Source organism: Arthrobacter zhaoxinii, from assembly GCF_025244925.1.
In the GTDB taxonomy this organism is placed as follows: domain Bacteria; phylum Actinomycetota; class Actinomycetes; order Actinomycetales; family Micrococcaceae; genus Arthrobacter_B; species Arthrobacter_B zhaoxinii.
In genome coordinates, this window is sequence record NZ_CP104275.1 from 629136 (window position 1) to 685526 (window position 56391).

Annotated in this window: 52 protein-coding genes (1 of these 52 cut by a window edge); 24 read left to right on the forward strand and 28 right to left on the reverse strand. The window is 66.0% G+C overall.

Features of this window, described 5'->3' with window-relative positions:
• A protein-coding gene (locus N2K95_RS02965) for a sugar porter family MFS transporter (RefSeq protein WP_260652836.1) crosses the window boundary here: on the forward strand, positions 1–773 show its 3' portion. The gene continues 637 nt to the left of window position 1, outside the view; only the last 773 of its 1410 coding nucleotides appear in the window; its start codon lies beyond the left edge, outside the window; its stop codon occupies positions 771–773.
• Between the two features lie 66 nt (positions 774–839).
• On the opposite strand, the gene N2K95_RS02970 is transcribed toward N2K95_RS02965, so the two are convergent.
• The 4 genes from N2K95_RS02970 to N2K95_RS02985 all read right to left on the reverse strand — a co-directional run bounded on the left by N2K95_RS02970 (position 840) and on the right by N2K95_RS02985 (position 6658).
• A complete protein-coding gene (locus N2K95_RS02970) occupies positions 840–2411 on the reverse strand; it encodes an alpha/beta hydrolase (protein ID WP_260652838.1) in 1572 nt (523 codons plus the stop codon).
• A 302-nt stretch (positions 2412–2713) separates the two neighbouring features.
• Positions 2714–4465, reverse strand: coding sequence for a BCCT family transporter (locus N2K95_RS02975; RefSeq protein ID WP_260653706.1), 1752 nt, complete (start codon positions 4463–4465; stop codon positions 2714–2716).
• A gap of 555 nt (positions 4466–5020) precedes the next feature.
• Positions 5021–5512 carry a hypothetical protein gene (locus N2K95_RS02980; RefSeq protein ID WP_260652840.1) on the reverse strand — a complete coding sequence of 164 codons (492 nt, stop codon included), beginning with the start codon at positions 5510–5512 and terminating at the stop codon, positions 5021–5023.
• 15 nt (positions 5513–5527) lie between these two features.
• A complete protein-coding gene (locus N2K95_RS02985; RefSeq protein WP_260652841.1) occupies positions 5528–6658 on the reverse strand; it encodes a VIT1/CCC1 transporter family protein in 1131 nt (376 codons plus the stop codon).
• Between the two features lie 320 nt (positions 6659–6978).
• Between N2K95_RS02985 and N2K95_RS02990 the strand changes: the two genes are divergently transcribed.
• Both N2K95_RS02990 and N2K95_RS02995 read left to right on the forward strand, forming a co-directional pair.
• Positions 6979–8778: a long-chain-fatty-acid--CoA ligase gene (locus N2K95_RS02990; protein WP_260652843.1), complete on the forward strand. Its 1800-nt coding sequence runs from the start codon at positions 6979–6981 to the stop codon at positions 8776–8778.
• 16 nt (positions 8779–8794) lie between these two features.
• Positions 8795–9961, forward strand: coding sequence for an AI-2E family transporter (locus tag N2K95_RS02995; protein WP_260652844.1), 1167 nt, complete (start codon positions 8795–8797; stop codon positions 9959–9961).
• A gap of 18 nt (positions 9962–9979) precedes the next feature.
• Here N2K95_RS02995 and N2K95_RS03000 read toward each other — a convergent pair whose 3' ends face one another.
• On the reverse strand, positions 9980–11512 hold the full coding sequence (locus N2K95_RS03000; RefSeq protein ID WP_260652846.1) for a sodium:solute symporter: 1533 nt from the start codon (positions 11510–11512) through the stop codon (positions 9980–9982).
• Positions 11513–11665: 153 nt separating this feature from the next.
• On the opposite strand from N2K95_RS03000, the gene N2K95_RS03005 reads away from it, so the two are divergent.
• Positions 11666–12241, forward strand: a complete 576-nt coding sequence (locus N2K95_RS03005; protein WP_260652847.1) for a helix-turn-helix domain-containing protein — start codon at positions 11666–11668, stop codon at positions 12239–12241.
• On the opposite strand, the gene N2K95_RS03010 is transcribed toward N2K95_RS03005, so the two are convergent.
• Positions 12238–13905: an FAD-dependent monooxygenase gene (locus N2K95_RS03010; protein ID WP_260652848.1), complete on the reverse strand. Its 1668-nt coding sequence runs from the start codon at positions 13903–13905 to the stop codon at positions 12238–12240. The two genes, N2K95_RS03005 and N2K95_RS03010, sit on opposite strands and share 4 nt — an antisense overlap.
• A 124-nt stretch (positions 13906–14029) precedes the next feature.
• On the opposite strand from N2K95_RS03010, the gene speB reads away from it, so the two are divergent.
• The 5 genes from speB (at position 14030) to N2K95_RS03035 (ending at position 19594) form a co-directional block, all read left to right on the forward strand.
• Positions 14030–15004, forward strand: coding sequence for an agmatinase (speB, locus tag N2K95_RS03015; protein ID WP_260652849.1), 975 nt, complete (start codon positions 14030–14032; stop codon positions 15002–15004).
• Entirely contained in the window at positions 14994–16664 is a 1671-nt protein-coding gene (locus tag N2K95_RS03020) for a thiamine pyrophosphate-binding protein (protein WP_260652850.1), read from the forward strand. The genes speB and N2K95_RS03020 overlap by 11 nt, the downstream gene beginning before the upstream one ends.
• Before the next feature lie 157 nt (positions 16665–16821).
• The gene (locus N2K95_RS03025) at positions 16822–17229 is read left to right on the forward strand and encodes an ACT domain-containing protein (protein ID WP_260652851.1); all 408 of its coding nucleotides are present in this window, start codon (positions 16822–16824) and stop codon (positions 17227–17229) included.
• A 128-nt stretch (positions 17230–17357) separates the two neighbouring features.
• Entirely contained in the window at positions 17358–17870 is a 513-nt protein-coding gene (locus N2K95_RS03030; RefSeq protein ID WP_260652852.1) for a MarR family winged helix-turn-helix transcriptional regulator, read from the forward strand.
• Between the two features lie 41 nt (positions 17871–17911).
• Entirely contained in the window at positions 17912–19594 is a 1683-nt protein-coding gene (locus N2K95_RS03035; protein WP_260653707.1) for an MDR family MFS transporter, read from the forward strand.
• Positions 19595–19598: 4 nt separating this feature from the next.
• On the opposite strand, the gene N2K95_RS03040 is transcribed toward N2K95_RS03035, so the two are convergent.
• From N2K95_RS03040 to N2K95_RS03060, 5 genes are all read right to left on the reverse strand, one after another.
• A complete protein-coding gene (locus tag N2K95_RS03040; RefSeq protein ID WP_260652853.1) occupies positions 19599–20789 on the reverse strand; it encodes an FAD-dependent oxidoreductase in 1191 nt (396 codons plus the stop codon).
• Complete coding sequence (locus N2K95_RS03045) at positions 20779–21510, reverse strand: class I SAM-dependent methyltransferase (RefSeq protein ID WP_260652854.1); 732 nt, start codon at positions 21508–21510, stop codon at positions 20779–20781. Before N2K95_RS03045 ends, N2K95_RS03040 begins: the two co-directional genes overlap by 11 nt.
• Positions 21507–22706: a type III polyketide synthase gene (locus N2K95_RS03050; RefSeq protein WP_260652856.1), complete on the reverse strand. Its 1200-nt coding sequence runs from the start codon at positions 22704–22706 to the stop codon at positions 21507–21509. The genes N2K95_RS03045 and N2K95_RS03050 overlap by 4 nt, the downstream gene beginning before the upstream one ends.
• 82 nt (positions 22707–22788) lie before the next feature.
• Complete coding sequence (locus N2K95_RS03055) at positions 22789–23571, reverse strand: cytochrome c oxidase assembly protein (protein WP_260652857.1); 783 nt, start codon at positions 23569–23571, stop codon at positions 22789–22791.
• Positions 23564–24052 carry a DUF2243 domain-containing protein gene (locus N2K95_RS03060; protein WP_260652858.1) on the reverse strand — a complete coding sequence of 163 codons (489 nt, stop codon included), beginning with the start codon at positions 24050–24052 and terminating at the stop codon, positions 23564–23566. Before N2K95_RS03060 ends, N2K95_RS03055 begins: the two co-directional genes overlap by 8 nt.
• Positions 24053–24131: 79 nt before the next feature.
• Between N2K95_RS03060 and N2K95_RS03065 the strand changes: the two genes are divergently transcribed.
• Entirely contained in the window at positions 24132–24425 is a 294-nt protein-coding gene (locus N2K95_RS03065) for a DUF503 domain-containing protein (protein WP_255792987.1), read from the forward strand.
• Positions 24426–24479: 54 nt separating this feature from the next.
• The gene (locus N2K95_RS03070; RefSeq protein ID WP_260652859.1) at positions 24480–27014 is read left to right on the forward strand and encodes a Tex family protein; all 2535 of its coding nucleotides are present in this window, start codon (positions 24480–24482) and stop codon (positions 27012–27014) included.
• 7 nt (positions 27015–27021) lie between these two features.
• Here the strand turns inward: N2K95_RS03070 and N2K95_RS03075 are convergent, their stop codons facing one another.
• The 3 genes from N2K95_RS03075 to N2K95_RS03085 are packed head-to-tail and all read right to left on the reverse strand — an operon-like array spanning position 27022 to position 28508.
• On the reverse strand, positions 27022–27264 hold the full coding sequence (locus N2K95_RS03075; protein WP_260652860.1) for a hypothetical protein: 243 nt from the start codon (positions 27262–27264) through the stop codon (positions 27022–27024).
• A 21-nt stretch (positions 27265–27285) separates the two neighbouring features.
• Complete coding sequence (locus N2K95_RS03080) at positions 27286–27978, reverse strand: HAD family hydrolase (RefSeq protein ID WP_260652861.1); 693 nt, start codon at positions 27976–27978, stop codon at positions 27286–27288.
• An 11-nt stretch (positions 27979–27989) separates the two neighbouring features.
• Positions 27990–28508, reverse strand: coding sequence for a very short patch repair endonuclease (locus tag N2K95_RS03085; protein ID WP_260652862.1), 519 nt, complete (start codon positions 28506–28508; stop codon positions 27990–27992).
• A 125-nt stretch (positions 28509–28633) separates the two neighbouring features.
• On the opposite strand from N2K95_RS03085, the gene N2K95_RS03090 reads away from it, so the two are divergent.
• Entirely contained in the window at positions 28634–28870 is a 237-nt protein-coding gene (locus N2K95_RS03090; RefSeq protein WP_260652863.1) for a YegP family protein, read from the forward strand.
• A gap of 99 nt (positions 28871–28969) precedes the next feature.
• Here N2K95_RS03090 and N2K95_RS03095 read toward each other — a convergent pair whose 3' ends face one another.
• A complete protein-coding gene (locus tag N2K95_RS03095) occupies positions 28970–29113 on the reverse strand; it encodes a hypothetical protein (RefSeq protein WP_255792992.1) in 144 nt (47 codons plus the stop codon).
• A 206-nt stretch (positions 29114–29319) separates the two neighbouring features.
• On the opposite strand from N2K95_RS03095, the gene N2K95_RS03100 reads away from it, so the two are divergent.
• Positions 29320–30990: an FAD-binding dehydrogenase gene (locus N2K95_RS03100; RefSeq protein ID WP_260652864.1), complete on the forward strand. Its 1671-nt coding sequence runs from the start codon at positions 29320–29322 to the stop codon at positions 30988–30990.
• Between the two features lie 87 nt (positions 30991–31077).
• Positions 31078–31701: an FMN reductase gene (locus N2K95_RS03105; RefSeq protein WP_260652865.1), complete on the forward strand. Its 624-nt coding sequence runs from the start codon at positions 31078–31080 to the stop codon at positions 31699–31701.
• Positions 31702–31722: 21 nt separating this feature from the next.
• Here the strand turns inward: N2K95_RS03105 and N2K95_RS03110 are convergent, their stop codons facing one another.
• From N2K95_RS03110 to N2K95_RS03120, 3 genes are all read right to left on the reverse strand, one after another.
• Positions 31723–32175 (reverse strand): MarR family winged helix-turn-helix transcriptional regulator, encoded by a 453-nt coding sequence (locus N2K95_RS03110; protein WP_260652866.1) that lies wholly within the window; start codon positions 32173–32175, stop codon positions 31723–31725.
• Positions 32176–32292: 117 nt separating this feature from the next.
• On the reverse strand, positions 32293–32553 hold the full coding sequence (locus tag N2K95_RS03115) for a hypothetical protein (protein WP_260652867.1): 261 nt from the start codon (positions 32551–32553) through the stop codon (positions 32293–32295).
• Positions 32554–32759: 206 nt separating this feature from the next.
• Positions 32760–36083: a DEAD/DEAH box helicase gene (locus tag N2K95_RS03120; RefSeq protein WP_260652868.1), complete on the reverse strand. Its 3324-nt coding sequence runs from the start codon at positions 36081–36083 to the stop codon at positions 32760–32762.
• Positions 36084–36253: 170 nt separating this feature from the next.
• Between N2K95_RS03120 and N2K95_RS03125 the strand changes: the two genes are divergently transcribed.
• The 6 genes from N2K95_RS03125 to N2K95_RS03150 all read left to right on the forward strand — a co-directional run bounded on the left by N2K95_RS03125 (position 36254) and on the right by N2K95_RS03150 (position 42602).
• Positions 36254–38023: a hypothetical protein gene (locus N2K95_RS03125; protein ID WP_260652869.1), complete on the forward strand. Its 1770-nt coding sequence runs from the start codon at positions 36254–36256 to the stop codon at positions 38021–38023.
• A 134-nt stretch (positions 38024–38157) separates the two neighbouring features.
• On the forward strand, positions 38158–38679 hold the full coding sequence (locus tag N2K95_RS03130; protein ID WP_260652870.1) for a gluconokinase: 522 nt from the start codon (positions 38158–38160) through the stop codon (positions 38677–38679).
• Positions 38680–38709: 30 nt separating this feature from the next.
• Complete coding sequence (locus tag N2K95_RS03135; RefSeq protein WP_260652871.1) at positions 38710–40113, forward strand: GntP family permease; 1404 nt, start codon at positions 38710–38712, stop codon at positions 40111–40113.
• Between the two features lie 16 nt (positions 40114–40129).
• Complete coding sequence (locus N2K95_RS03140) at positions 40130–40903, forward strand: SDR family oxidoreductase (RefSeq protein ID WP_260652872.1); 774 nt, start codon at positions 40130–40132, stop codon at positions 40901–40903.
• A 14-nt stretch (positions 40904–40917) separates the two neighbouring features.
• Positions 40918–41967: an L-idonate 5-dehydrogenase gene (locus tag N2K95_RS03145; protein ID WP_260652873.1), complete on the forward strand. Its 1050-nt coding sequence runs from the start codon at positions 40918–40920 to the stop codon at positions 41965–41967.
• Between the two features lie 62 nt (positions 41968–42029).
• Positions 42030–42602, forward strand: a complete 573-nt coding sequence (locus N2K95_RS03150; protein ID WP_260652874.1) for a GNAT family N-acetyltransferase — start codon at positions 42030–42032, stop codon at positions 42600–42602.
• A 3-nt stretch (positions 42603–42605) separates the two neighbouring features.
• Here N2K95_RS03150 and N2K95_RS03155 read toward each other — a convergent pair whose 3' ends face one another.
• The 3 genes from N2K95_RS03155 to ppk2 all read right to left on the reverse strand — a co-directional run bounded on the left by N2K95_RS03155 (position 42606) and on the right by ppk2 (position 45301).
• Entirely contained in the window at positions 42606–43391 is a 786-nt protein-coding gene (locus tag N2K95_RS03155) for an alpha/beta fold hydrolase (protein ID WP_260652875.1), read from the reverse strand.
• A 53-nt stretch (positions 43392–43444) separates the two neighbouring features.
• Entirely contained in the window at positions 43445–44182 is a 738-nt protein-coding gene (locus tag N2K95_RS03160) for a FadR/GntR family transcriptional regulator (protein ID WP_260652876.1), read from the reverse strand.
• A gap of 81 nt (positions 44183–44263) precedes the next feature.
• Positions 44264–45301 carry a polyphosphate kinase 2 gene (ppk2, locus tag N2K95_RS03165; RefSeq protein WP_260652877.1) on the reverse strand — a complete coding sequence of 346 codons (1038 nt, stop codon included), beginning with the start codon at positions 45299–45301 and terminating at the stop codon, positions 44264–44266.
• Positions 45302–45451: 150 nt separating this feature from the next.
• Between ppk2 and N2K95_RS03170 the strand changes: the two genes are divergently transcribed.
• On the forward strand, positions 45452–46477 hold the full coding sequence (locus N2K95_RS03170; RefSeq protein ID WP_260652878.1) for a GmrSD restriction endonuclease domain-containing protein: 1026 nt from the start codon (positions 45452–45454) through the stop codon (positions 46475–46477).
• Between the two features lie 65 nt (positions 46478–46542).
• Here N2K95_RS03170 and gluQRS read toward each other — a convergent pair whose 3' ends face one another.
• Entirely contained in the window at positions 46543–47460 is a 918-nt protein-coding gene (gene gluQRS, locus N2K95_RS03175) for a tRNA glutamyl-Q(34) synthetase GluQRS (RefSeq protein WP_260652879.1), read from the reverse strand.
• Between the two features lie 161 nt (positions 47461–47621).
• Between gluQRS and N2K95_RS03180 the strand changes: the two genes are divergently transcribed.
• Positions 47622–47876: a hypothetical protein gene (locus tag N2K95_RS03180; RefSeq protein ID WP_260652880.1), complete on the forward strand. Its 255-nt coding sequence runs from the start codon at positions 47622–47624 to the stop codon at positions 47874–47876.
• 15 nt (positions 47877–47891) lie between these two features.
• On the opposite strand, the gene N2K95_RS03185 is transcribed toward N2K95_RS03180, so the two are convergent.
• The 5 genes from N2K95_RS03185 to N2K95_RS03205 all read right to left on the reverse strand — a co-directional run bounded on the left by N2K95_RS03185 (position 47892) and on the right by N2K95_RS03205 (position 51755).
• Positions 47892–49265 carry an amino acid permease gene (locus tag N2K95_RS03185; protein WP_260653708.1) on the reverse strand — a complete coding sequence of 458 codons (1374 nt, stop codon included), beginning with the start codon at positions 49263–49265 and terminating at the stop codon, positions 47892–47894.
• Positions 49266–49936: 671 nt separating this feature from the next.
• A complete protein-coding gene (locus N2K95_RS03190; RefSeq protein ID WP_260652881.1) occupies positions 49937–50386 on the reverse strand; it encodes a VOC family protein in 450 nt (149 codons plus the stop codon).
• Between the two features lie 9 nt (positions 50387–50395).
• On the reverse strand, positions 50396–50884 hold the full coding sequence (locus N2K95_RS03195; RefSeq protein WP_260652882.1) for an SRPBCC domain-containing protein: 489 nt from the start codon (positions 50882–50884) through the stop codon (positions 50396–50398).
• On the reverse strand, positions 50884–51390 hold the full coding sequence (locus N2K95_RS03200; RefSeq protein ID WP_260652883.1) for an SRPBCC family protein: 507 nt from the start codon (positions 51388–51390) through the stop codon (positions 50884–50886). The genes N2K95_RS03195 and N2K95_RS03200 overlap by 1 nt, the downstream gene beginning before the upstream one ends.
• A complete protein-coding gene (locus tag N2K95_RS03205) occupies positions 51387–51755 on the reverse strand; it encodes an ArsR/SmtB family transcription factor (RefSeq protein ID WP_255793018.1) in 369 nt (122 codons plus the stop codon). The genes N2K95_RS03200 and N2K95_RS03205 overlap by 4 nt, the downstream gene beginning before the upstream one ends.
• 302 nt (positions 51756–52057) lie before the next feature.
• Between N2K95_RS03205 and N2K95_RS03210 the strand changes: the two genes are divergently transcribed.
• Positions 52058–52492, forward strand: coding sequence for a hypothetical protein (locus N2K95_RS03210; RefSeq protein ID WP_260652884.1), 435 nt, complete (start codon positions 52058–52060; stop codon positions 52490–52492).
• Positions 52493–52742: 250 nt separating this feature from the next.
• Positions 52743–54032, forward strand: coding sequence for an NRAMP family divalent metal transporter (locus N2K95_RS03215; RefSeq protein ID WP_260652885.1), 1290 nt, complete (start codon positions 52743–52745; stop codon positions 54030–54032).
• A gap of 149 nt (positions 54033–54181) precedes the next feature.
• On the opposite strand, the gene N2K95_RS03220 is transcribed toward N2K95_RS03215, so the two are convergent.
• Positions 54182–55975 carry an HNH endonuclease signature motif containing protein gene (locus N2K95_RS03220; protein WP_260652886.1) on the reverse strand — a complete coding sequence of 598 codons (1794 nt, stop codon included), beginning with the start codon at positions 55973–55975 and terminating at the stop codon, positions 54182–54184.
• Positions 55976–56391 lie beyond the last annotated feature (416 nt).

Consider the following 56391-nt stretch of genomic DNA (forward strand, 5'->3'; position numbering starts at 1 on the left):
AGGGTCGTTTTGCGGAAACCCTCGCCGCCCTCCAGCGGATCCGCAGCGCCGACGACGCACAGGCCGAATACGGCGAAGTGCGCGGCCTGGCGGAGAAGGAGTCGGCGCAGGCAGGCACGCTGCGCGACTTCGCCGTGCCCTGGCTGCGGCGGGTCCTGCTGATCGGTATGGGACTGTCCATCGTCCAGCAGATCACCGGCGTGAACGCGATCATGTACTACGGCACGCAGATCCTGGCCGACGCCGGTTTCGGCACCGAAGCGGCGCTCACGGCCAACATCGCTAACGGTGTGGTGTCCGTGGCGGCCGCGATCGTCGGCATCTGGCTGCTGGGCCGCGTCCGCCGGCGGCACATGCTGATGACGGGGCTGATCGGTACCGGGTCTTCGCTGCTGCTGATCGGGCTGGTGTCGATCTTCGTCACCGAAGGCACTGTCCGCGGCTACCTCATTCTGGCCCTGACTGTCACGTTCCTGGCCTTCCAGCAGGGTGCCGTTTCACCGGTGACCTGGCTGATGCTCTCGGAGATCTTCCCGCTGAAGGTCCGCGGCCTCGGTATCGGCCTGTCGGTCTTCGTGCAGTGGATGACCAACTTCGCCGTCGGGTTCTCCTTCCCGGTCCTGATGGACGCCATCGGCATCTCGAAGACCTTCTTCATCTTCGTGGTGCTGGGTCTGCTGGCGCTGGCCTTCGTCCGCCGCTTTGTCCCGGAGACCATGGGGCAGAGCCTCGAACAGGTGGAAGAGCAGCTCCGCGCAGCCGGCACCAAGTAGGAACTGGCCGCACGCAAAGAAGGGAACCTGCCCGCGGGCAGGTTCCCTTCTTTGCGTTAGTCGGCGTTAGGGGATTGCCGGGTAGTTCGCCACGGTCGGTACCGTGACCGACGCCGTGAAGCTGGTCAAAGCGGTTGCTTTCGGCAGGGCATAGACGGAGGTGGCGGGCGTGATCTGCAGGACCAGCCGGGTGTTGGGCCCGGCGGTATAGGAGACCTCTTCCAGCGGGAGGGTCAGAGTGTGCTCCTTCCCGTCCAGGATCACCGGAACCGGGGTGACCTGATTGCCCAGCACCAGGGAGGACCGGGACCGGTCAATGATCTGGGCATAGACGTGGGTGTTGGCCTGCCGGGCCGAGCCGCGGTAAGTGAGCGTCAGCTGCGGGGCACCGTAGACCGACGTCGTCACCGTGGGTGCGCTGATGGGGACATTGACCGCCACCGGCGCGACAGCGGCTGCCACGACGGCACCGCTCACGGCAGCGGGGGAGAGGATGATCGATCCCCTTCCTGCGCCGGACAGGGCCCCGGTGACCTGCGGGTAACCCGGAGCTCCCCGGGTCACGCCGGCCTGGTCGATGAACTGGAACGCAGCACCGGTGTCCACCGGCTCGTTCCGCAGATAGCGGGCAAACCAGTTCAGCACCGCGGGGGTGATCCGGTCCGGCCCGGCAACGGAGTTGCACAACCCGTGGCCGCCGCAGAACTGCAGCATTTTGGTAGGTGTGCCGGTGCCGCGGATGAGCTCATAGTTGCGCCGGGCCTCGTCCAGGGTAAAGAGCGTATCCGCGGTGCCCTGGATGATCAGGGTGGGAGCGGTAATCGAGGTGAACAGGCTGTCCGGGGTGAGGGATTCGAAGTAGGCGATGGATTCGGCGCTGAGCTGGTTCGGGTAGGTCAGCCCTTCCTGGCAGGCTTTGCGGACCGGGGCGGCGAGGGCACCCTGGTTGCCCACGAGGGATCCCAGCTGTCCCAAGGCCGTCCCCTCGGCGCAGAGCAGGGCGCCCCAGCCGCTCTTGAAGGAACCGGCCTTGTACAGGCTGGTGGTGAGGTCATTCCAGGCGATGGTGGGCGTGATGGCATCCACCCGCTGGTCCTGCGAGGCGAGGACAAACTGGATGCCGCCGCCGTAGGACGCACCGGCCATGCCGAGGACGGGGTCACCGGGGGAATCCAGCCGGGCTTCGGGCTGGGCCGCGATGTAGTCGATGATGGCAGAGCCGTCCCGGCCTTCGTAGGCAGGGTTGTTGACGTAGGCCTCGCCACCGCTGAGCCCGAAGCCGCGCGGATCCCAGGTCACCACGTTGTAGCCGGCGTCCCGCAGCGGGGCGATACCGATGGAACCGATCAGCGTGCTGGTGGACGTCAGCGGGAGGCGCCCGCCAGGCAGCCCGAACCCGGGCCCCACCATCACGGTGGGTGCCTTTTGTCCGGCGGCAAGGCCGGTGGCGGGGAAGAAATTGGTGTGGATGGGGGTGCCGTCGAAACTGGTGATCACGACGTCGGTGCGGATGGCAGGCGCGGGTGCAGCAATTGCCGGTGCTGCCGGTGCTGCCGGTGCGGCGACGGCGGGTGCCGCTGCCAGGGACGAGCCCAGCAGCGCGGCGGAGACCGCCAAAATGCCCAGGTTTTTCCTCATAGTGACCTCATTGTCTGCGGAAAAGTGCGAGTGGTTACCGGGTGGTAACTTCCCGCAGATTAGAAGGCGGAGGATGAAGCACGCAAGGGGAGCAGGGAAATCCGGCCTTTGATGCGCTGAAAACCACGGCTCGTACAGCGGTCGGTCTACTGAACCCGCCGGCCCGCGACGGCGCATAAGCATGCTGCATGTGGGAACGCATCAAACAAAAAGACGGGAAGGTCCCCGCACGGATACCGTGCGGGAATCTTCCCGTCTTAGTGGGCGCCTTATCTCAAAGACGCCGGAGTAATGCTGGCCGGCTACTTACGGTCCGGCGCAGCGTTCACCGGGGTGCCTGCTTCCGGGCCGTCGTCGTGCTCGGTGGTGTGCAGGTCGAAGGAGGAACCATGTTCCTCCACGCCGGCCTGGATGGCCCGGTCCACCACGGAAACGGCAAGCCGGCGCCGCAGCGAGAGCGGGTCCTTGGCCAGGTCCTTGGCGAGGGCGATGGTCATCAGCAGCATGACCACGGCAAAGGGCAGCGCGGCCACAATGGTGATCCGTTGCAGGCCGTCCAGCGCCTCCGCAGGGTCATCACCGCCGGCCAGCATCATTACCGCCGCCACGGCGCCGGTGAGGACACCCCAGAAGATCACGACGCCGCGGGACGGGTGCTCGGCCCCGTTGGAGCTCAGGGAGGCCATGATGATGGATGCCGAATCTGCTCCGGTGACGAAGAAGATGGCCACCAGGACCATGGCAAGGATGCCCACCGCGGCGGCCAGGAGGTTCGGCATGGGGAGGGCTGCAATCAGATCGAACAGCGAGCCGTCGAAATCAATGGTGGGTTCGCCGTCGACCATAGTGGTGAGTCCGGGCGTGCCGTTGGCATCCGCTTCACGCTGGATGCCGATCGCGGCGCCGCCGAAGATGGAGAACCAGACCACGCTGACTACGAAAGGAACTGCCAGGACGCCGGTGACGAACTGGCGGATGGTGCGGCCGCGGCTGATGCGGGCGATGAACATACCGACGAACGGCGTCCAGGACAGCCACCAGGCCCAGTAGAAGATGGTCCAGCTGGAGAGCCAGGCGCGCATGGATTCGTCGCCTGAGACCTCGGTGCGGGAGGCCATGGAGGCCATGTTGGCGGCGTAGTCGCCGATGGCTGCCGGGATGACGTTGAGGATGAAGAGCGTCGGCCCGACAACAAAAACGATGGCTGCCAGCACCACAGCGAGGACCATGTTGATGTTGGACAGCCACTGGATGCCGCGGGAGATGCCGGACACGGCGGACGCCACGAAGCAGCCGGTGAGGATCGCGACGATCGCGACCAGAACCGTGGTTCCCGCGGTCCCAAGGAAACCAACGGACTGCAGGCCGCTGCCGATCTGCAGGGCGCCGAGGCCGAGCGAAGCAGCGGTGCCGAACAGGGTCGCGAAGATGGCGAAGATGTTCAGCACCTTGCCCAGCGGTCCCTCTACCCGCTTCACGCCGAAGAGTGAGGTGAAGGCCGAGGAAATCAGCTGGCGGCGGCCGAGGCGGTAGGTGCCGTAGGCCATGGCAATGCCGACAACGGCGTACATGGCCCACGGATGCAGGCCCCAGTGGAACAGTGACGTACCCATGGCGGTCTGCAGGGCCTCAGGGGTCTGGCCGTCAACGGTGCCGGGGGGAGGGGAGACGTAGTAGAACAAGGGCTCGGCCGCGCCGTAGAACATCAGGCCGATGCCCATGCCGGCGGCGAACATCATGGAGATCCAGGAAATCGTCTTGAACTGCGGTTCCTCGCCGTCCTGGCCCAGGGGAATCTTGCCGTAGCGTCCCACAGCCAGCCAGATCACGTAGACCACGAGGAACGAGGCAAGGAGCACAAAGAACCAGCCGGCGTTAGTGATGACCCAGTCCAGTGCCGCCGAGGAGACGGAGGAGAGGCTGTCGGTCCCGAAGAAGCCCCAGGCAATGAAGGCGATTGCAAGGACACCGGTGACGGCGAAGATCACTTTGTCGAGCTTCGCAGGCACGCCGCGGGTGAGTGCCGCTTCCTGCTCCCGCTGCCCCTCGAGCATCTGCTGGGCGAGTTCGTGCTCCTGCTCCACGATGGGCATCGAGGACGTCGAGGGGGCTTCCGTTGCTACGGAGGAGTGGGTAGTGGCGGGAACCGGGGCGACGGGATCAGCCGCATGCCTTCCGGCGTCGCGCGGTGGACCTTCTGTGGTAGCCATAGGCCTTCCTTATGTCAGCATGTCAGCGCAAAAGGGCCCGAGCCCTTCTTGAAGGACCCGGGCAGGCAGAATGGCAGCCACTCTTTATTTGAGCGTGTGGCGGGCGGTAGACCGTCCGTCGGAATCAATAAAGTAACGCTGCCTAGCTTCTGCGTCCCTTTACATAATTCGCAAGTGTTAGTTCCAGAGTCGCGGCCTGCGGCGCACCAAGTCAAATTGAACAGCCTGCTGTGTTTTAGGCCACGGACGCCGAGTTGATGCCGTTGCGGGTCCCGGCCGGAGCGGACTTTCACCGCTGGATCAGCTGCTCAGGGGCCTTCGGCGGGACGGTGCTGAGGACGGGAAAAGAGTCGCTGCAAGGAAGTCGGCTCTTCGATTTCTCCTGTATTCGCCGTCATCCTAGGTGGTCCGGAATTCCATTGCGGGGTCATAGGAGCACGGCCCTTCGTAGCTCAGGCTGCTCAGATGGGTCCCGGCCTGGTAAACCAAGGTGCTTCCCTCGTCGTCTTGAAGGGTGACCATGATGTAGTAACCCGGCCGCAGGGACTTGGGCACTTCGGAGTCGTAGCGGTCGGTTTCGGTGAACCCCTGCTGTTCGAAGTGGGAAACGTACTTCTCCACGGCGGTTTCCGGGTCCTCCACTGCGGGGCCCATGATCATCGAACTGTAGCGGTACGCGCGTTGCTCGCCGCTTCCGGGCTTGAGTCTTGTGCAGGTGTATGCGACATACCCGCTTGTCTTCGTTCCGTCCCACGCGGAGCGTGCATCGTTGGAATGGGTCCACTGTCCACCGTGGACCTTGGTGGTTTCGTCGCTCAGCTCCAGCATTCTGGCAAGCAGTTCCGCGGCAGGCCTGGATTGATCCGCGGTTGCGCTGCGTTCACTCTTCAAGGTGTCCTCTCCGCCCTACAGTGCCGTCGTGCCGAAAATCATGCCCAGCAGATACGTGGCACCGGCAGCACCCAGGCCGATCGCCAGCTGGCGCAGCGCCCGCTTGAGCGGGGAGGCTCCGGAGAGCAGGCCGACGACGGCGCCGGTCATCAGCAGCGCCAGCCCCACCAGGACGCAGGAGAGGACGACGGCGGTCATCCCGGTCAGGCCGAACAGGTAGGGGAGTACCGGAACTACCGCTCCGGAGGCGAAGAAACAGAAGCTGGATGCCGCAGCACCCAAACCGGTGCCTACGGACTCGTGGTCATCGCGATTTTCGTCGGCGTCGGCTTCGGGGTTGAGGGAGAAGCTCGGGTCGCAGTCGCAGGTGAACAGGCCCATCCGTTCCGCGGCACGGTGCTCGGCAGCTTCCTTGCTCATGCCGCGCGCCCGGTAAACCAGCACCAGCTCGTTGGCGTCAATGTCCAGGGACTTCGCTGCAGAAAGCGTGATCTGGGTGGGCCGGGAGGCATCCAGAAGTTCGCGCTGGGACCGGACTGAAACATATTCGCCTGCGCCCATGGACAACGCGCCGGACAGCAGGCCGGCCAGGCCGCTGATCAGGATGAAGGTGCTGGACACGCCGGTGGCGCCGATGCCCATGATGAGGGCCAGGTTACTGACCAGCCCGTCATTGGCGCCGAACACTGCCGCCCGGAAGTTCCCCGACAACCGGGTCCGTCCCCGGGTCGCCAGGCCGCGGATCACTTCTTCGTGGATCTGTTCATCGGCCGCCATCGCACTGGTGGCATTGGGATCCTGGGCATAGGGGGAGCGCCCCTCGGCGCGCTGCGCCAGTGCCAGCACGAAGACTGAGCCGAAACGGCGGGCCAGCAGCCCGAGAACCCGGTTACGGAAGGAAGCGCGCGTCCCGCGGCCGGCGTCGTCGCCCAGCAGGGTCCGCCAGTGCTCCTCATGCCTGCCCTCGGCCTCGGCCAGCGCCAGGAGGATGTCACGCTCTTCACCGTCGCGGCGTTTGGCCAGATAACGGTATGTGGCGGCTTCGGCCTGCTCATCGGCCAAGTACTGCCGCCAGCGCTTTAGATCGGCGTTGGACGGTACGGCGGCGTCGCTGGATGAAGGCTCCGGCGGGGAATCGGAATTCACGGTGCTCCTGACAGGGACCGGAAACAGGGGAATCCGGTCAGTTAACAGACAACTCTTCTGACCGAAGGTCTCGCTCGCCCGCGGCAGGTGCCGGCGGGTGGACTGCCGGGACGCCGCAGCGTCCAGTATGTCGACAGGCCTCGGTGTGGCGGACCATCACAGGCCGCACCGGAGCTACTCCCCTTCGCGTACCCAGTGTAGTTGAATCCCGCGGCGGACCCGCCGGAGCCCGCCGGAACCCCCGGATCCAGCCGATTCCGCCTCGGGTCCCTAAGTACCCTGACTTTTTGTCTCTGACGGGCAGGCGCTACAGTCAGATCGTGAGCAAAAACTTCCCTCTTACGGATCCGGACCGCCCATGGACCCGCCACTACAGCGAGGGAGTTCTGGAAGGCTTCAGCCTCCCGGACGAGTCCCTCGTTGACGTGGTGGAGAACTCGGTCCGCAAATACCGGTCAAAGCCCGCCCTGCAGTTTTTTGGTGCCACCACTTCCTATGAGGAGCTGGGTGATCAGATCCGCCGTGCCGCGGCAGGATTACTGAAGCTTGGCGTCCGCAAGGGGGACCGGGTGGCGCTCGTGCTGCCCAACTCGCCCCAGCATGTTGTCGCGTTCTACGCCGTGCTGCGGCTTGGTGCCGTGGTCGTGGAGCACAACCCCCTCTACACGGACCGTGAACTGCGGCACCAGTTCGAGGACCACGGTGCCACCGTTGCCGTGGTCTGGGACAAGGTAGTGGAGAACGTCCAGAAGCTGCCGGCGGACATTCCCGTCCGCAGCATCGTCTCAGTGGAATTGATCCCGGCCATGCCGCTGGTCAACCGGCTGGCGCTGAAGCTGCCGATTCCTGCCCTTCGCGCGGCGCGTGCGGCACTATCCGCCGAGAAGCGTCCGCCCCGGCACCCGCGGAAGCTCGTCCGATGGCAGGACCTCTTGGACAACCGCCCGCTGCGCAAGCGTTATCCCCGGCCGGAGCCCGCGGACCTGGCGGCCATCCAGTACACCAGCGGAACCACGGCCGATCCCAAGGGCGCGATGCTGACGCACGCGAACCTTGTGGCCAACACCGCGCAGGGAAAGGCCTGGGTCCCGGGCCTGCGGCCCGGACACGAAACCTTCTACGCCGTGCTGCCCATGTTCCACGCGTACGGGCTGACCCTGTGCCTTACCACCGCCATGAGCCTGGGCGCCCAGGTGGTGCTGTTCCCCAAGTTCGACGTGGACATGACGCTCAAGGCCATGAAGAAGACCCCGGCCACCTTCCTCCCCGCTGTGCCGCCGATTTACGAGCGTTTGGCCGAAGCCGCCAAGGAACAGAACATTTCCCTCAAAGGCGTCCGGTCCGCAATTTCCGGTGCCATGAACCTCCCGCCCCGAACGGTCGAAATCTGGGAAGAAGCCACCGGCGGCCTCCTGATCGAAGGCTACGGCCTGACCGAAACGTCTCCGATCGCGCTGGGCAACCCGTTCGCCAAGTCGCGGAAACCGGGAACGGTGGGCGTTCCCTTCCCGCTGACCGATATTCGGGTCGTGGATCCTGAGCATCCGACCGTCGAGGTGCCCCAGGGCCAGCGGGGTGAACTGCTGATCAAGGGCCCGCAGGTCTTTGGCGGCTACTGGAACAAGCCACGCGAAACCGAGGCGGTACTGCTCGACGGCGGCTGGTTCCGGACCGGGGATATTGTCACCGTGGATGAGGACGGCTTTGTCAGCATCGTCGACCGGATCAAGGAACTGATCATTACCGGCGGGTTCAATGTTTCCCCGTCCGAGGTGGAAGACGCCCTGAAGCGCCATGAATCCGTGGACGACGTCGCCGTCGTCGGCCTGCTCCGTTCGGGCGGCGGGGAGGACGTGGTTGCGGCCGTAGTACCGAAGGCCGGCGCCCGGTTCAACGCCGAGGAGCTGCGGGCCTACGTGCGCAAGGAACTGGCAGCCTACAAGGTGCCGCGCCGGATCGTGGAAATCCAGGAGCTGCCGAAGTCCTTGATCGGCAAGGTCCTGCGCCGCCATGTGCGTGACAGCCTGCAGAACAGCCAGACCGGTTCCGAGACCCCGAGTGCGCCGGCGGACGGTGCCGATGACTCGATTTCCCCGACTGACCTCCAGAACAAGCCCTGAGCAGGAAAGAGCGAACATGAGCGCATCAAGCCCGGAACGGGCTGCACGGGATACCCAACCTGACCACGCGAGGCCCGGCCGCTACTGGAGCGGTGCACTCGGCCACGCCGGGCAGCGCTCGGCCCAGATCCTGCTGATCCTGCTGCTGGTTTCCGTGACGGTCTACGGGCTGCTTCAGGTCACGCTGGTGGTGATCCCCGTCCTGCTGGCGCTCATTCTCGGTGCCGCAATTGCTCCGTTCGTGAACTGGCTGCGCCGGAAGGGCTGGCCCAGTGCCCTGGCGACAGGGCTGTCCTTCCTGTTGCTGCTTGCCCTCTTCGGCGGGCTGGTGACCGGCATCGCCTTCGCCATCCGCAGCGAGTGGAGCGACCTGGTGGACCAGGCCGTTGCAGGCTTCGAGAAGCTTTACGACTTTGTGCTCAACGGGCCGCTCCCGGTTGACCAGGAGATGCTCGCCAACGCACGGGACAGCGTGATCGACTTCGCCACCAGCAGCACCGTCAGCAGCGGGGCCATTGCGGGTATTTCCGCGGCAACCTCGTTCGCCACCGGATTCCTGCTGATGGCAGTGGTCCTGTTCTACTTCCTCAAGGACGGCGACCGGATCTGGGCGTTCTTCCTGCGGATGTTCCCGGAAGGGGACCGGCGCGACAAGGCCCGCCTCTCCGGTTTCCGTGTGATGGAGGTCCTGGGCGGGTACATCCGCGGCACTGCCATTGTGGCGCTGGTCGATTCCGTATGCATCGGTGCGGCCCTGTTCATCCTGCAGGTTCCGCTGGCACTGCCGCTGACCGTGATTGTTTTCGTCGGTTCCTTCATTCCGCTGGTCGGCGCCACGGCAGCCGGGGTCTTCGCCGCGCTGATCGCCCTTGTGGCCAACGGGCCGGTTGTCGCCCTGATCGTGATCATCGTGATCATTGCGGTGAACCAGCTCGAGGGTAACTTCCTGCAGCCGGTGGTGATGGGCAAATCCCTCAGTATCCATGCCCTCGTGATCCTGCTGGCCCTGACCGCCGGAACCATCCTGGCCGGCATTGTCGGCGCCATCCTGGCCGTCCCGATCGCGGCAGTGGGCTGGGCCGTGATCAAGGTCTGGACCGGAGAAGACGACGGCGAAGACCTCGACGCGAAGGAAATCCCGGATCCGAAGGACCAGCCGGAAATGGAATCGGCGGAAAGCTAACCGCCGGCAGATCTACGGCTAGGTGGCCGGCACCTCTTCCGCTTGCACGGAACCGGTGCCGGCCACCCGCTTGTCCCAGGCTGCACGGACCTCAGGATCCGTGGGCCGGGAGAGCAGGGAAACCGCCCAGTAGACAATGACCGAGGCGATAAGGCCGAAGTAGATCGGTTCATTGGCGTATACACCGTCGTACGGGGCGGCAGCCTGGATCTCCAGGTAGATCATGGTCCCCAGGGTCACGACTGTTCCAACACCCATCGAGACGGCTGCACCCAGTCCGGTGCCGCGCTTCCAGACCAGTCCGCCCAGGATGCTCACCAGCAGGCCACCCACCAAAATGTCGTAGGCAATAGTCAGCGCAGCGACCACGTCCTGGACCACTATGGCCACAATGATCGCGACAACGCCCAGCCCGAGGACCCAGTAGCGGTTGGAGGCGATGTCTTCCCCGGCGTCGTCCCCGGTCTCCGGTTCGGTGCCGGCGCTCCGGCCGGTGGACGTGGCCGCGTCACGGCGGAACCATCCGCGGACGAAGGGAACGACGTCGGTCCGCGCGACTGTGGCCGCAGCTATCAGCGCCCCCGAGGCAGTGGACATCATGGCGGCCACCGCAGCGGCCAGGACGAGCCCGCCGAGGCCGACGGGCAGCAGGTTCATCGCGACATCGGCGTAGACATCATCCTGGGACTCCACCGCGGAAAGAGCGACGCTGGCGCCCATGCCGATCAGTGCCCCGGCCACGCCGTAGAGGATGCAGTAGATCCCCGCTGCGGTGCCGCCCCAGCGGGCGATCAGCGGGGTGCGTGCCGTGAAGACCCGCTGCCAGATATCCTGGCCGATCAGCAGACCCAGCGTGTAGACCACAAAATAAGTCACGATGCTCTGCGCGCCGATACCTGTGATGCTGAAGAATTCCGCTCCCGCACGCTCCCGGATGCCGTCAAGGCCCCCGGCGGCGGAGAGCGTGAAGGGCAGCATCAGGGCGAAGACGCCGATGGTCTTGATCACGAACTGCGCCATGTCGGCGAGCGTGATGGACCACATCCCGCCGATGGTGGAGTAGACGAGGACGACGGCGCCGCCCACGGCGATGGCCACCCACCGCTCAAAGCCAAAGAGGACCACGAAAATGGTGGCATAGGCGCCGGTGGAGGTGGCGCAGAGCATCAGCGTGTAGGCCAGCATCACGATCGAGGAGACCTTGGTTGATTCGGTCCCGTAACGCAGGGACAGCATCTGCGACACCGTGTAGATCCGCAGCTTCTGCAATGTGGAGGCGAAGAGCAGGCTGAGGAGCAGGACCCCGGTGCCGATGGCGACCACCAGCCACATGCCGGAGATGCCGTACTTGTAACCGAGGCCCACCCCGCCGACGGTGGAGGCACCGCCGAGGACCACGGCGGCCATCGTGCCGGTGTAAAAGAGCGGCCCCAGCCGGCGGCCCGCCACCAGATAGTCGCTGACGTTCCTGGTGCGGGACTTGCCCCACCAGCCGAAACCCAGCATGGCCAACAGATAGAGGACCACAATGGTCCCGTTGATGTATTCCATTGCAGTCCTCGGGCTAGGTGGCGGCGGAAAACGAATTGCCTCTGAGGCAACAAGTGTTTACTGAAAGTAGTGTGTTTTCAGTCACGCCGTCAATTTAGCTGCCCTGCGCTACAAGCGCGTTACGGGCAGGTTTCCCTCGGTATGCTCGTAAATATGAAGGCCCTGCCCGTAGAACCGACCAACGCCCCGATAGCCATCGGTGTGCGCATCCGCTCTGCCCGCCAGACCCGGCATCTGACCATTGAGCAGGTAGCCGAGGCCACCGGGCTCACCAAAGGGTTCCTCAGCCGCGTGGAGCGGGACCTGACCTCCCCCTCGGTGGCCTCGCTGCTCACGCTGTGCCAGGTGCTGTCCATCAGCATCGGAGACCTCTTCGCTGCGCCGGAAACCAACGTGACGCGCCTGGCGGATGCCCCGCGTATCAGTCTGGGCGGTGAAGGCATCGTGGAACGGCTGGTCACGGCCCGGACCGAGCGCCGCGTGCAGGTGGTCCGCTCCGTGGTGGCACCGGGCGGGTCGGGGGAAGCCGACCTCTATTCCGTGGACTGTGAGGTTGAGGTGCTGCATGTGGCCCAGGGCAGCTTCGAACTGATTCTCGGCAGTGAGCGTATCCCCCTGACCACGGGGGATACGGTGACCTTCCCCGGCCGGGAGCCGCACTCGTGGCACAACCCGTCCGACGAGGAAGCCGTTGTGCTCTGGACCCTCGTCAGTCCCGGCGGTGTCTAGGCCGCGGCTTCGCCGGTCAGCCGCTGCAGGTATTCCACCGCGCCGGTGATGTCCCTGCCGGAGGACCGGTAGCCCACATAGCCGTCGGGGCGGATGACCAGCAGTTCGGGCCGGCGCGAGCTCAGTCCCAGACGGTGGAAGGCCAGGCCGCTGACGTCCTTGATGATGCCGGGAGCATTGGCAATGAGGCTGCTGCCGACGGTCAGCTGCTGGATATTCAGCAGGCCGGCGAGCTGGGGCAGCGCTGCCCGGAGCTGGTGCGGGGCATCCTGCGGCCAGCCGGGTCCGCTGAGGAGGAGGGAGAAGCCGGGCGTGGCCACCAGGTCCTGCAGCCGCCGTTCCCTGTCCTGGTACATAACATCGGCGTCGGGCAGGCGGTCGCCCGGCCGCGGTCCGCGGGCCAGCTTGTCCGGCAGGCGGGAGGCCCCGGCGTCGACTATGCTGCTGCCGCGGTAATTGATGTTCAGCTGCGCCATGGTGCGGAAGAGCCGTGAGCGCAGTCCGTCCCAGGCCATCGCCTTGGGCGCCAGCGCGGGCAGGAGCTTGGTGCGGGGCAGCTTCTTCAGCCCGTTGCGGCTGGTGGCCAGCTTGAAGACGCGGTCCGTCGTGGACACTACTTCCTGGCCCACGGGGCGGCGCTCGGCGTGGTAGCTGTCGATCAGCTCGTCGCTGGCGAGGCCGCGGGCACCGAGTGCGAGTTTCCAGCCCAGGTTGAGGGCATCCTGGATGCCGGTGTTCATGCCCTGGGCAGCCACGGGGGAGTGGACATGGGCCGCGTCTCCGGCCAGGAATACGGAGCCGCGCTGGAAGTACTCGGCCATCTGGTGTGAAAGGCGGAAGGTGCTGATCCACTGCGGGTCCCGTACCTGCAGTGCGCCATGCGTGAAGGTATCGGCCAGTCCCTGAAGGGTTTCCAGCGTGGCTGGCTGGTGCGGCGGCAGAATGGCGATCATCCGCCAGGTGGCCGAGCCGCCGAGCGGGAAGAGGAAGAGGAAGCCGTCCTCGGTCGGGTAGGAATGCACAGCGTCCTGTTCCGCGCCGTCAATCTCGACGTCGGCCAGGATGAAGGTGTCGGGGTAGGCGCCGCCGCGCCAGTCCATACCTGCCTTGGCGCGGACCGTGCTCCCGGCGCCGTCTGCGCCCACAACGTAGCGGGCACGGATGCGCTCGATGCCGCGGTCCATGCGCTGGATCTTCGCTTCCATGCCGGCAAACGGGTCCTCGGGATCCAGCCGCTCCAGGTCCTGCAGCTCGGCGCCGCGCTCAATGCGGACCCGGCGGGAGAGCAGATGCTGGGTCAGGATGCGCTCGGTTTCCGTCTGGGACAGGAACAGCAGCTGCTGGAAGGCTGAGTCTTCCAGGCCGGTGTCGAACAGATCCACTTCCAGCGTTTCCTCCGGCAGATGGAGGTGCAGCTCGCGGGCGGGGCGCCCGGCGGCAACCAGTTCCCCGCTGACGCCGAAGGGGCGCAGTGCTTCCAGGGTGCGGGGCTGGATGGCGATGGCCCGCGATTCGGTCCCGGGCGACTGTCGCCGGTCAATGATGCGGAAGCTGGCGCCGAAAGCGGCCAGCTGCGCGGCCAGTGCAAGCCCGGTGGGGCCGGCTCCCACAATCAGGACATCGACGTCGTAGTTCGGGTCTTCGCTGTTATCGTGAGCCGCCATGCTCTCAGCCTAGTCTTGACCCCGACGGCAGTTCCACTTTAGCTTTTGGGTAAACTTTTGGTTACTCTCAGGTAACCCTCGACGCCGAGTGACGGCGACCACCCTGGAACCGGAGACAGTACCCATGAACAACCTTCCCCGCGTGAACGCCAACGGCCACATCGGACCCGTCGACGCCGCCCAGGTCCCGCGCTATGCCGGGGCTGCCACCTTCGCCCGCCTGCCCCGGCTGGACCAGGTGGAGCAGGCCGACGTCGCGGTGGTGGGGGTGCCTTTCGACAGCGGTGTCTCCTACCGGCCCGGGGCCCGGTTCGGCGGCAACCATGTCCGGGAGGCCAGCCGGCTGCTGCGGCCGTATCACCCGGCGCTCGATGCCTCGCCGTTCGAAAACCTGCAGGTGGCCGATGCCGGCGATATGGCCGTGAACCCCTTCAATATCAACGAAGCGATCGAGACCGTCCAGCAGAACGCCCTGGACCTGACGGAGCAGGGCACCAAACTGCTGACGCTGGGCGGGGACCACACCATCGCCCTGCCGCTGCTGCGTGCCGCTGCCGAGCGGGCCGGCTCCCCGGTAGCCATGCTGCACTTTGATGCCCACCTGGACACCTGGGACACCTACTTCGGTGCGGAGTACACGCACGGCACCCCGTTCCGCCGTGCCGTCGAGGAAGGCATCCTGGACACCGAAGCCATCTCCCACGTCGGAACCCGCGGCCCGCTGTACGGCAAGAAGGACCTCGAGGATGACCGCCGCTTCGGCTTCGGCATCCTGACCTCCTCCGACGTCTTCCGGCAGGGCGTGGACGAGGTGGTGGCGAAACTGCGGGACCGCATCGGCAGCCGGCCGTTGTATATCTCCGTAGACATTGACGTCCTGGACCCGGCCCACGCCCCGGGCACCGGCACCCCCGAGGCCGGCGGCATCACCAGCCGCGAGCTGCTGGAGATCCTCCGCGGACTGCGCGGACTCAACCTGGTGGGCGCCGACGTCGTCGAGGTCGCCCCCGCCTACGACCACGCGGACATCACCGCTGTGGCTGCCTCCCACGTCGCCTATGACCTCATCACACTGATGGGACTGTCGGATGAGCACTGATTCCGCAGCCACGGTTGTTCCCGGATCCGGCCCCGTCCGCAATGGCGGGGACCTGGTGGTGGAAACCCTCGAAGCACTCGGTGCCAGCAAGGTCTTCGGCATTCCCGGCCAGCACGCCCTGGGGCTCTTCGACGCACTCTCCCGCTCGCGGCTGGAATTTATCTCCTCCCGGGTGGAAAACAACTCGGCCTTCGCCGCCGACGGTTTCTCGCGGGCGACCGGGAAAGTGGGGGTGCTGTTCCTCTCCACCGGCCCCGGCGCCCTGACCGCCCTGGCCGGACTGCAGGAGGCCTACGCCACCGGGGTGCCGATGATCGTGGTGGCCAGCCAGATTCCGATTGACGGACTCGGTGCCCGCCGCCGGGGGATGCTGCACCAACTCGATGACCAGAAGGCTTCGGCCGCCAATGTCACCAAAAGCCAGCGGCTGATCCAGCATGCCTCCGGCATCCCCTCGGCCATTCAGGACGCCTGGACCGAAGCCATTTCCTCCCCGGCCGGACCGGTCTGGATCGAGGTTCCGCAGAACGTGCTGCTCAACCCGGTGATGGTGCCGGCCGTGGAAGATGCGCTCGCGGAACCGTTCGACAACCCGCCGCGCAGCGAGCTGGTCAAGGAAGCCGTGCGCTGGCTCTCTGAGGCCCGCCGGCCCGCCGTCATTGCCGGCGGGGGAGTCCGGCGCAGCGGTGCCGAAGCCGCACTGCTGTCCATTGCACAGAAGCTGCACGCCCCGGTGATCTGCACGCCCGGCGGCAACGGGGCCTTCCCCTGGAACCACCCGCTGTCCCTGCAGTCCTGGATGGAGGACCGGCATATGACGGAGGTCCTGGAGGACGCGGACGTACTGGTGGTCATCGGCTCCTCGCTGGGAGAAGTGACCTCCAATTACTTCACCATGGCCCCGCGCGGCCGGATCATCCAGATCGACGCCGAACCCCGGGTCCTGGAATCCAACCGTCCCGCTCTGGGCATCCGCGCCGATGCCCGGCAGGCCCTGGAGGCCCTCGACGCCGCGCTTCCGGCAGCGGAACACCGTCCCGACTGGCACGGCCAAAGCTCCGAGGAGCTGGTAGCCGGCGCCCTGGCCCGGGTGCAGGCACGGCTGGATACCCAGGGGCTGGACATGGAACGCCGCTTCATGGCGGACATCCGCGCCGCCGTCCCGGACGATATGCAGACCTACTGGGACATGACCATCTCCGCCTACTGGGCCTGGAGCTGCTGGGACGCGAAGTCCGGCCGGTTCCACTCCGCCCAGGGCGCCGGCGGGCTGGGGTACGGCTATCCGGGCGCCATCGGCGGTGCGGTGGGCCTGGGGGAGCGGGTGCTCGCCGTGTCCGGAGACGGCTCCGCCATGTACTCCATCGCCGAGCTGGCTACCGCCCGGCAGCATCGCCTTCCGGTCACCTGGCTGATTGTCGACGACGGCGGCTACGGCATCCTGCGCGAATACATGGAGGACGCTTTCGGCAAGGCCACCGCCACGGAACTGGCCCGGCCGGATTTCGTGAAGCTGGCCGAATCTTTCGGAGTGCCGGCACGGCGCTGCGCTCCCGAGGACATCCGCACCGCACTGGCAGAGGCATTTGCCGGCGAGGGACCCAACGTCGTTGTGGTTGAAGCGCGGATAGGACTGTTTGCTCCCACCCACCTCGTCTGACGGTCTGACGGGAGCGGTGCGGACGCCGGGCCTCGACGCGCCGGGGCGGCGGCCAACTGGTAAGAAGGTGGCCCTCTGGCATGATGAGCCCGTGCGATTGGCGCGGCCCCTCACCCGTCAGGGGGCCTTCCGCACAACAGCGAACCAGGACCCACCCATGCCCCTTCCAGCCGTTCCTTCCGTGGAACTGCACGTTCTTGCCGGCGAGTACGTCATCGCGCGGCTTTCCCCGGCAGCGGAGGTGCCCGCTGCGCTGCTGTCAGCAGCGGCTCCGGGCGGATTCATCTCCGTCACCCGGACCCCGCAGGAGCTTTCGATTGTCTGCCCCGCGGCGCTTGCCCCGGCGGATGCCCAAATCGACGGAACGTGGGCGGCGGTTTATGCCTCCGGTCCCATGCCCTTCGGGCTGACCGGTGTGGTGGCGTCGCTGGTCGCTCCGCTCTCAGCCGCCGGCTGCCCGGTGTTTGTCGTGTCCACCTTTGACGGCGATCTCCTCATGGTTCCCTCGCCGCAGTACGAACAGGCCCGCGGCCTGCTGCGGACGGCAGGGCATACGCTCCGTTAGATACGGGATGACGACGGAATCTCCGGTTGGCGGCCGCAATCTCTCTGACTAGTTAGTTGACCTAGGCAAATTTCCTTGTATAGTTGCCTGAGTCAACTATCAGTACCTAGCCCCGGAGACCCATCCCCATGCCTATGCACCAGGAAACGGCGGATGACCTGATCCGGAAGATCTTCGCCCTGCAACGATCGCTGCGGTGCGTGACCCAGCGCAGCGCCGACATCGGCGGACCCGGAGTGGCCCTGCAGGGCGTTATGCGGATGATCGGCGAAGACGGCGAGCTGCGGGCAACCGAGCTTGCCGCGAAACTCGGTGTCGGCCCTGCCGGACTCAGCCGCCACGTCGCAGAACTTGAAGAACTCGGTTACGTCCGGCGTCGTCCGCATCCGCAGGACCGCCGCGCCTACCTCATCAGCCTGACCGAGCTGGGGGACTCAGTCCTCCGCGAGGCACTCAAGAACCGGGCCGTCCTGCTCCAGGATGCCCTTGCCGACTGGTCCGAGGACCAGGCGCAGCTTGCCTCCTCCGCCCTAGGGGCGCTCTCAGACTCACTCTTTACCTCAATCCGCCGAGCACCCGGGACCGCCGGGCCGACGCCGGAAACCCCGTATCCGAATCCGCAGGAGCTAACAACTAAGTGACCGATTCCAAGACCGCCCGGAAGAAACACGTCCCCGGTGACATGAGCCACCGGCAGATCCTGCAGGCCCTTACCGGCCTGCTGGCCGCACTGTTCACGGCAATGCTGAGCACCACCATTGTGGCCAACGCGCTGCCCACCATCATGGCCGACCTGCACGGAACGCAGACCGACTTCGCCTGGGTGGTCACGGCCGCCCTGCTGGCCAACGCAGTCAGCACCCCCATCTGGGGAAAACTGGCGGACCTGTTCAACAAGAAGCTGCTGGTGCAGCTGAGCATCGTCATCTTTGTTGCCGGTTCCGTCCTCGCAGGTTTCTCCCACTCCATGGAACTGCTGCTTACCGCCCGCGTCATCCAGGGCCTGGGCATGGGCGGCCTGACGGCGCTGGCCCAGGCCATCATCGGTTCCATCATTCCGCCGCGGGAACGCGGCAGGTACTCCGGTTACATGGGCGCCGTCATGGCAGTGGCCACCGCCGGCGGCCCGCTGCTGGGCGGCTTCATCGTGGACAGCCCGCTCGGCTGGCGCTGGACCTTCTTCCTCTGCGTTCCGCTCGCCGTCGTCGCCCTCTTCCTGCTGCAGGTCACGCTGCACCTGCAGCATGTACGCCGTCCCGCGCGGATTGACTGGCTCGGCTCGATCCTGCTCACCGCAGGCGTCTCCCTGCTCCTGATCTGGGTCTCCTTCGCGGGCAAGCCGGACTACTACGAATGGCTGTCCTGGGAAACCGCTGCGATGGTGGGTGGATCCGTGATCCTGCTGGCCCTGCTGGTGCTGGTGGAGTCCAAGGTTGCCGAACCGATCATTCCGCTGAAGATCATCAGCGAGCGGACCACGGCCCTGGCCATCGTCGCCTCCGTTGCGGTGGGCATTGCGATGTTCGGTTCCACCACCTTCCTGGGCCAGTACTTCCAGCTGGCACGCGGCTTCACCCCCACCGAGGCCGGCCTGCTGATGCTGCCGATGATCGCGGGCAACCTGCTCGGTTCCGTAGGATCGGGCCTCCTCATCACCCGCTTCGGCAAGTGGAAGCGTTTCCTGCTCATCGGTACGGTCATGGTGATCCTCGGGACGGCGCTGGCCGGCTTCATCAACCATGAAACCGACATGATCCTCGTCAGCCTGTTCATCTTCATCCTCGGTGTGGGCATGGGCCTGCTGATGCAGAACCTGGTTCTGGCCGTGCAGAACACGGTCAAGGTCACCGATGTCGGCTCCGCCAGCGCGTCCGTTGCCTTCTTCCGCACCGTCGGCGGCGCCATCGGCGTCTCGGTGCTGGGTGCGGTCCTTTCAAGCTCCGTCAGCCGCCGCGTCACGGAGGAACTGGACAAGGCAGGCATGCCGACCGACGGCGGCGGCACCATAGCCACGCTGGACCTGGGAGGGCTTCCGGAGGAGGTCCAGATGTTCTTCCGGATCGCCTATGCGGAGGGTACGGCGGACATCTTCAAGATCGCCGCCGCGGTAGCCATCATTGCCTTGGTCGCGGTGCTGTTCATCAAGGAGAAGGCACTGCGCCGGACCCTGGACATCAAGCCGACGTCCTCCAACCCCGTTGAACCGGGCCTGGCTGGCGGCGCGGAAATGCTGCACACCGGTGCCATGTCCGCCGTCGAACCGACTGCCGTTCCGGCCTCCGGCTCCCCGGCCTCCGCTGCGGCTGCGCCGGACGAAGCACCGCGGACGGACGGTACGGAAAAGGCCGGCAGCACCCGGCCGTAAGCACCTACTGCATGGTGAAACGCCGTGCCACGGCCCCGCCCAGCGCCGGGACCTGGAACATCCGTTCCAGCCCGGCGTTGCGCAGGGCCAGCATCCCCGCGGGGAGCGGCCGGCCCAGCATCATGTTGATCTGTGCCTGGGCCGAGGCAACGGCGGCGTCGCGGCGGCGCCGCCGTTCGAAGTCCCGCAGCGCCCCGCCCACCGGCTCGCCGCGCAGCGATGCGGCAATGACGGGGGCCACTGCCGCGGCGTCCAGCCAGCCCAGATTCATCCCCTGCCCGCCGATCGGGCTGATCTGGTGGGCGGCGTCCCCGATCAGGACCGTGCGTCCGGTAACCAGCCGGTTCGTCCGGCCGATCCGGACGCCGAAAGCACTCAGCATGGAATTGCCCGCCACGTCCAGCCGGTGCCCGGTCCGCTGCCGGACCAGCTCCGCGAGTCCGGCCGCGGTGGGATTCCGCTGCAGCGCGTCGGTATGGACCACCCAGCGGCGCAGGCCGCCGGGCAGCGGGAAGGATTCCACAATCCCCTCCGGCTCGAGATAAAGCACGCCGAGGGGCCCGTCGCCGGTACCATCGGGGTAATCGCCCATGAGGTATGTGTCCGGCAGTTCGCGGGAGGACCAGCGGGCCCCCAGTGCGGAGCGGATCGAGGACCGGGCGCCGTCGGCCGCCACCAGGAGCGACGCCTCCACAGTGAACGGGCCGCCGCCTGCACCGTGCACACGAACCCCGGCACCGGTGTCCTCCACGGATTCCACCCGCGCGCCCCGGACCAGTGCCCCGGGATCGAGGGCCAGCAGGCGTTCCTCCAGCAGCTGCTCGGTCCGGATCTGCGGCAGGGCGAGCACAAACGGGTACCGTGCAGACGCCCCGGCGAAGTCCAGGCGGGCCACCGTCCGCCCCGCGCTCCGGGCCTCCCCGGATGCGATCCGGATGCCCTCCCGTGCCATGGTCTCCGCGATGCCCGCCAGCGCCAGGGATTCAAGCGCCGGAGGATGAACCCCGATGGCCCGGGAATGCGTGCTGCGGTCCAGCCGCTGTTCCAGGACCTGGACGGACACCCCCTCCTGCAGCAGCAGGACGGCCAGATACATCCCCACCGGCCCGCCGCCCACCACAACCACGTCGGCAGAACTGCGTGGAGCGGGGGCGGCAGCCTGCACGGCGGAAATGGTCGGCAGCTCAGCCCGCACGCTGGTCCTCTTCCCGGGAGCTTGGTGCTGAAACCAGCAGGTTCTGCCACGGCCACTGCTGCAGGCCCTGCCAGCCCGGCGGCGTCACTGCGGCAAGTTCCGCTGCGGTGAAACTGCGCCGGATGGAGGTCAGTCCGTCGGCCCGGATGAAGGATCCCGGGAAAAACGGCAGGGTGCCGACGGCGAACAGGGCGTACGCCCAGCGGCTCCGCTCGATATCGCTGTGCAGGCACAGCCGTCGTGCCAGCTGCTCTGAGTCCGCCAGCAGCGCCTGCAGTTCCGCCGGTGCCAGATGGTGCAGCATGTGGTTGGAAATCACGACGTCGTAGGACCGTCCCTCCGCCGCCAGCTCGTGACTGTAGGCCTGGCGGAAGGTCAGTCCCGGCAGTGCCGGAAGTGCGGAGGCGAAGGCGTGGGCCCGCGGGTCCGGGTCAATGGCGGTAACCTCCAGCGCTAATCCGTCCCGGCGCGCCCAGCGGGCGATACTGCGGGGAACATCCCCTCCGCCGGAACCGATGTCGAGCAGCGTGCCGCCGCCGCTTTGCGCAAATACCGGCCGAAGGTAACGGACATAGTTGCGCCGCCACCCCGAGACCACCGCGTTGACCAGCCAGAACTGGGCGTAGGTGCGGTCGAGGCGCTGCCGGTCGGCGTCGGGCCGGTCCATCTCCTCCACCGCGTCCACCGCCCGGGTGTCCAGGGAAGGAAAGCCAGCGATCATACTGCGGCGGGGACTTCGGCCGGCACGGCCTGTTCAGCGGGCACGGCCGTCACCGGCTGTACCGGGCCGCCCACCCGGGTGAACAATCCGGTCTCGACGGTGAGCCCCGGGCCGAAGGCCATGGAGCAGATCCGCTCATTACCGCCGGTGAAGGGCTGGTCGAGGATGCGTTTCAGGACAAACAGGACGGTGGCGCTGCTCATGTTCCCCACGGTGCGCAGGGTTTCCCTGGCCGGCATCAGCTGCTCTTCGCTGAGGTCGAGTTTCGCCTCGACTTTGTCCAGGATGCTGCGCCCGCCGGGGTGGATGGCCCAGTGTTCTATTTCCCGGTAGGGGCGGACGCCCAGTGTTCCGTCGTGGGCCAGCAGGGGTTTCAGGGCGCCGACAATGTGGTCGTCGATGATGTGCGGAACGTAGGTGCCCAGCACCATCTCGAAGCCTTCGTCGCCGATGTTCCATGCCATGGCGTCTTCGCCGACCGGGGTCAGGATGGTTTCGAAGTGGTCCAGCTGGATGGCCGGTCCGGAGTCCGGCAGGTCCTCACGGGCGGTGATGATCGCGGCGGCGGCACCGTCTGCGAAGAGTGAGGATCCCATGATGGCGTCCGGGTCATTGGAGGTGCGTACGTGCAGGGAGCAGAGCTCCGCGCTGACCACCAGCACCACCGCGTCCGGATCGGACTCGCAGAAGGATTTCGCCGCGCGCATGGCGGGGAAGGCCGCATAGCAGCCCATAAAACCCAGGTGGTAGCGCTGCACGGACGGATTCAGCCCCAGGGCCCGGGTCACTTTGTAATCCGGGCCGGGATTGAAGAAACCGGTGCAGGAAACGGTGATGACATGCGTGATATCGGCGGCGGCAATACCGGCACACGCGTCCAGCGCCTTGGCCGCAGCCTCAATGAAAAGCTTGGTGGCCTCGACGGCAAAGATGTCGTTGCGGGTCTTGGTGCTGGGCCGCAGCAGCAGTCCGCTGGCCGCATCATAGAACCGGGGATGCTCGGAGGTGTCGGTGAGTGAGAGTTCGGCCAGCGCGGTACGGCGCGTGTCGATGGCAGCGGAATTGAAGCAGGTACGCACCAGCCGCTCGCCCAGCCGGGTCAGGCCGGGCTGGGTTGCGAAGGCGTCGCGCACCTCCGACTGCACCAGGACAGTGGGCGGGAGTGCAGTTTCCAGGGACCTGAGGGTAACCGTCATAGTCCATTGTTAAGGGATAGTGATGCCCGACACAATGGCAGGACCTGCTCAACAGTTGCCTAAAGCTACTGGTTTCGGGGCTTCAACCGCTGCGGATTGTCGGCGTGACCCGGCCGCGCGGCCGGGCGGAGGAGTACCACTGGCGGCACAGCAGCACAATCAGCACCAGCTCGAGGATGCCGCCGCCGTAGTACATCACCAGCGCACCCTGTTCAGCGGCCGCCGCCGAAAGGCCGGGAGGCGGATCGGCGTAAATGGTCTTGGCGAGGATGTTGTGCGCGGCGATCGACAACACCAGGACCACCGCGCGGAGCCGGTAGCCGGCCCGGTGCGGGGAGGGATCCCGCCCGATGATGGCGGCCGTGAAGAGGTAGCCGGCGGCCAGCAGGTGGAAGGTCACCAGCCAATGCACCGGCATGGATTCCTGCATGGCCGGCAGCAGTCCGGTACGGAACATAAGAATCATTCCGCCGGTATTGAGCACCGCCGCGGTGACCGGGAAGGACAGGAAACGGGCGAACCTGCTGCGCAGCAGCCGGGAGAGCCGGCGGGCAGGAAAGACATCCAGGGTGCGCAGCGCCAGGGTAAACGGCCGGGAAAGCACCAGCAGCAGAGGGGAAAGCATCCCGGCCAGGAGATGGGAAAGGCTGAGCACGGCGAAATCCTCGTGGGCCAGCTGGGCCAGCGGGTTCAGGACCGTCACCAGGACGGCGGCCACACCCAGGGTGAAGAACGCAGTACGGTACCAGGGCCACCGCCCCGAACGCGGCGACACGGCTCCCGCCCAATACGCGACCAGGGCCGCCACGGCCGGAATGAAGAACAGCGACTCCGCGCCGCCGCCCCCGGCACCGTGGCTATGCATCAGCCGACGCCGTCGATTCCCGCGGCACGGCCGCCCTGGTGCGGTAGGTCAGCCACGCCCCCGCAAGGATCAGCAGCACTGCGACGACGTTCCACACGGTGTCATACGCGAGGAGGTCCACTTCGTAGCGGATCTGGTGCAGCCCCAGCAGCTTGTGCTGCACCGTTCCGTCGTACAGCTGGAACACGCCGGCGCCCAGCAGTACCCCGCCGGTCCAGCGCTGCAGGAGGGTCTCGTGCCACCGCCGCAGGTCCGCGAAGAGGAAGAGGCCGGCCACCACCGCAAACCAGCCGAAGGCGTGGAACAGCCCGTCCGAGAACAGTCCGACGGAGGTGGTGGAACGGTCATAGAAATGGTGCCACTGCAGCAGCTGGTGGAACACCACTTCGTCTACGAAGGCGGCCAGCCCGATGCCGAAAAGCAAGCCGGAAACGAGGTTGCGCAGGCGCGGGGATCTGCGCGTGCGGTGGGGAGTGCTCATGTTTCGAACATAACACCGGGGCCGCGGGCCCCGCAGGGCCGCGTGACATGCATTGCTGCTCCGGGTGAGGATGGGAACTATGTGGATAGGGGCACTTGAACTGGACCTGTTGCTGGGAGACGTGCATTCCCTCAAGGGGAAACGATCGGTGGTGCGGCCGATCCTGGCCGAGCTGCGGCGCAAGTTCGACGTGTCCGCTGCGGAGGTCGGCTCCCTGGACCTGCACCGTCGGTCCGGGATCGGCGTCGGCGTGGTGGCAGCGGACCGTTCGCACGTGGTGGAGGTGCTGGACGCTGCGGAACGGCTGGTGGCCGGGCGGCCGGAAGTGGAGCTGCTGAGCGCGCGGCGTCAACTGTTCACCGAGCAGGACTAGGCGCAACGCCCGGCATCCGCCCATCCGCGGGGCAAATGGGGAACAATTGGCCGGGTGAGTCTAAGTGCCGTAGAACCAGTCAACGTTTCCGGAGCCACCGATGAGCAGGTGATCGCCCAACTGGCCGCCGAGCTGGGGGTGGCGCCCTGGCAGGTCCGGGCGGCGGTGGAGCTGCTCGACGGCGGCGCCACGGTTCCCTTCATCGCCCGGTACCGCAAAGAGGCAACGGGCACGCTCGATGATGCCCAGCTGCGGGACCTGGACGAGCGGCTGCGCTACCTGCGTGAACTGCAGGACCGGCGGCGGGCCGTGCTCGAAGCGATCGAGGCACAGGGCAAGCTGACCGATGAGCTGCGTGCCGCCGTCGTCGGCGCGGACACCAAATCCCGGCTCGAAGACATTTATTTGCCCTACCGCAGCAAGCGGCGGACAAAGGCGCAGACCGCCCGCGAAGCCGGGCTGGAACCGCTGGCGGATGCGCTGCTGTCCGATCCCCGGCGTTCACCGGAAGCCGAAGCGGCACGGTACCTGCGCGAGGGGATCCCTGATGCTGCCGAAGCCCTTGCCGGCGCCCGTGCCATCCTGATCGAGCGGCTCTCCCAGGACGCGGATCTGCTCACTGAACAGCGCGAAAAGCTGTGGCGGCAGGGTCGGATGCGCTCGCAGGTGCGTCCCGGGAAGGAAGCCGACGGACGGAAATTCACCGACTACTACGATTTTTCCCAGTCACCCTCCGGGATGCCTTCGCACCGTGTGCTTGCCCTGCTGCGCGGCGAGAAGGAAGGCATCCTGGAACTGGCGCTGACCGAGGGCGACCCCGCGGATGCCGAAGCCCTCGCCGCAGCCCGGGCCCGATACGAACGCTCCGTGGCCGCCCGTCTGGGCGTGGCGGACCGCGGGCGTCCCGCCGATGCCTGGCTGCTGCAGACCGTGCAGCTGGCATGGCGCCGGATCCTGGCCAAGCTTTCGCTGGACCTGCGCGTGCGCCTCTTCACCGACGCCGAAACCGAGGCTGTTCGGGTCTTCGCGGCAAACCTGCGGGATGTACTGCTCGCTGCTCCGGCGGGCAACCGCACCACCCTGGGACTGGATCCGGGCCTGCGCACCGGCGTGAAGGTGGCCGTGGTGGACGGCACCGGGAAGGTGGTGGCCACGGATACGGTCTACCCGCACGCACCGATGCGCCGCTGGGATGACGCGCTGGCCTCGTTGGAACGTCTGGTGCGGCAGCACGGGGTGGAACTGATCGCGATCGGCAACGGAACTGCTTCCCGCGAAACGGATAAGCTCGCTGCCGAGTTGATAAAGCTGGTCCCGGGCGGGTCGCTGCGCAAGCTGGTGGTGTCCGAGGCCGGTGCGTCGGTGTATTCCGCGTCCGCCCTTGCCTCCGCGGAGCTGCCCGGGATGGACGTCTCCCTGCGCGGCGCCGTCTCGATTGCCCGGCGGCTGCAGGATCCGCTGGCGGAACTGGTGAAGATCGATCCGAAATCCATCGGGGTGGGCCAGTACCAGCACGACGTAACGCCCGCGAAGCTGGAGCGGTCCCTCAACGCAGTGATCGAGGACTGCGTGAATGCCGTGGGTGTGGACGTGAACACTGCCTCCCCGTCGCTGTTGAGCCGGGTGGCCGGCGTCGGTCCGCTGCTGAGCGAAAACATTGTGGCCTACCGCAATGCCAACGGACCGTTTGCCCGCCGCCGGGACCTGCTGAAGGTGCCCCGTCTCGGGGCGAAGGCCTATGAGCAGTGTGCCGGGTTCCTGCGGATCAGTGCCGGCACCGAGCCGCTGGACGGCACCAGCGTCCACCCGGAGTCCTATCCGATCGCCCGGAAGGTCCTCGCCACAGCGGGGGAGACCATGAGTCCGTCGGGGGCTGTTCTGGCGGAGGTCAATCCAGCTGCCTTCGTGGACGACCAGGTGGGTCTGCCGACCGTCCTGGACATCATTGCCGAGCTGCGGAAGCCCGGGCGGGATCCGCGGCCCGCCTTTGAAACGGCCACTTTCTCCGACGGGATCGAACGGATTGCCGATCTGCGTCCGGGAATGATCCTCGACGGCGTGGTCACCAACGTCGCTGCCTTCGGAGCCTTTGTGGACGTGGGAGTGCATCAGGACGGGCTGGTCCACATTTCCGCCATGTCGCGCACCTTCATCTCGGATCCGCGCGAGGTGGTCCGGTCCGGCCAGGTGGTTCGGGTCAAGGTGATCGAGGCCGACCCGGAACGGAAACGGATTTCCCTCACGCTTCGACTCGACGACGACGCCGCGGCGCCCGCCGGGCGGTCCGGTTCCGGCACATCCGGTGCTGCGAAGCCCGGTGCCGCCAAACCTGAGAGTGCCAAACCCGGCAGGTCAGCGGCGGGCAGCGCCAAGCACGACAGGTTCCAGTCGGGCAGCGACAAACCCCGGAGCAACAAGTCGGGCAACCCGAAGGCCGGTACCGCAACGGCCCGCACTCCCAGCCCGGATCCGGCCGCCGGAAAGCAAAAGCCCGGCGCCGCTTCCCGGCAGGGAGCAGCACCGGGTGCACCGGGTGCACCCGGTGGAGCCATGGCGGACGCGCTGCGGGCGGCCGGCCTGTTGAAATAGGCGGGCGTTACTCCGCGGTCTGGTCGGCCTCGGCGTCGGCGGGACCCTCGGCCTCGGCTGCTTCGTCCGCCTTCTCCGGCGCGGCCGACACCGCGCCGGCGGCCGAGGTTCCCTGATCGTCCCGGATGTTGCCGGCTGAATGCGAAGCGCTGCCCGGGGTCCGGGGTTCCCCGGTGGGGCCGGGCTGCGGAGCGCTGGGACCGAGCGGGTCCTCGGCGTCGTTGGCGGGTCCGGTGGGTTCAGTGGTCACGGGGTGTCCTCTCGGTTTTGTCTAGCTGCGGGCGATCAGTTGGCCCAGCAGGCTGGTGTCCAGGGCGGCAATAAGATCGCGGGGGTTTTCAAACACTTCCTGGGCGCCGGCCTCGCGGAGTTCCGCTTCACTGGTGCCGCCGCAGGTCAGGCCGATGGTGGGAATGGAGAGCTTCCCGGCCGCCTTCACATCCCACACGGAGTCGCCCACAAAAACGGTATCTTCAGCCTGCAGCTCGCCGGCCTCGAGGGCGGCTTCGAGAATGTCCGGGGACGGCTTGCTGGCCTCGGCATCTGAGGAACTGGTGGCACCGGTGATTGCGGCATCGGCATCGATCACGGTGCGCAGGTACTTCAGCTCGGCGCCGGAGGCCGAGGACGCCAGGACCACGGTGAGGTCCTTGTCCGAGCAGGCCTTCAGGAGTTCGCCGGCTCCATCGAAGGGCCGCAGCGACGGCCACCAGGTGGAGAAGATGGCGCCGTGGGTGGCGTCGAGCTGCTCGTCCTCGTCCTTGTTGCGGTCCTCGCCCAGCAGGTGCTCCACGAGCTTGTCGCCGCCCATGCCAATGGACCGGTGGATCTCGGACATCGGCACATCGTGCTCCATCCGGCGGAAGGCCTGCCACCACGCGACCGCGTGCAGGTAGTTGGAATCCACCAGGGTTCCGTCCACATCGAAAAGGACGCCCCGCTTGCCGGTGCCTGTATCGCTCATGAAGTGCCGCCTCAATCTGTGCTGGTGCTGATCTCTGGCTCCGAGTCTAATGGCGGGACCGGCACCGCCGCTGCCCCTGCGGATGAGGCTCCGGCCCGCGCCCGCCCGGGGGGGCCCAGGAAGGTCCGCAGCTGTTCTTCGAGGATGCTGCGGTCCCGCAGCTCGCACTCCCACACCACCAGCACGTCCCAGCCCTCCGCCTCCAGCCGTGCCTTGGCGGCAGCATCGCGCTCGACGGTCCGGTTCCGTTTGGCTGCCCAGAATTCGCTGTTGGTTTTGGGTGCGTGCTGGCCCGCACGGCAGGAGTGGAAGTGCCAGAAGCAGCCATTGACGAAGAGGACCTTTTTGCGGCCGGCAAAAACCAGGTCCGGTTTTCCCGGCAGCCGAACCTTTCCAAACGAACCGTGCAGACGGAACCGGTACCCCGCAGCGTGAAGGACACTGCGGATCAGGAGTTCGGGTCTGGTGTCCTTGCCGCGGATGCGGGACATGTTGCGGCTGCGTTGTTCCGGACTGACGGTATCGGCCATGGGTCCAGTCTAGGAACAGATACCAATTGCATTTCGCACTACCTGACTTACGCCGCGGGGGTCCGCAAACTCCTAAGGTGTCTTAGGATTGGAGGCACTGATGACCCCTTACAAGGAGGTAAGTGATGTCGGGTTACTTCAAGCTGGTGGACGCACATGAGGGAAGTTACCGCATTAAGCTCGTTGCCGGCGACGGAACGCTGATGGCGGTATCCACAACTTTCGAAACCAAGCAGGAGGCGGCGGCTGGGATTGCCCAGCTGCGGGAAATCGCAGGAACAGGTCCTGTCATTGACCAGAGCCGGGATGCGGATGTGCTGGGCGAAGCCCGGAACTCGGGCCGCAAGGCCGCTGCCAGCTGACGACTCGACGGATTGCAGCAGGCCTCCGGATCCCCTGACGGGGAACCGGAGGCCTCTGTGTGTCGCGCTAACGAATCAGCTGCACTACCAAGGGCCCGCTCAGGCCTGGTCTTCGCCGCCTTCGGCCGGCTCCTGGGTGTGCTCGCGCTGTTCGTTCGCCTTTTCGGTGGTGTCCCCTTCGGACGGCTCCTGCGGATGTGTCCGGTTGGAGTCCTTCTCTTCGTTGGCGCTCTGTTCGCTCATGTGGTTTTCTCCGATTTCTCTTACCGGCCGGCACCGGCATTCGCCGGTTCTCCTTCAGAGCGGCCCTACCTGCAAGTCTAGAAACCCATGCGGAAGTCTAGAACCCCCGCCCGGATGCAACCGCCTCCCGGCAGGGGTGTTGGCGGCAGGACACGCCTGACTCGCGCTGCTGGCCAGCATCGGTCGGCGCCGGTAGCGTGAGCCGGATGCAGCCCACAGACGCAGACGTCATTGTTGTAGGTGCCGGACTTGCCGGCTTGGTAGCCACCGCCGAACTGGTGGACGCCGGGCGTTCGGTGATCCTGGTGGAACAGGAGGGCGCCCAGAGTATCGGCGGCCAGGCGTGGTGGTCCTTCGGCGGGCTATTCCTGGTGGATTCCCCCGAGCAGCGCCGCCTGCGGGTGAAGGATTCAGTGGACCTTGCCTGGCAGGACTGGCTGGGCACCGCAGGCTTTGACCGGGCAGAGGATTTTTGGCCGCGCCAGTGGGCGGAGGCTTACGTGCACTTCGCGGCCGGGGAGAAGCGGGCCTGGCTGCAGCAGATGGGCCACCGGCTCTTCCCCGTGGTGGGATGGGCGGAGCGCGGTGGCTACGGGGCCAATGGCCCGGGCAATTCCGTTCCCCGCTTCCACATCACCTGGGGAACCGGCCCCGGGATCACGGCACCCTTCGAGGCCAAGGTGCGCGACGGCGTCGAACGCGGGCTGGTGCGCTTCGCGTTCCGCCACCGCCTCGATGACCTCGTCCTGACCGGCGGTGCCGTGACGGGAGTGCGGGGCAGCATCCTGGAACCGACGACGGCGCCGCGCGGCACAGCTTCCAGCCGTACGGTCGTTGGGGGCTTCGAATTCAGTGCCTCCGCCGTGGTGCTAACCACCGGGGGGATCGGCGGGGACCACGACGCCGTCCGTGCCGCCTGGCCCCGGCGGATGGGCCCCGCACCCGTTAACATGCTCAGCGGTGTGCCTGAATACGTAGACGGGCGGGGCATCGGCATTGCCTCCGCTGCAGGCGGGCGGGTGATCAACCCGGACCGCATGTGGCATTACGTGGAAGGGATCCGGAACTGGGATCCGGTCTGGAAGAACCACGGGATCCGCATCCTGCCCGGCCCGTCCTCCCTTTGGCTGGACGCCGCCGGCAACCGGCTGCCCGTGCCGTTGTTTCCGGGTTTCGACACCCTGGGTACCTTGGAACACCTGCGCCGCAGCGGACAGGACTACAGCTGGTTTCTCCTGAACAAGGCCATCATCCGCAAGGAATTTGCGCTGTCCGGGTCCGAACAGAACCCGGACCTCACCGGAAAATCCGTTCGCGATGTCCTGAAACGTGCCACTGCCGGAGTTCCCGCCCCCGTGCAGGCGTTCCTGGACCACGGCGAGGATTTCATCACCGCCGATTCGGTCGAGGAACTCGTGGCCGGTATGAACCTGCTGGCCAAACGATCCTCGGTGCGGGGCGATGCCCCGGAACTGTCCGCCGAGGCCGTGCGGCACGAACTGGAGGCCCGGGACCGCGAAATCCGCAACCCGTTCACCAAGGACTCGCAGGTCACCGCCATCCGCGGGGCGCGCACCTATCTGGGGGACCGGCTGATCCGCACGGCTGCCCCGCACCCCATCCTGGATCCCAAGGCCGGACCCCTGATTGCCGTCCGCCTGTCCGTGCTCACCCGCAAGACCCTCGGCGGGCTGGAGACCGATCTGCAGTCCCGGGTGCTGGCCGACGACGGCGTTCCGGTGCCCGGTCTTTTCGCGGCCGGGGAGGCTGCGGGCTTTGGCGGCGGCGGCATGCACGGCTACCGGTCCCTGGAGGGGACGTTCCTGGGTGGCTGCCTGTTCAGCGGCAGGGCGGCCGGCCGCGCCTCCGCCGGCTAGGCTTCGTTCCGCAAGGGGCAGCCCCGGAATAAGCCTGCACCCGGCGCTGTTGAAACTCACATGCAAAAGCATGAAAGGGAGGACAGTGTGGTGGATCGCAGGATAGTAGTGGTTTCGGGCGGACTGGGTGTTCCGTCGTCGTCCCGGATGCTCGCGGATGCCCTTGCCGCGGCCGCCAAGGCGGAAATTGAGGCCCTGGGGCTCAGCGTCAGCGTCACCACGTTCGAGTTGCGTGAATATGCTGTGGACATCGCCAACAACATGGTGACCGGGTACGCCGCACCCCGGCTGGAAACAGCTATTAACGAACTTATTGCCGCTGATGCGCTGGTTGCGGTGACGCCGGTTTTCACGGCTTCCATGAGCGGGCTGTTCAAGTCCTTCTTCGACGTTGTCGACAACACTGCGCTGGACGGCAAGCCCGTCCTGCTCGGCGCAACCGGCGGCAGTGCCCGGCACTCCATGGTCCTCGACTACTCCCTCCGGCCCATGTTCAGCTACCTTCGGGCACGGATCGCTCCGACCGCCGTCTATGCCGCACCGGGGGACTGGGGAACGGGTGAAACCGGAACGGGCTCGCTGGAGCAGCGGGTCCGACGCGCCGCCGGTGAACTTGTGGCACTGCTGGGCGATGCCCCCGCACCTAAGCGCCGGGATCCTGCGCAGTCGCTGCCCTTCGAGGAACTGCTCGCCCAGACGCAGCGCAAGTAGGCCCGGCCCGGGGATGAACTCCTAGGTGTCGACCCGGGGACCGGAGGCGACGTCGCCGTCCCAGCCCAGGTTGCTGGCCATCCGCTGCAGGACCGCCAGGAGGGCCGTATATTCCTCTTCGGTGATGTTGTCCGTCATCAGCTGCCGGATGCGGTCCACCGCACCCCGGAGGTTTTCCAGACTTCGGCTGCCGAGGTCGGTGAGGTGGTACTGGCCGTCCTCCAGCAGTACCCAGCCGGATTCGCGCAGCTCTTCAATAAGCTCCGCGGAAGTGCCGGTCTCCACCGCAGGGAAGAAGGGGCGCAGCCCGTCCGACAACTCCTTTTGCGAGGCGGGGCCTTCCACCAGCAGGTTCATCATCTGCCATTGCCGGCGGGTGACGCCGTGTTCTTCGAAGCTGGCGCCAAACTGGTCATCAACCAGCTGGTCGACGAGCTTGAGCCAGAATCCGATGGGCCGCTCCTGATTCGCCATCACTCCACTGTACAAATCAATCCCCGTGCAGGGAATGGCAGTGCTGCAGGCAGCCGGCCGCAGTTGAAGCGGGCCTGGGTGCAGGCGCCGGACCCGGCGCACGGGGCCGGGGCTTGCTCAGTCGAAACGGGCTTGGGTGCCGCACCGGGGACAGGGGGCGGACCTGGCCAGGTCCAGGCACACCGCGCAGACGGGAAGGTCGCCGGTGTCATCGCGCAGCGGACGGTTGGGCATCTGTTTGCCGCAGTAGGGAACCGGGCGCCGCGCACGGCTGCGTGCCCGCCGCTTGCAGGGGGTGCAGAAAACGTGCACCAGGTCGTCCTCATCCTTGGGGCGAGTCCCGACCGGCCGGACCAGTGTTGAATCCTGGACGCTCATTGCCTTTCCTTGGTACGCATGTGGCTCTGCCCGCAGGCGTCCGACGGCGGAAGCGGGCCCTGGTTCCAAGGTAACGGTTTCTACGCACTGTAGAATTTGGCCGAGCCGGTACCGGGGCGCAATTCAGCGGGTATCCGGGGGCACGGCGTGCTCGAATTCACGGACGAAGGCCGGCCTCACGAACACCGGCACGGAGGCCCTTGCTGCTACTGCAGCAGCGACCGGATGTCGTCCGCCGTGAGCGCGGAACTGAAGACGGCGTCGTCGTCCATGACGGACGTGAACAGCTTCGCCTTTTGCTCCTTGAGCGCCATCACCTTTTCCTCGATGGTGTCCCGGGCGACCATGCGGTAGACCATCACGTTGTTTTTCTGCCCGATCCGGTGCGTGCGGTCCACCGCCTGGGCCTCGGCCGCCGGGTTCCACCACGGATCCAGCAGGAAGACGTAGTCCGCTTCCGTCAGGTTCAGGCCGAATCCGCCGGCCTTGAGGCTGATCAGGAACACGGGGACCACGCCGTCCTTGAACGAGGCAATCACCTCGGCACGGTTGCGGGTGGAACCGTCGAGGTAGGCGTACTTGATGCCCTGTTCGTCCAGGCGCTGGGCGGCCTTCTTCAGGAACGAGGTGAACTGGCTGAAGATCAGGGCGCGGTGGCCTTCGGCGGTAACGTCTTCGAGCTGGTCAAAGAGCACGTCCAGCTTGGCGGACGGCACGCCGTCGTACTCCTCCGGCTCAACGAGTGACGCGTCGAGGCTGAGCATGCGCAGCAGGGTGAGGGAGCGGAAGACAATCATCCGGTTCCGGTCCATGTCCTGGATCAGGCCCATGAGTTTCTGGCGTTCGCGCTGCAGATGCGTCTCGTAGATCTTGCGGTGCTTCGGATGCAGTTCCACCTCAAGGATCTGTTCCTGCTTTTCCGGCAGGTCCTTGGCCACGGCTTCCTTGGTGCGGCGCATCAGCAGCGGACGGATGCGCTGGCGCAGCCGTGCCAGCAGTTCGGGGCTGTCGCCGCGTTCGATGGGCCGCTGGTATTCATCGGCGAACTTCCGGGCGGACGGGAACAGGCCCGGTGCCACAATGGCGAACAACCCCCAGAGCTCCATCAGGTTGTTTTCCATCGGGGTGCCGGTAATGGCCAGCTTGAACGGTGCAGGCAGGTCCCGGGCGCACTGATGCACGCGCGTCACCCGGTTCTTGACGAACTGGGCCTCGTCCAGGATCAGGCCGTCCCACTCCACCTTCCGGTAGGAGGCGAAGTCCAGGCGGAACACGGCATAAGAAGTAAGGACGACGTCGGCGCCGGCCACCACTTCGGCCAGCGGGATGCGGGACTTGCCGCTGGTATCGGAAACCGTCACCACCTTCAGCCCGGGGGTGAAGCGTGCCGCCTCGGAGGCCCAGTTGGGGACCACTGACGTGGGGGCAACCACCAGGAAGGGTCGGCGGGTTTGCTGTTCTTCCTGCGTCTGACGTTCCCGGGCATGGGCCAACAGGGCCAGGGTCTGCAGGGTCTTGCCGAGCCCCATGTCGTCCGCCAGGATTCCGCCGAGGCCGTGATCCCACAGGAACGCCAGCCAGTTGAAGCCTTCCTGCTGGTAGGGCCGCAGGCTGGCCTCGAGTCCGGCCGGCAGCGGCACCGGATCCACCGAGTCCAGATCCAGCAGGGCGGAGACGGACTCCCGCCAGGCGGCAGCTTCCTCGGTTTCCTCCGCCAGCTCCTCCAGCTCGGACCACAGCCCGGCCTGGTACCGGCTGATGGACAGTTCCCCGGTATCCCATTCCTGCAGGCCCTGCGCTTCATTGATCAGCGCATGCAGGTGTTCGAATTCGGGCCGGTCGAGGGAAAGGTAGGTGCGGTCCACCAGCAGGAGTTTGGTTTTGCCCTGGGCGATCGCTTTGAAGATATTCGCGAACGGCACCAGCCGGCCCTCCACGGTGACCATGACGGCGAGGTCGAACCAGTCGCGGCGTTCGGTTTCCACCGTGGTGATCTTCAGCTTCGGCGCCTCGAGCAGCTCCCGGTAATCGGGCCGCGTTCCGGAAATTTCCACCTGGACGCCGGCAAGCTTCTCCAGCTCCGGCAGGACATGCTCGGTGAACTCGGCGGCTTCAATCTCCCGCAGGGTCCGGTCGCGGGGCACCGCGTGCAGTGTTTTCCCCACGGCAGCCAGGATTTCCGCCTCGGCGGGGATATCCCGGTAGGAGGTGTCGTCGTCGTCCGCCGGCCTGCCTGTCCGCGGCACGCGGGTGAGCGGCAGCCGGGTGGAGGAGCTTCCGTGCCGGTAGGACCAGTTCCAGGTCAGGGTCAGCTGGTCCTCGGGGCCGAATCCGGCGGTGAGGACCAGCACCGGAGGCTCGATCTCGGGGAACTCCACGGAGTCGTCACTGCTCGTGACAGGCAGTACCTGCCGCAGCCGGGGATAGAACTTTTCCAGGAAGACCGGAGCATCCGCCTTCGGCACCATCACCGGAGCCCCTTGCAACAGCAGGCCCTTGTCCTGTTCGGTGAGGGTCTTGGCGGTGGGCGCCAGCGTGATGGTGTTCTGCGGCGAGCGGAGGTAAATGCCGTGGCTGCCGATGATCCCGGCATCCTCCAACGGGACCGGCGTGCCGTCTACTTCGAGCGTAGGCAGCAGCTGCAGCGGCGCCGGAGTGTCCCCGCCGGCAGCCCGGACGTCGAGGGACAGAGTGGCCAGCTTTCCCACCCGGACCGCGGTGTCCTTCTTGGTGCCGACAAAGGGAATGCCCAACCGCACCGCTTCATCCAGCAGCTGCCAAAGCAGGGGATTGGCGAAGTCGTCCAGATACAGCCAGGAATCGTTCTGCCCGAAGTAGCTCACGCCGTTGGAACGGTGCAGGGCGGGGAACTGGGAGAACCAGCGGTGCTGGTCCGGATCCAGCCGCAGTCCGTAGGTCTGGTAGCTGATGTTGCTCCAGGCCAGGTTGTTTTTGACCCAGTTGCCCTTGGAGTTGCGCACCACCGGACGGACGCCCAGCCGGAAGGGCGTGGCCCGGTGCCGGCTGCGCGGAGCCGGGGCGGCACCCCACCGGGACGCTGCGGCCGCGACAATGTTCCGCAGTTCGAACTGCAGTGCCAGGGGAGTGGTTTCAACGGGCTTGGTGCTGTCCGCCAGATCCGCATCAATGAGGGTCTGCAGCGACTGCTGCCAGGCCGGTACGGACGGACGCAGGGTCGGGGCGGAGAGCTCCTGCCGGGAAATCAAGTGCTCGGTGTTGCTCTGCAGGGCAGCTGCCGCCACGTGCTTGCAGTCGAACCCCAGGGGGCAGCTGCAGTGGTTATCCAGCAGACGGTAGTCACCCTGGCGTTTGGCGCCGAGCTGGAGCATGATCCGGTAGGGAGCAGCCGCACTGCCGCGTACCTGCGCGCGCAGCACCTCGCCCTGGGCATCCCACTCCAGGGCTTCCACGGCGCCGCCCTTGGCATAGGTCTGGCCCCGCTGGAACGCCGATCCGCCGACCACGCGGATGACGTCGGTAACGTCTACGAGCGGAGGGGTTTCGAGCATGGTTTTATCGTCTCACGCAGTACTGACGGTTTCCGCCGCCGGGTTCCTTCGGGGGATTTGGCAGGCTTCGGGGTGCCCTGTTTAGGATGTTAGTAGCGCGGGTCACAATGGCGTGATCTGCGTGTCAATTTTCCCGGGATATCTCCCGGCTGCTTGGGGGACAAAAGAATATGAAGACCAGGACCATTTATGCCGTGCTGCTTGCAGCCCTGGCAGTCTCGGCGTCGGCCTGCAGCGCCGGCGCCGGTGCCGATGCCGGCGCGGACGCTGAGCCGTCAAGGAACGCCACGTCGGCACCAGCAGCGACGCAGACCCCCGTCCCGCCGGAAACCGGCCCCGTGTCAGTGGTGTTCGGGACTGCCGATGCCGCAGTCGGCGGGGACCGGCTGACGCTGCCCGGGCCAGCCAACACGCAGCAGTGTGCCCTGGCTGCCAACCTCCGCACCCTCTGTTTCACACAGGGCGGCGAAGGGCCGGAATCCCTCGCGTTCGGTGGAATTTTCAGCTTCGACCAGTACCGTAACCCGCCGTCCCTCGAAGCCAACCCTCCGGCTCCGCTTGCCGGGCTGCCTGCCGACGCACGGATCACCTCGGCGGAACCGACGGACCGGGGGTTCCTGATTGCCTACCAGCAGGGAGTCGATGACGAATCGGTCCTGCATACCGACTTCGAAGGAACTACCCTTTGGACGCAGCCGGTCGAGGGCCTGCGGGACATGGCCGTTGGGGAATCCGCGCTGCTGGTCTCTGCGGATGCCGGTGTTCAGGCACTGGACCCTGCCACCGGTGCGGCCGTTCCGGCGGCAGAAACCGGGACCACGCTGCTGGGTTACAGCCATCCCCTTTCCTGGTATTCGACCTACTCTCCGCAGGCCCGCGGTTTGGCGGAGGCCGACGGCGGAGAGCTGGTGGACCCCCGTCCCGCCTTCCAGGCAGTGCTCAACAACTGCCTCACGGGCGAATGCCTGACACCCCGGGTCCTGCACGCGGACACGAGCCATGCTCTCCTGCTGGTCACGGCGCCCGACGGCACCGGCGAGGTCCGCGCCTACGACGCCGATGGCGGCCTCGACTGGACGATGCCCGGGACACCGGCAAGCGCCGCGGGATACTCGGGAACCTACGTTTTCGGTTTTGAGGCCGATTCCGCCGGCGCGGGCGACTTGCTGGCCGTCAATGCCGAAACCGGCCAGGAACTGGGACGGGGCGCACTCTACGGGCTTGGAGCCCAGGTGCTGGGCACCGTGGATCAGGGCGTGCTGGTCCACTTCGGCATGGACCCGGTGGGAGCCTACGACAGCAAAATCGCCGTGCTTCCAGTGGAGGTCACCGAGGGGACGCTGCCGCCGTCGGCCACCGCGCCGCCGTCGGCCACCGCGCCGTCGTCGTCCGCAGGGTCCGCGTCGGCCAGCCCGACGCCGTCGTCCACCGCACCGGAGACCGGAGGAGCCGACGTGCCGGCGGGCTGGACACGGTACAACGCCGAGAAGGACCCGTTCAGCCTCGACCTGCCCGAGGGATGGAGCGTGGAGTACACGGCTGGCGACGGCCAGCTGATCGGCGGACGCTACGCCATTAAGGATGCCGCAGGAAAAGATTCCGCGAGCCTCATGACCAACATGTCCGGTCTCGGGGGTGCGTGCGCGGGTGGAGCAACCTGGCCCGTGGCCGAGGACCGTACTGCCCTGCCCTACCAGAATCGGGTATCGAAACGGATTGCCGCAGAACCGGTTCATCTGGAAGCCGTGCCGGCGGAAAACGGTGCATGGGCGCTGGTGGTGACGGACCTGATGGGGCATCCCGATCTCTGCCCCACGCATAAGCTCGCCGAGCTGCCGGGCTTGGGCACCACGTCCTTCAGCGGGACACTGGCTCCGGAGGAGGCCGGCACGGCCAAAGCGCAGCAGCTGCGCAGCGTGATGCTTTCCCTGCGGCCCTAGTTCCGCGACGTGTCTCGGGGTAAAGACCGAAACGCAGGCACTTGTGCTGTGCTACCTTGTGGAAGATAAATCTGATTTATTGTCCGCTGGGTCACACGAATCAGAGGTGAAGATGCGTCTGAGGGAGTGTAGCCATGCCGTCGTCCAACGTTCCGCCGCTGATCGTGATGGGCGTTCAAGGCAGCGGTAAGTCCACATCCGGACGCGCTATTGCCGAGGTCCTGGGTCTGCCGTTCATTGACGGGGATGATCTGCATCCGGCCGCCAACAGGGAAAAGATGGCCTCCGGCCATCCCCTCAACGATGCGGACCGGGAGCCATGGCTGCGGGCCATCGGAACGGTCCTGGCGGACGGACTCGCCCGCGGCGAATCCACCGTCGTCGCCTGTTCGGCGCTGAAACGCCGGTACCGGGACCTCATCCGTTCCTTCGCGCCGGACACCCGGTTTGTGCACCTGACCGGCGACCGCGACCTCATCGCGGACCGGCTCTCGCACCGCAACCACGAATACATGCCGCCCGCCCTGCTCGACTCCCAGTTCGAAACCCTGGAACCGCTTGGGTCCGACGAAGCCGGTATCCCGGTGGACATCCACCTGCCACCAGCTGAAATTGCCGCGGCTGTCGCTGCGGTATTCACCGCCAACGGACACTGACGTCCGTACCCTCCCCCAGATAGGACGAAAATGACCGATCTAGAACTCAACTGGACGTTGAGTACTCCCGGCCTGCTCGCCGTCGCCGTCGCAGCCATCGCGCTGCTGCTGGTGATGATCATGAAATTCCGTATCCACGCGTTCCTGGCACTGATCACGGTCAGCCTGCTGACCGCCGTCGCCACCGGCATCGCCGCCGCCGATCTGGTGCCCACGCTGCTGAGCGGCTTCGGCACCACCCTGGCCAGCGTGGCGCTGCTGGTGGGCCTCGGTGCCATGCTGGGACGGATGCTTGAAGTTTCCGGCGGTGCGGAGGTCCTGACCAACGCGCTGATCACCAAGTTCGGACAGAAGCGGGCCTCCTTGGCCCTTTCGGTGGCCTCGTTGATGTTCGGCTTCCCGATCTTCTTCGACGCCGGCCTGGTGGTTATGCTGCCGATCATCTTCACCGTGGCCCGCCGCATGGGTGGCTCGCTGCTGACGTACGCCTTCCCCGCGGCCGCGGCGTTCTCCGTCATGCACGTGTTTGTGCCGCCGCACCCCGGCCCCGTGGCCGCCACCGGCCTGCTCGGTGCCGACATCGGCCTGGTCCTGATCTTCGGCCTGCTCGTCGCCATCCCCACCTGGTACCTGGCCGGCTACCTCTTCGGCACCTTCCTGGGCCGCAAATTCGACATCCCGGTGCCCTCCATCCTGGATGCGCCGAAGGGGTCGGCGGAGTCCGAATTCCGCTCCGCTCCCAAGCTCGGCACCATCGTGCTGCTGCTCCTGCTTCCGTTTGTTTTGATCTTCCTCAACACCGGCCTGAACATGCTGGCCACCGCCGAGGTCGTCTCCCTGGACACCGGCTGGGTGCAGGTCCTCCGCTCCCTGGGTGAAACCCCGGTTGCCCTGCTGATCACCGTTTTCCTGGCGATGTGGCTGCTCGGCCGCCGTGAGGGCAAGAGCGCCTCGCTGATCGAGACCGTGGTGGATAGTGCCCTGGGCCCGGTCTGCTCGATCATCCTGATCACCGGCGCCGGCGGCATGTTCGGCGGTGTGCTGCGTGCCAGCGGCATCGGCACCGCCATCGCCGATTCCCTGGATGCGGTGGGACTGCCGGTGATCGTGGCCGGCTTCCTCATCGCCGCCATCGTCCGCCTGGCGCAGGGTTCAGCCACCGTTGCCCTGACCACTGCTGCGGCGCTGGTGCAGCCGGTGGTCCTGGACAACCCGGACTTCAACGGGGTCCAGGTGGTGGCCATTGTGTTGGCACTCGCCGGCGGCTCGGTCTTCGCCGGCCACGTGAACGACTCCGGCTTCTGGCTGGTCAGCAAGTTCTTCCAGATGGACACCAAGACCACGCTGAAGACCTGGACTGTCGGCCAGGCCCTGATCGGCGTGATCGGTTTCGTCTTCGCCCTGGTCATCTACCTGATCGCCGCGCAGTTCTAAGGGTCGGGAAGCAGCGATGACTACCAGCATGCTTGATATTTCCGGCCGGATCGCCCTGGTCACCGGCTCCAGTCGCGGCATCGGCAACGCGATTGCCCGCGGCCTGGCCGGCGCGGGCGCCGTCGTCGTACTCAATGGACTGGACCCGGACCGGCTGGAGGCCGCCCGCGCAGAGCTCGCCGCTGAGTTCGGTGCGGACCGGATCTTCGCCCGGCGCTTTGACGTCACGGACGCGCAGGCAGCGGCCGACGGCGTCGCCTGGGTGGAGCGCGAAGTCGGGCCCCTGCGCATCCTCGTCAACAACGCCGGAGTCCAGCACCGTGAACCGATGCTGGACCTGGATGTGGCGGACTGGGAGCGGGTGCTCCGGACCAACCTGACCAGCGCTTTCCTGGTGGGCCGTGAGGCAGCCCGGCACATGATCGCCCGCGGGAGCGGGAAGATCATCAACATCGCGTCGGTCCAGACGGACCTGGCCCGGCCGACCATTGCCCCGTACACGGCATCCAAGGGCGGCGTCCGAAACCTCACCCGCGCCATGACGGCCGAGTGGGCGGGGGAGGGACTGCAGATCAATGCGATTGCCCCGGGGTACATTCAGACGGAAATGACGCAGGCCCTCGTCGATGACGAGGCGTTCAACTCGTGGATCCTCGGCCGCACTCCGGCCCACCGCTGGGGCACAGTGGAGGACATTGTGGGACCGGCGCTCTGGCTCGCCTCGGATGCTTCGAACTTCGTGAACGGCCAGGTCGTCTTCATCGACGGCGGCATGACCACCGTGGTCTGAAAGGACACCCAGCCATGACCGAACTGCCAGCCACCACCCTAGGCGTGGTAGCCCACGGCGCCGGGGACCTCCGGGTGGAACACATGCCGCTGGTACCCGCGGGGACTGATGAAGCCGTGGTGGAAATTGCCTACGGCGGCATCTGCGGGTCTGACCTGCATTACTGGCAGCACGGTGCGGCGGGGGAGTCCATCCTGCGTGCGCCCATGCTGCTGGGCCACGAGGTAGTGGGACGGGTGCTGGTGCCGGCCGCGGACGGCACCGGGCCGGGTGCCGGCACCGCCGTCGCCGTGCACCCGGCAACCCCCGGCCCGGGGAACGGCACCCGGTACCCTCTGGACCGGCCGAACCTTTCGCCCGGCTGCACGTATCTGGGCAGTGCTGCAAGGTTTCCCCACACGGATGGCGCCTTCGCCCGCTACGTGAACCTGCCGGCGCGGATGCTGCGGGTGCTTCCGGAGGAGCTGCCGCTCCGCCGCGCCGCATTGGTGGAACCCGCGGCGGTGGCCTGGCATGCCGTGTCCCGTGCGGGCGATGTTCGGGGTAAACGGATACTCGTGGTGGGTTCGGGCCCTATCGGAGCGCTGATCACGGCCGTGCTGCGGACCCGCGGGGCCGGGGAGATCATTACCACCGACAGGCACGAAGGACCCTTGGCCATCGCCCGTACGCTCGGCGCGGACCGAAGCCTGCCCGCAACCGAGGCGGATGCCATTGCCGGCGTCGATGCGGACATCTGCTTCGAATCCTCCGGGAGCTACCGCGGACTGATGTCTGCGGTGACGGGCGCCACCCGCGGCGGGCGGGTGGTGATGGTCGGGTTGCTGCCTTCGGGTGAGCAGCCTGCCCTGATCTCGCTGGCGATCACCCGGGAACTGGAACTGGTGGGTTCCTTCCGGTTCAACGACGAAATTGACGAGGTCATTGCTGCCCTGGCCGACGGCAGCCTGCAGGCGGATGCGGTCCTGACGCACGAGTTCGCCGTCGAGGACACCCTGGCGGCCTTCGAGACGGCACGGGACGCCTCCCGCAGCGGAAAGGTGCTGCTGCGCTTCGGCGACTGAGCTGCCAATCCTGCCCGCCGCCAATCCGCGGGAGGAAAACCCGGCTGCGTTATGATCCCCGCATGAATGATTACCTGAGGCTGCAGGAATGGTCATCGGCGCTGCTCACCGGGGAAAGGATCCGGTTCCGTGAGCTCCGGGAGCAGGACCTGCCGCATCTGTCCGAATGGTGGAATGATCCCGCTTCCGCCATCCTGCAGCAGAACAGGGTGGCCGCCCGTCCGCAGGGAACGACGGCGGACATGTTCCGGACGTGGAGCAAGAACGAGTCGCCGTCCGGCTTCGGGTACAGCATCGTCAATCCTGCCGAGCGCCTGATAGGGCATATCAGCGTCTGGGGCATGTCCGTCCCGGAGCGCATTGCCACCATGGCGATCATCATCAGCCCCGAATTCCAGGACCAGGGATTGGGTCGTGAATCCCTGCAGCTTGGACTGCGGATTGTCTTCGAGGAAATGGGTGCGCACAAAGCCGAGCTGCAGACCTGGTCCTACAACGAGCGGGCTCTCCATCTGTACCGGTCGCTGGGCTTCAAGGAAGAGGGGCGCCGCCGTGCCGCGGTGTTCCACCAGGGGGTTTTCCACGACCAGATGCTGCTGGGGATGCTGGAGGACGAGTACCGGGTTTCCCCGTAGCGGCTACCGGGGGAGAGCAGGTGCGTGTGCCCGGGCGCTGGTCAGCCAGTCATCCATAAGCACCGAGACTGCGGCGGGACGCTCCATGTACAGGTGGTGGCCCGCGGCGTCGAGCACTGCGAACGTTCCGCGCACGTAGTGGTCCCTGAGCGCCAGCCCGTCCTCATATCCGGTGACGTGGTCCTGCCGGCCGAAGATATGCAGCGACGGCGCCTCGAACGGTTCCGGATGGGCTGCCTCCGGCTCCCGCCGCAGCGCGTAGTCCGCGGCAATCCGCCCGGTCACCTGCTGATCCGTCCCCCGAAGACCGGGAAGGACAAATTCGTTGAACGCCGCGAGGGTGCCCGGAGTCTGGATGACGGCTATTTCCAGGAAGTCATCATCGGCTGCCTGGTCCGGAAGGGCCGCGGAGATGACTTCGCGTGCGGGGAGCACCCGCTTGCGGTGGTCGGCTGTGAAGACCGCCCCTAGGGTAGCCAGCCCGAGCACCTGGCCGCGCATCGCGTGCGCCACATGTCGGGCAACCATGCCGCCGAAGGAATGTCCGATGATCGCGAACGGCTCGTCTCCCAGCCGGTCCCGAAGCTCGTTGACGACGCCGTCGGCCACGTCCTGTGCGCTGGCGACCGGCCCGGGAACCGCCTGTTCGGTCCACGGCAGGTCGAGGTAGATGCGCCGCCATGAACTGTCAGCCAACGAGCTTTCGAGGGGCAGCATGCTGCGGTGGTCGAGCTCGAAACCGTGCATCAGTACCAGCGGCCTGCCCTGTCCCGCCTCATGTGCTATCACCGCATCATCCTATGCGGGCTGTCCCTGAAGGAGGGGGAGGACGGCACCGGTCTTCAGACCGATTCTGAAGAGGGCAGCGGCTGGAAAATCCGCGGCTCGTGCGCCCAGACCCCGCCGACCTCGTCCATGGTCCGGCGCATGATCTTCTCCATCGCATTCCGGGCCAGCTCAGGGTTGTGGGCGTGGATGGCGTGGGCAACGTCCATATGCAGCTGCAGGGCTTCGTCATGCGGGTGGTCCGGCATCAGTCCGTAGTGGGTCCGGCCGCGCAGCACCTCAGCGATCATGGACTGCATCTGGCTGAACATCTCATTTCCGGAGGCCGCCAGCACCAGCCCGTGATACCGGATATCGAGGTCCAGGAACAGTTCCAGGTCTCCGGTCCGGCCGGCTGCCCGCATCTGCGTTGCCACCGTCAGCAGCTCGGCTGCCAGCTCGTCGGGGGCATGGACCGCGGCCAGTTCCGCTGCGGCGGGTTCGACGGCGGAGCGCAGCTCGGTGAGTGAGCGGAGCTGGCCGCCTTTTCCGGAAGCGGCGAGACGCCACCGGATCACCGTGGCGTCAAAGACATTCCAGTCAGTTGCGGGGAGAACCCGGATACCCACGCGCTTGACGGTTTCCACGAGGCCCAGTGACTGCAGCACCCGCACCGCCTCGCGGGCAACGGACCGGGACACCTGCAGTTCGGTTTCGAGGTGTTCCGAATGCATGGTGTCTCCGGCAGCAAGTTCACCGGAGACAATCCGCATGCCCAGCGTTTCCATCACGAGGTTGTGCAGCCGGGAACTCATGCGGACCGGCGAGGCATTGCTGCGGTAAGAATCACCTCTGTATTGTACGCACCGGCGTCGTAACGTCCGTCACAGCAGCAGCTAGCCGGCAGCCTGCGTTGTCGCGTTTCCCTGCGGTTTCACCACCGGGAAGCTGCCGTGCGGTTCGTCGTCCTCTTCGAAATGGTTATAGGCCCGAGCCACAATCAACGGATCGGGTGCGTGTGCAATGGAGCGATCCTTGTTCGGGTATTCCACCGTGTTCAGCACGTGGCGCATCGCCTCGAGCCGGGCGCGTTTCTTGTCGTTGGACTTCACTGCCGTCCAGGGAGCGTCTCCGGTATCCGTGTAGAAGAACATGGCCTCCTTCGCCTCCGTGTAGGCGTCCCACTTATCCAGGCTGGCCAGGTCAGTAGGTGAGAGCTTCCACTGCTTCACGGGATCGGTTTCCCGGGCAGCGAACCGGGCCATCTGTTCCGCTCGGCCCACCGAGAACCACAGCTTGTGCAGCAGGGTGCCGGAGTTGACGAGCATCCGCTCCAGTTCCGGAACCTCCCGCATGAACTCAAGGTACTGCGCCGGGGTGCAGTACCCCATCACGCGTTCGACGCCGGCCCGGTTGTACCAGGAGCGGTCCATCATCACGATTTCCCCGCCGCTGGGCAGCGTACGGATATACCGCTGGAAGTACCACTGGGTCTGTTCCTCGGAGGTGGGCTTTTCCAGGGCCACCACCCGTGCGCCGCGGGGATTCAGGTGCTCGTCGAACCGCTTGATCGCTCCGCCCTTTCCGGCGGCATCCCGGCCCTCGAAGATGATGAGCATTTTCTGGCCGGTTTCCTTGACCCACAGCTGCATCTTCAACAGTTCAATCTGGAGGCGGCGCTTCTGCCGGTCATAGGTCCGCCGGTTGAGCTTGGTGTCATAGGGATAGTTCTGCCGCCAGGCGTCGTCGTCGACGTCGATTTTGAGCTTTTTGCCCTTCTTTTTGAGCTCCTGAAGCTCATCGAGTTCCTGGGCGTAGTCCTCAGCGACAGCGACGCGCTGCCCGTTCAGGCTTTTCCCGTCCGCCTCCGCTCCGTCGGTTACCGGCGGCTGCCGGGTCGAAACTTCCTTGGTGCCGTTCTTATTGTTTGCCATGACATCTCCGCTGCAGGTCCGTTTTTCCGAATCTACGCGGCACTGCCCACGGATTGGAAGAGGAATCGGGTTCTGTGCACGACGGCGTCGGGCAGCTTGGGCGGCGCGCCTGACCGGGAGCCGGTGCCCGGCCACAGATAATGGTTGGCGATGACTTCACTACGCACCAAAGCTCTGTCCATCATTGCCCTGCTTGCCCTCGGTACCGTCGGCTGCACCCCGGTTACCGACAGCCATTCCGCACCAGCTCCGTCCGCTGACATCTCCGAGTCGGCCTCCACCCAGCCTGCAGCGACCGAGCCCGCCGACGTCGAGCCCGCCCAGCAGGAACCGGCCGAACCGGCGGCACCGGCTGCGGCAGGCACCGCCCTGGACCAGCTGGCAGGCATCCCGATCAAGGGCCGCGCGCCGAAGACCGGATATGACCGGGAACAGTTCGGCCCGGCCTGGGCTGATACGGACCGCAACGGCTGCGACACCCGCAACGACATCCTCGCCCGGGACCTCGTGGACGTCGTGTACAAGGACGGAACCCGGGAATGCGTGGTTGCTTCCGGCACGTTCCTGGACCCCTACACGGGAACCACCATCGCGTTTGTCCGCGGTAACGCCACCAGCACCGCGGTTCAGATTGACCATGTCGTGGCCCTGTCCGATGCCTGGCAGAAGGGGGCCCAGCAGCTCTCCGCCGAGGAGCGCCGCCAGCTGGCGAACGATCCGTTGAACCTCATGGCTGCCGACGGTCCGGCGAACGGCTCGAAGTCCGACAGCGACGCCGCCACGTGGCTGCCCGCCAACAAGGGATTCCGCTGCGAATATGTGGCCCGGCAGACCGCGGTCAAAGCCGAATACCGGCTGTGGATGACGCAGGCCGAGCATGATGCCATTGCAGCGGTGCTCTCGGGCTGCCCGGAGGAGCCCGTTCCCGCCCGTGATGGAGCGATGCCCGTAGCAGCCGATGCCGCCCAGCCTGCACCGGCCGTGGAACCGGCTCCTGCCGCGCCCGCTCCGGCCGCTCCCGCACCGGCCGCGCCTGCTCCGGCGGCGCCCGCAGGGGCGAGCTATGCCAACTGCTCGGCGGTTAAAGCCGCGGGTGTTGCGCCGATCCGCCCCGGAGACCCCGGTTGGGATCCGAAATTCGACCGGGACGGCGACGGCGTGGGCTGTACGTCCTAGGCCACCGGCAACACACCATGCCCCGCCCTGCAGCGAAATGCTGCCCGGGCGGGGCCTGTTTCGCGTTAGGAGTTACTGCGTGCGGTTCGAAGATCCCGTGCGGGGTCGAAAATCCAGGGCTCCAGCGGGATCCGGGCAGGGGAGAAGGCGGCCAGCGCCGCGTGCAGGTCCCCGGGCAGTCCCAGCGACCCGAGGATCTGGGCCCGGACGGCGTCGGCGTCCAGCCCGGCTGCGGCGAGGTCGGAAAGGGTGACGGCGCCGTCCCGCTTGGCCAGCCGCTGCCCGGAGGTATTCAGGGCCAGCGGTACGTGGGCGTAGCCGACGGGCGGCAGGCCGAGCAGGGAACCGAGATAGGCCTGCCGGGGTGCCGAACTGAGCAGGTCATCCCCGCGGACCACCTGGTCGATGCCCTGCAGTGCGTCATCCAGAACCACCGCAAGGTTGTAGGAGGGGGCGCCGTCGTTGCGCAGCAGCACCAGGTCATCAACGGCCGAGGTGTAGCTGCCGTGCAGCTCGTCGGTCACGGTGAACTCGCGAACCTCCGCCCGCAGGCGCAGCGCCGCCGGACGGTCCCGCCGTCGTCGGGCGCGTTGTTCTTCGGTCAGGTGGCGGCAGGTGCCGAGGTAGGCTCCGGGCGGTGCATGCGGAGCCGAGGCCGCTTCCGCCACCTCCCGGCGGGTGCAGAAGCACTCGTATACCAGTCCTGCCCGGCGCAGTCCGTTGATCGCATCGAGATAGATGTCGGTGCGTTCTGACTGACGGATGATGTCTGAGTCCCAGTCCAGGCCGACGGCGGTAAGGTCGCGCAGCTGGGCGGCTTCGGCGCCGGAGCGCACCCGGTCCAGGTCCTCCATCCGCAGCAGGAACCGGCGGCCGGTGCTGCGGGCGAAGAGCCAGGCCAGCAGGGCGGTGCGCAGGTTTCCTACATGCAGCTCTCCGGTGGGACTGGGAGCGAAGCGGCCGGCGGCGGAGGAAATAGGCACAGCTTCAGTCTATTCCGGCGCCGTGGGATCCGCCGGTCGTGCCCTTTCCGCTCCGGGCGGAAGGGAAGTACATTAGCGGGGTTTCTGAGGTGCGAGTCTGCGGACCGGGGATGTCCGCATGGCCGTGGTTCATTCCCGGGGCGGTGCTTAGCGTTGCAGGCATGGGACTTATGGAGCTCGAGGTTGCGCGGATGGAACACCGCCTGCGGGCAGCCGAGGTAGAGCGCCGCCACGCCCTCCGGCGAACCCTGCAGGAGCGGCAGCAGCCGGACGGCGCGGAGCGTGCCGAGACCGACTGGCCGCTGGCCACGCTTCGCCTGGGGCGGTTCAGCTTCGCGCTGTTCCGCACCGTCCGGCTGCCGGACGAACCCGATGTCCGCCATTCACCAGGGACGTCCAGACTTCTTCCGGGGTAGCGGGGGCAGCGGAACTCAGACCCTGTTGTCGGCCGTGCCCTGGGCCCCGGCGTCGTACGTTTCATCAACCAGGTCCGCGCGCACCAGGCCCTCGCCGCGGACCCAGAGACGGTAGGCGCCGAACAGGAACGCGATCCACACGGCGCCCACAATCAGGGCCACCCGGGTTTCGGGCATGATGCCGAGCAGCGCCACAATGAAGACCATAAAGGCCAGCGCCGCATAGGACGCAACCGGCCAGAACGGTACGCCGAATTCGGAGGCCGGCAGGTTCCGGCGCTTGATTTCCCGCTTCATCGCGATGTGCGAGAGCAGGATCATCAGCCACACCCAGACCGTCGCGAAGGTGGCAATGGAAGCGATGATCGTGAACAGCGATTCGGGCAGCAGCGCATTCAGTACGACGCCGGCCAGCAGCACCACGGCCATGGTCGCCACGGTCATCCAGGGCACGCCGTGCCGGGAAATCCGGGCGAACGACGCCGGGGCCTGACCTTCCTGCGAAAGTCCGTAGAGGACGCGGCCGGCACCGAAGATGTCGGAGTTGATGGCGGAGATCGCGGCGGTGATCACCACGGCGTTGAGGATGTGCGCTGCCGCGGGGATGCCGAGGGCGTCGAAGATCTGCACGAACGGACTGGTTTCGCCGTTGATGTCCTGCCACGGGAAGATCATCATCAGGATGCCCAGGGCGCATACGTAGAAGAGCAGGATGCGTACCGGCACGGTGTTGACCGCGGCCGGGATGGCCTTCTTGGGGTTGTCCGCTTCGCCGGCGGTGATGCCGATGGTTTCAATGCCGCCGAAGGCAAACATCACAATCGAGAAGGACGCCAGCAGGCCCCAGAACCCGTTGGCGAAGAACCCTCCGGAGCCCAGCATCGTGTCCAGGCCGGGGTTGGCGGCGTCGGGCAGTCCGAAGCCGAAGACGACGATGGCCGCTCCGCCTACGATCATCGCAATGATGGCGGCGACCTTGATCAGCGAGAGCCAGAATTCGGTCTCGCCGAACACCTTCACCCGCATCAGGTTCAGCGCGGCGATCAGCATAACGACGGCGAGGATCCAGATCCAGCGCGGTACGTCTTCGAACCAGAAGCCCATATAGATACCGAACGCAGTGACGTCCGCAATGGCGACGATGGCCATTTCGAAGGCGAACGTCCAGCCGGTGATGAACCCTGCGAACGGGCCCAGATAGCGGCTGGCGTAGTGTCCGAACGATCCGGAGACCGGATGCCGGACAGCCATTTCGCCGAGTGCCCGCATGACCAGGAAGACAGCGGCTCCGCCGATCATGTAGGCCAGCAGGACGGACGGTCCGGCGGACTGGATGGCTGAGGCGGACCCGTAGAAGAGGCCGGTGCCGATGGCCGAACCGAGCGCCATGAAGCGGATGTGCCGGACATTCAGCCCGCGGGCCAATGCCTGGGTAAAGGAGGACTTCAAGAAAACGCACCTTGGAATGTGGGGAGGTAGGCCGATTCAGGGGCCAATCCATATTACGCCCACGAGCCGGATGCGGTTTTCAGGGTGTGGGGTGGCACATAGACCCACCAGCGGGTCCTAGCCGCGGGAGGGGCAGCCTGACGGACGTTGATCTTCCCAAAGGCTTAGGGTCCTGGGGCAGCATCCGTTCACACCACACCCATGAGTACGTTGAAGAGCGAATTATGTGTAAAACTCCCAGTAAGATAAAAAACCAACTCCCTTTAAGGGGCCCGTAGTGCGGTCCTTTCATTTTTGTCCCGAAAGGACGGAAAACCTGATGAGTAAAACCAAAACCAAGCAGTACACTTTCGGACGACTCGTATTTGATTTCCTGATGACCGTAATTACCGGAGGTTTCTGGCTTATTTGGGTCCTGGTAAAGTACCTTCGGACGCACTGAGGCATCGAACGAATCGGCAGCATGATTGCCGCCATAGCACCCCGATCCTGTGGGGACTACCAGTAGCTCATTGGCGGGATGGCAGGAAGGACTGGTCGCCGTTGCTAACAGAGGCACAGGCAGGTCCCCGCTTGGGGAATCCTGCCCGTGCGCTGGTTTAACTCCTCGCTCACCCTCCCCGCTCACCCTGCTCCGCCGGATAGCTGATCCTTGCCTCATGCGGAATCAGCGGCCTGTCCGCCCGGACCTTCATCTCCTGCACGGTCCAGGCGTTGCCGTCCGGATCCGCAAAGCTGAAGAAGGTTCCGCCGTCGCGCTCGTCAAAGACGGTCACGTCGCCGACGTCCACGCCGCGGTCCAGCAGTTCCTGCCGGGCCGCCGACGCATCCGGCACCACCAGCTGCAGCCCCCGCAGGGACCCGGGCAGCATGCCCTGTTGGGAAGCCGGGTCACCGAGCACGATCGAGCAGCCCGAGCCGGGCGGAGTCAGCTGCGCGAAATCCATCTGCTCGGTCGACGTGCGGTGATCCAGGTTAAAGCCCACCTTGTCGCGGTAGAACTCGATCGCCCGGTCCTGGTCGCTGACCGGGACGATCATTACCTCAAGGGTCCAGTCCATACTCAGCACCTACCTTCCGGCCCGGACGGAGGCGAGCAGCTCGTCCAGCTGGTTGTAGCCGTCAGACATGACGTCCCCCATGCCGTTGGATAGAAATTCATCCCGGAATCCGACCGACGGGTACACGGAATGGCCGGTCAGCCGGCTCCTGCCGCCGGGCAACTCTGTGAAGGTGCTGTATTCCAGTGTGACCACATCCGGATAGCCCTCGAATTCGAAGGTCTGCAGCAGAAACTCGTCCTGCCGCACGCTGTGGAAGACTCCCCGGGAGACGTACTCCACGCCGTCGTCACCCACCTGCACCCAGCGGTACGCTCCACCGGACCGCGGCTCGAAAAGGTCATACCGTGGCGGCGTGGACCCGGAGCTGTTCCAGCGGGCATACAGATCCGGATCCGTGTGCGCCGCGAAGACGGAATGAACAGGGAACTCGAACTCGCGGTGATAGTCGATCAACGGCTGCCCCTTGGGAGCATCAATGATCAGCGGGTTGCTCATCACGCACCCCTTCCCTGCAGTGCTTCCGGCTGGAGCTGGGCGAGCAGTTCGTCCATCCGGTCGAAGCCCTCGGAGACCCCGCCCTCCATACCGGAGGCTGCCATGCCGTCGCGCGCCTCCATGGAGGGGTAGACCGCGTGGGTGATGATCCTGGTGCGGCCGCCGTCGAGCGCCTCGAGGGTCATGAACTCCAGGCTGGTGACGTCTGGATAACCGGAGAATTCGAAGGTCTGGATGGCGAACTCGTTTTCCCGCACGGTGTGGAAGATGCCGCGGAATTCGTAGGGCACTCCCTCCGGTCCGGTGTGGATGTAGCTGTAGGAGCCTCCCGTACGGAAGTCGTAGTGGTTGATGTCCATTTTATTCCGGCGTGGTCCCAGCCACTGGACCAGCAGGTCCGGTTCGGAGTACGCCCGGAAGACTTGGTCCACGGGATAGTCCACCTCGCGGCTGAAATCGATGAAGGGGACACCCTCTGGAACGGTGAGCTGCAGTGCATTGGTCATGATGAATCCTTTGCCTGCGGACCGCCTTTCGCTGCGGCCCGTGCGTTGAGCACGGCGTCAAGGCTGCGGAACTGCTCCTCGCGGGTCAGCCGGTACTGGCCGATCCAGGCGGTGAGCGCCTCCAACCGTGCGGGATTCAGGTGGACGGGCCGGCGCTGGGCGTCACGGCTGCGCGTGACCAGCTGCGCCTGCTCGAGGACCTGGATGTGCTTCGAGATGGCCTGCTTCGAGATCTCGAAGGGTTCCGCCAATTCGTTGACCGTGGCAGGGCCCCGGGAAAGCCGGGCGATGATCTGGCGGCGGGCCGGATCGGCCAGGGCCAGGAAGGCCTTGTCCAGAAGGGGTTCGTCGCTGGAGGATTCCATGCTGTTGGTCAGCTTCTGTCTGCTCGCATTAGTAGCGGTGTAATCAAGGTGCTGGTTGTTCAACCTTTCGGTTGATTACGAACGTACGACGGCGTCGGGGGAGGGTCAAGGGTTTGGTGAAGTTTTCTTAAGGATGGCTGGGCGCCTGTGCTGGCGGAACGGGGGGGCTATGTCAGGCGGTGTGCTGTGTCGATGCCTGTGCTGTGCGCGGGAAGGTGCCGGCAAAGCCTGCGTTAGGGTTGTCCCGCAGGCCTGATGCGTGCGGGGAATGATGCCTAAGGTCATGGAAAAACGGGGGACCCATGGAATACCAGTATCCGTACAACGGAGATGAGCCGACGCCGTCGTCGTCTCCGCCACCGCCTGCTGCAAGCCCGGAATCGACGGTTGATCCTGCCGGGAACGGGACAAACGGTGCAGCCGGCGGTACTGGGGATTTGCCGCCGTTGGGCGCGCTGGGGACGACGTTGATGGTAGTGGGCAACATCCTCTATCTATTGACGGCCGTTCCCGCCTACGCCATCTTTGTGCTCGCAACACAGCTGCTCGAGGAATCGCAGTTGGACCCGCTTACCTTCTGGGCGAGTGTGGGGTGGCTGATCTCGTTCGCCGCCAGCTGGGGCGCCTTCGTATGGCTCTACCGCGACGGGGCGGCCAGACGCGGCGCCGTGGTATTCCTCGGAATCTTCTTCTTCTGGTGTGGAACGTCTCTGCTGTCTCTGTTCGCATTCGCGTAAGAACCGGCAATCGGGGAGGCGGTCGACGTCGCGCGCCAAAGTAGGCGCTGGGGCGGGTCCTGACTACAGGTCTGCCCTGTGGGCCGTGACTGCATGGTCCGTCTGGCCGGAACAATCACGCCTCGGCGGGAGGGATTCCGCTGTTTCGCCGGAAAAGGGAGGTCCCCGTACCCAGTGCTTCAGGTTCCTTCCCCGCGACCGTAAACTGGCGGCAATTTATCCCCAGCAGCCTTGTGGAAGGGATGAGCGGATGGACGAGCAGCCTCCCGATCCAGCAAAGGGTCCCTCCGGAGAGCCCGGTGCTTCCGCGGCGTCGGGCGCTTCCCCCGCGTCCGGGCGGAAGCCGCGCAGGAAGGCCGATCCCAAGCGTTCCGCCATTCTGGGCGCCATGTTCCTGATGGCCACCAGTGCCATCGGACCCGGATTCATCACCCAGACCACCGTGTTTACCGTTCAGCTCGGGGCGGCCTTTGCGTTCGCCATCCTGGTGTCGATCCTGGTGGACATCGCCGTCCAGCTGAATGTCTGGCGGATTATCGGCATTTCCGGGCTGCGGGCCCAGGTGCTGGGCAACAAGGTCCTCCCCGGGGCCGGACTGGTGCTCGCGATTCTGGTGTTCATCGGCGGACTCGTCTTCAACGTGGGCAATGTGGCCGGTACCGGCCTGGGATTGAACGCCATGCTCGGCCTGGACCCGAAGATCGGTGCTGCTGCTTCCGCTCTGCTGGCCATCCTGATCTTCCTGTCCAAACGGGCCGGGCTTGCGCTGGACCGGGTGGTGGTGGTCCTTGGTGCCCTGATGATCCTGCTGATGCTTTACGTCGCCATTGTTGCCGGACCTCCGGTAGGGAGCGCGCTGAAGAACACCGTCCTGCCCGAGCAAGTGGATTTCCTGGCCATTACCACCCTGATCGGAGGGACGGTCGGTGGATACATCACTTACGCCGGGGCGCATCGGATGGTTGACTCGGGAAATTCCGGGCTCGAAAACATCAAGCCCATTACCCGTGCTGCTCTGTTGGGTGTGATTGTCACCGGGGTGATGCGGGTACTGCTGTTCCTGGCCGTTTTGGGTGTGGTTGCCGGGGGAGCGGTACTGAGCGGAGAGAATCTGGCTGCCGATGCCTTCCGCATCGCTGCTGGAGAGATTGGCATCAGGTTCTTCGGCATTGTGTTCTGGGCTGCGGCCCTGACCTCGGTAATTGGTGCCTCGTACACATCCGTTTCCTTCGTCACCAAGCTTTCCGGCACCGATCGTGTCCGGAACCTGCTCACGGTGGCGTTCATCGCGGTCTGTGCGGGAGCCTATCTGCTGCTGGGCCAGCCGCCGCAGACACTGCTGGTTTTTGCAGGGGCTTTCAACGGGCTCATTCTGCCGCTCGGGTTTGCCATCCTGCTGTGGGCTGCCTGGCGGCGCCGGGACCTCCTGTCCGGGTATCAGTATCCGCGGTGGCTGCTCATCGTCGGTGTCCTGGCCTGGCTGTTGACCCTGTACCTTGGCTGGAATTCGCTTGCCGGTCTGCAGGCTCTGTGGGCATAAGGCTTTGTGTAAATCGGGCTCTGCGAACACAAGGTTTCGTGTAAAAGGCTCTGTGAACACAAGACCTTAGGGACCTAGCCGGTACACCATGGCTCCTTCGATCCACGGTCCGGACGTCGGCAGCTGCATAGTCATCGGCGCATATCCGCTCAGAAGGGTGGAGGCTCGCAAGCAGCGGCATAGTGCTCGTTGCGGCCCTGATCCGCGGAGGCTGCTCCATTCCCTGGTGTCGCTCCGTACGTCGAGGCTGCTCCATACGTCGAGGCTGATCCATACGCTGAGGCAGCTTCAGACGTTGGTGGCGCGTTATAGGCAGGTCTCGTTCCGGCTGGTACGGAGTCTTGGTGCAGTCCGGCCTTGTTCCCATCCGTCTCGTTCTCACCCATCTCGTTCCCACCCATCTGGAGGTGCGCCCGTGTCTGGTACTTCCGCCCGGCCGGAGACGTCCACTCGAGAAGCCCCGGTTCAGGTTGCCGGGCGGTCCAGAAACCAGCGGTTTTAAGGGCGTGGTGTTTTCGGCAAAGGCATTCGAGGTTCCCATGGTCAGTTGGTCCTCCTCTGGCCCACGGAATGGTGTGGTCGATCTCGGCGGTGAGTGCGTTGGCCGAGCAGCCCGGAAAGCGGCAGGTCGAATCCCGGGCCTGCAACCAACGGCGGAGTCCCGGAGGTACCCGCCGTTGCCTACCGACGCTGAGGATCTCACCGGTGTCGCCATCCTGCAGCAGCCCGGTCCAATGTCCGATGCTGCGCACCAGTTCCCGGGCCGAATCCGCGCTGATCGGTCCGTATCCATGCAGTTCTGCGGGACGGTTGTCCAAACCGAGCAGGGTTTCCGCATTGATCAGGACCATTACTTCGGCTTTCACCCGCGGTCCAAGCGGAGCGACTGTCCGTCCGGAGGTCTGCCTGGTATTTGGAGCGGCCGTGGCGGAAAAACTATTCGGGGCGGAAACACGGACGGCTCCAGCGGGGGAGTGATCAGAACGCGAAGGCACTTGATTGGAAGGCGCTTGGTTGGAAAAAGCCGGGTCGGAAGGTGCATTGGGTGGGCGGGCGGATGTCCTGCCGCGACGGTCGCTTCGGGATGAATCGAAACTCGTGCGCTCGCCGCGCCCGACGGTGCGGCTTTCACCGAGGAGCAGGGATACCAAGATGTCCGCCCGCAGCTGGTCAACGGTTCGGGGATCACCGGCCGCCTGTTCGGAGCGGGCACACGTCGTCAAACCGGTAAAGATGGCTTGGCCTTCGGGTGCAGGAAGACGGGCCGATAGGAAGCACATCCCATCCAACTGAGGTTCGAGGCACACCCTGCGGTCATTTCTAGCCTGACGGTGGCGGACATTCATGTCCGCTTCCGGCACCAGTGCCTCATACAGCCTCCGGGCTTTGCGCTCCAGCTGCGCAGCGGTCAGGCCCTGCGCTTCGCTCAGCAGGTGGTTCTCCAGTTTGGCGCGAGTGGTCTCCGGTAGCGAAACGACCGAGGAACAGATGATCTGTGCCTTGCGGTAGCTGAGTCTGCCCGCTTCCAGCTCAGCCAGTACGGCGGGGCACCCGGAGCAAAGCGTGGACGAATCAATCACAAGACGCTGGGCAGTCATGGGAGGGAGGGACAGGAGCGCGCCTATCTCCGAAGCCGCCAGTCGGAAAGCGGTCTGGGAATCGCACAAGGCGTCCAGAGTCCCGTCCGGATCCACGTCGCGGGTGACCAATGCTTCGAACCGCGATACGGCCCGGGCCTGTTGTGCCTGCGCCCACCCGATAAGAGCGTCCAGGCGTTCCAGTATCCGCAGGAGGTCGTCGCGTCCGAGGGCTTGGACATTTTGGAGCCGCAGGTCGCCGCTGAGTCCGTCGGCAATTGAGGCAAATGAAGCCGGGTCGGTACAGGCATCACTGCCGGCGCTCGCCGACCCTGACTCCGACACGTGGAACTCGTATGACTGCATGAACTGATTCCATCAAGAGGCGGGGCGCCTGTCGGCAGCAGTGAGCGCGGTTGTGGAGAACCAGTCGGTGCCATGCAGGAAGTCTCAACTGTGGAGGAAGAGTGCGGATGGCCGGGACAGTAAACGAAATGGATGGAGCGGGGAGGTGAAGCGGTGGGGCAGATCGCCGGCAGGGTGCCAGCGGGGGACACGGGAGGTGCGGCGGTGGACCCGGCAGGTGCGGCGGTGGTACGGGAACGGGAACGGGAACGGGAAGCGGGGGAGGGGGGCGGTGGTAGTGCGGGAATCGGGAAGCAGTAGGTGGAGCGGCGCGTTAGAGCGGTGGATGGAGCGACGGGGTAGGGGCAGGTGGAACCGCAGGTTCGAGCAGTGGGACTTGGAGTGAACAGGCAGGGGAAACTAGGCAACCCCGGATG

Bases quoted from the DNA above. Each gene is read 5' to 3' on its own strand.
- N2K95_RS02970 (WP_260652838.1), bottom strand. From the start codon at position 2,411: ATGAGGAAAAACCTGGGCATTTTGGCGGTCTCCGCCGCGCTGCTGGGC.
- N2K95_RS02975 (WP_260653706.1), bottom strand. From the start codon at position 4,465: ATGCTCGAGGGGCAGCGGGAGCAGGAAGCGGCACTCACCCGCGGCGTG.
- N2K95_RS02995 (WP_260652844.1), top strand. From the start codon at position 8,795: ATGAGCGCATCAAGCCCGGAACGGGCTGCACGGGATACCCAACCTGAC.
- N2K95_RS03000 (WP_260652846.1), bottom strand. From the start codon at position 11,512: ATGGAATACATCAACGGGACCATTGTGGTCCTCTATCTGTTGGCCATG.
- N2K95_RS03005 (WP_260652847.1), top strand. From the start codon at position 11,666: ATGAAGGCCCTGCCCGTAGAACCGACCAACGCCCCGATAGCCATCGGT.
- N2K95_RS03010 (WP_260652848.1), bottom strand. From the start codon at position 13,905: ATGGCGGCTCACGATAACAGCGAAGACCCGAACTACGACGTCGATGTC.
- speB (WP_260652849.1), top strand. From the start codon at position 14,030: ATGAACAACCTTCCCCGCGTGAACGCCAACGGCCACATCGGACCCGTC.
- N2K95_RS03020 (WP_260652850.1), top strand. From the start codon at position 14,994: ATGAGCACTGATTCCGCAGCCACGGTTGTTCCCGGATCCGGCCCCGTC.
- N2K95_RS03025 (WP_260652851.1), top strand. From the start codon at position 16,822: ATGCCCCTTCCAGCCGTTCCTTCCGTGGAACTGCACGTTCTTGCCGGC.
- N2K95_RS03030 (WP_260652852.1), top strand. From the start codon at position 17,358: ATGCCTATGCACCAGGAAACGGCGGATGACCTGATCCGGAAGATCTTC.
- N2K95_RS03035 (WP_260653707.1), top strand. From the start codon at position 17,912: ATGAGCCACCGGCAGATCCTGCAGGCCCTTACCGGCCTGCTGGCCGCA.
- N2K95_RS03045 (WP_260652854.1), bottom strand. From the start codon at position 21,510: ATGATCGCTGGCTTTCCTTCCCTGGACACCCGGGCGGTGGACGCGGTG.
- N2K95_RS03050 (WP_260652856.1), bottom strand. From the start codon at position 22,706: ATGACGGTTACCCTCAGGTCCCTGGAAACTGCACTCCCGCCCACTGTC.
- N2K95_RS03055 (WP_260652857.1), bottom strand. From the start codon at position 23,571: ATGCATAGCCACGGTGCCGGGGGCGGCGGCGCGGAGTCGCTGTTCTTC.
- N2K95_RS03060 (WP_260652858.1), bottom strand. From the start codon at position 24,052: ATGAGCACTCCCCACCGCACGCGCAGATCCCCGCGCCTGCGCAACCTC.
- N2K95_RS03065 (WP_255792987.1), top strand. From the start codon at position 24,132: ATGTGGATAGGGGCACTTGAACTGGACCTGTTGCTGGGAGACGTGCAT.
- N2K95_RS03080 (WP_260652861.1), bottom strand. From the start codon at position 27,978: ATGAGCGATACAGGCACCGGCAAGCGGGGCGTCCTTTTCGATGTGGAC.
- N2K95_RS03085 (WP_260652862.1), bottom strand. From the start codon at position 28,508: ATGGCCGATACCGTCAGTCCGGAACAACGCAGCCGCAACATGTCCCGC.
- N2K95_RS03090 (WP_260652863.1), top strand. From the start codon at position 28,634: ATGTCGGGTTACTTCAAGCTGGTGGACGCACATGAGGGAAGTTACCGC.
- N2K95_RS03095 (WP_255792992.1), bottom strand. From the start codon at position 29,113: ATGAGCGAACAGAGCGCCAACGAAGAGAAGGACTCCAACCGGACACAT.
- N2K95_RS03100 (WP_260652864.1), top strand. From the start codon at position 29,320: ATGCAGCCCACAGACGCAGACGTCATTGTTGTAGGTGCCGGACTTGCC.
- N2K95_RS03110 (WP_260652866.1), bottom strand. From the start codon at position 32,175: ATGGCGAATCAGGAGCGGCCCATCGGATTCTGGCTCAAGCTCGTCGAC.
- N2K95_RS03115 (WP_260652867.1), bottom strand. From the start codon at position 32,553: ATGAGCGTCCAGGATTCAACACTGGTCCGGCCGGTCGGGACTCGCCCC.
- N2K95_RS03120 (WP_260652868.1), bottom strand. From the start codon at position 36,083: ATGCTCGAAACCCCTCCGCTCGTAGACGTTACCGACGTCATCCGCGTG.
- N2K95_RS03125 (WP_260652869.1), top strand. From the start codon at position 36,254: ATGAAGACCAGGACCATTTATGCCGTGCTGCTTGCAGCCCTGGCAGTC.
- N2K95_RS03130 (WP_260652870.1), top strand. From the start codon at position 38,158: ATGCCGTCGTCCAACGTTCCGCCGCTGATCGTGATGGGCGTTCAAGGC.
- N2K95_RS03135 (WP_260652871.1), top strand. From the start codon at position 38,710: ATGACCGATCTAGAACTCAACTGGACGTTGAGTACTCCCGGCCTGCTC.
- N2K95_RS03140 (WP_260652872.1), top strand. From the start codon at position 40,130: ATGACTACCAGCATGCTTGATATTTCCGGCCGGATCGCCCTGGTCACC.
- N2K95_RS03145 (WP_260652873.1), top strand. From the start codon at position 40,918: ATGACCGAACTGCCAGCCACCACCCTAGGCGTGGTAGCCCACGGCGCC.
- N2K95_RS03150 (WP_260652874.1), top strand. From the start codon at position 42,030: ATGAATGATTACCTGAGGCTGCAGGAATGGTCATCGGCGCTGCTCACC.
- N2K95_RS03160 (WP_260652876.1), bottom strand. From the start codon at position 44,182: ATGAGTTCCCGGCTGCACAACCTCGTGATGGAAACGCTGGGCATGCGG.
- ppk2 (WP_260652877.1), bottom strand. From the start codon at position 45,301: ATGGCAAACAATAAGAACGGCACCAAGGAAGTTTCGACCCGGCAGCCG.
- N2K95_RS03170 (WP_260652878.1), top strand. From the start codon at position 45,452: ATGACTTCACTACGCACCAAAGCTCTGTCCATCATTGCCCTGCTTGCC.
- N2K95_RS03180 (WP_260652880.1), top strand. From the start codon at position 47,622: ATGGGACTTATGGAGCTCGAGGTTGCGCGGATGGAACACCGCCTGCGG.
- N2K95_RS03185 (WP_260653708.1), bottom strand. From the start codon at position 49,265: ATGGCGCTCGGTTCGGCCATCGGCACCGGCCTCTTCTACGGGTCCGCC.
- N2K95_RS03190 (WP_260652881.1), bottom strand. From the start codon at position 50,386: ATGGACTGGACCCTTGAGGTAATGATCGTCCCGGTCAGCGACCAGGAC.
- N2K95_RS03195 (WP_260652882.1), bottom strand. From the start codon at position 50,884: ATGAGCAACCCGCTGATCATTGATGCTCCCAAGGGGCAGCCGTTGATC.
- N2K95_RS03200 (WP_260652883.1), bottom strand. From the start codon at position 51,390: ATGACCAATGCACTGCAGCTCACCGTTCCAGAGGGTGTCCCCTTCATC.
- N2K95_RS03205 (WP_255793018.1), bottom strand. From the start codon at position 51,755: ATGGAATCCTCCAGCGACGAACCCCTTCTGGACAAGGCCTTCCTGGCC.
- N2K95_RS03210 (WP_260652884.1), top strand. From the start codon at position 52,058: ATGGAATACCAGTATCCGTACAACGGAGATGAGCCGACGCCGTCGTCG.
- N2K95_RS03215 (WP_260652885.1), top strand. From the start codon at position 52,743: ATGGACGAGCAGCCTCCCGATCCAGCAAAGGGTCCCTCCGGAGAGCCC.
- N2K95_RS03220 (WP_260652886.1), bottom strand. From the start codon at position 55,975: ATGCAGTCATACGAGTTCCACGTGTCGGAGTCAGGGTCGGCGAGCGCC.